This is a genomic window from Pseudomonas pergaminensis, from assembly GCF_024112395.2.
Classification (GTDB): domain Bacteria; phylum Pseudomonadota; class Gammaproteobacteria; order Pseudomonadales; family Pseudomonadaceae; genus Aquipseudomonas; species Aquipseudomonas pergaminensis.
The window spans coordinates 1,035,820-1,091,562 of sequence record NZ_CP078013.2 but is presented as its reverse complement, the minus strand read 5'-3'; the positions used below and the strand labels follow the sequence as shown (position 1 = coordinate 1,091,562).

The 55,743-nt window shown below is 60.9% G+C and carries 57 protein-coding genes, 1 other RNA gene, 1 pseudogene and 1 riboswitch (2 of these 60 cut by a window edge); of the genes and pseudogenes, 18 read left to right on the top strand and 41 right to left on the bottom strand.

All coding sequences use genetic code 11. The features are described from left to right. From KUA23_RS04950 to rsmI, 14 genes are all read right to left on the bottom strand, one after another. Nucleotides 1-117, bottom strand: the beginning of a protein-coding gene (locus KUA23_RS04950) for a D-alanine--D-alanine ligase (RefSeq protein ID WP_252993519.1). The gene continues 840 nt to the left of window position 1, outside the view; only the first 117 of its 957 coding nucleotides appear in the window; its start codon is at nt 115-117; its stop codon lies beyond the left edge, outside the window. Then, entirely contained in the window at nt 114-1,559 is a 1,446-nt protein-coding gene (gene murC / locus KUA23_RS04945; protein WP_078046961.1) for a UDP-N-acetylmuramate--L-alanine ligase, read from the bottom strand. Before murC ends, KUA23_RS04950 begins: the two co-directional genes overlap by 4 nt. Then, nucleotides 1,552-2,622, bottom strand: coding sequence for an undecaprenyldiphospho-muramoylpentapeptide beta-N-acetylglucosaminyltransferase (gene murG, locus KUA23_RS04940; protein WP_099494069.1), 1,071 nt, complete (start codon nt 2,620-2,622; stop codon nt 1,552-1,554). The genes murC and murG overlap by 8 nt, the downstream gene beginning before the upstream one ends. After that, the gene (ftsW, locus tag KUA23_RS04935) at nt 2,612-3,835 is read right to left on the bottom strand and encodes a putative lipid II flippase FtsW (protein WP_078046959.1); all 1,224 of its coding nucleotides are present in this window, start codon (nt 3,833-3,835) and stop codon (nt 2,612-2,614) included. Before ftsW ends, murG begins: the two co-directional genes overlap by 11 nt. Beyond that, on the bottom strand, nt 3,832-5,178 hold the full coding sequence (murD, locus tag KUA23_RS04930) for a UDP-N-acetylmuramoyl-L-alanine--D-glutamate ligase (protein WP_252993518.1): 1,347 nt from the start codon (nt 5,176-5,178) through the stop codon (nt 3,832-3,834). The genes ftsW and murD overlap by 4 nt, the downstream gene beginning before the upstream one ends. A gap of 6 nt (nt 5,179-5,184) precedes the next feature. Further along, nucleotides 5,185-6,267: a phospho-N-acetylmuramoyl-pentapeptide-transferase gene (mraY, locus tag KUA23_RS04925; protein ID WP_071491183.1), complete on the bottom strand. Its 1,083-nt coding sequence runs from the start codon at nt 6,265-6,267 to the stop codon at nt 5,185-5,187. Next, entirely contained in the window at nt 6,267-7,637 is a 1,371-nt protein-coding gene (locus KUA23_RS04920) for a UDP-N-acetylmuramoyl-tripeptide--D-alanyl-D-alanine ligase (protein WP_252993517.1), read from the bottom strand. Before KUA23_RS04920 ends, mraY begins: the two co-directional genes overlap by 1 nt. Beyond that, the gene (locus KUA23_RS04915; protein ID WP_078046956.1) at nt 7,630-9,093 is read right to left on the bottom strand and encodes a UDP-N-acetylmuramoyl-L-alanyl-D-glutamate--2,6-diaminopimelate ligase; all 1,464 of its coding nucleotides are present in this window, start codon (nt 9,091-9,093) and stop codon (nt 7,630-7,632) included. The genes KUA23_RS04920 and KUA23_RS04915 overlap by 8 nt, the downstream gene beginning before the upstream one ends. Next, entirely contained in the window at nt 9,093-10,835 is a 1,743-nt protein-coding gene (locus KUA23_RS04910) for a peptidoglycan D,D-transpeptidase FtsI family protein (RefSeq protein ID WP_164673122.1), read from the bottom strand. The genes KUA23_RS04915 and KUA23_RS04910 overlap by 1 nt, the downstream gene beginning before the upstream one ends. After that, on the bottom strand, nt 10,835-11,128 hold the full coding sequence (gene ftsL, locus KUA23_RS04905; protein ID WP_003216203.1) for a cell division protein FtsL: 294 nt from the start codon (nt 11,126-11,128) through the stop codon (nt 10,835-10,837). Before ftsL ends, KUA23_RS04910 begins: the two co-directional genes overlap by 1 nt. After that, nucleotides 11,125-12,072 (bottom strand): 16S rRNA (cytosine(1402)-N(4))-methyltransferase RsmH, encoded by a 948-nt coding sequence (gene rsmH / locus KUA23_RS04900; RefSeq protein WP_428847389.1) that lies wholly within the window; start codon nt 12,070-12,072, stop codon nt 11,125-11,127. Before rsmH ends, ftsL begins: the two co-directional genes overlap by 4 nt. Then, the gene (gene mraZ / locus KUA23_RS04895) at nt 12,069-12,524 is read right to left on the bottom strand and encodes a division/cell wall cluster transcriptional repressor MraZ (RefSeq protein ID WP_003171868.1); all 456 of its coding nucleotides are present in this window, start codon (nt 12,522-12,524) and stop codon (nt 12,069-12,071) included. Before mraZ ends, rsmH begins: the two co-directional genes overlap by 4 nt. Nucleotides 12,525-12,878: 354 nt before the next feature. Next, nucleotides 12,879-13,232: RNase P RNA component class A (gene rnpB, locus KUA23_RS04890), an RNA gene on the bottom strand. A 96-nt stretch (nt 13,233-13,328) separates the two neighbouring features. Further along, nucleotides 13,329-14,234 (bottom strand): 16S rRNA (cytidine(1402)-2'-O)-methyltransferase, encoded by a 906-nt coding sequence (rsmI, locus tag KUA23_RS04885; RefSeq protein WP_177409475.1) that lies wholly within the window; start codon nt 14,232-14,234, stop codon nt 13,329-13,331. 176 nt (nt 14,235-14,410) lie between these two features. Between rsmI and KUA23_RS04880 the strand changes: the two genes are divergently transcribed. The 4 genes from KUA23_RS04880 to KUA23_RS04865 all read left to right on the top strand — a co-directional run bounded on the left by KUA23_RS04880 (nt 14,411) and on the right by KUA23_RS04865 (nt 17,857). After that, the gene (locus tag KUA23_RS04880) at nt 14,411-16,222 is read left to right on the top strand and encodes a penicillin-binding protein activator (protein ID WP_252993516.1); all 1,812 of its coding nucleotides are present in this window, start codon (nt 14,411-14,413) and stop codon (nt 16,220-16,222) included. Continuing rightward, nucleotides 16,222-16,593, top strand: a complete 372-nt coding sequence (locus KUA23_RS04875; protein WP_252993515.1) for a YraN family protein — start codon at nt 16,222-16,224, stop codon at nt 16,591-16,593. The genes KUA23_RS04880 and KUA23_RS04875 overlap by 1 nt, the downstream gene beginning before the upstream one ends. A 92-nt stretch (nt 16,594-16,685) precedes the next feature. Further along, on the top strand, nt 16,686-17,279 hold the full coding sequence (locus KUA23_RS04870; protein WP_007904374.1) for a phosphoheptose isomerase: 594 nt from the start codon (nt 16,686-16,688) through the stop codon (nt 17,277-17,279). After that, nucleotides 17,276-17,857, top strand: a complete 582-nt coding sequence (locus KUA23_RS04865; RefSeq protein WP_012722284.1) for a BON domain-containing protein — start codon at nt 17,276-17,278, stop codon at nt 17,855-17,857. Before KUA23_RS04870 ends, KUA23_RS04865 begins: the two co-directional genes overlap by 4 nt. Nucleotides 17,858-17,916: 59 nt before the next feature. Here the strand turns inward: KUA23_RS04865 and KUA23_RS04860 are convergent, their stop codons facing one another. The 7 genes from KUA23_RS04860 to KUA23_RS04830 form a co-directional block, all read right to left on the bottom strand. Next, nucleotides 17,917-18,690, bottom strand: coding sequence for a YiaD family glycine zipper/OmpA-like lipoprotein (locus tag KUA23_RS04860; protein WP_078046952.1), 774 nt, complete (start codon nt 18,688-18,690; stop codon nt 17,917-17,919). Nucleotides 18,691-18,883: 193 nt separating this feature from the next. Further along, on the bottom strand, nt 18,884-19,528 hold the full coding sequence (locus KUA23_RS04855) for an MBL fold metallo-hydrolase (RefSeq protein WP_252993514.1): 645 nt from the start codon (nt 19,526-19,528) through the stop codon (nt 18,884-18,886). 85 nt (nt 19,529-19,613) lie between these two features. Next, complete coding sequence (locus KUA23_RS04850) at nt 19,614-22,343, bottom strand: winged helix-turn-helix domain-containing protein (RefSeq protein ID WP_100491473.1); 2,730 nt, start codon at nt 22,341-22,343, stop codon at nt 19,614-19,616. A gap of 249 nt (nt 22,344-22,592) precedes the next feature. Then, entirely contained in the window at nt 22,593-23,957 is a 1,365-nt protein-coding gene (locus KUA23_RS04845; RefSeq protein ID WP_078046915.1) for a DUF1329 domain-containing protein, read from the bottom strand. 28 nt (nt 23,958-23,985) lie between these two features. Further along, nucleotides 23,986-25,845 (bottom strand): DUF1302 domain-containing protein, encoded by a 1,860-nt coding sequence (locus KUA23_RS04840; RefSeq protein ID WP_214496621.1) that lies wholly within the window; start codon nt 25,843-25,845, stop codon nt 23,986-23,988. A 330-nt stretch (nt 25,846-26,175) separates the two neighbouring features. Continuing rightward, nucleotides 26,176-27,858, bottom strand: coding sequence for a fatty acid--CoA ligase (locus KUA23_RS04835; RefSeq protein WP_078046913.1), 1,683 nt, complete (start codon nt 27,856-27,858; stop codon nt 26,176-26,178). 132 nt (nt 27,859-27,990) lie between these two features. Further along, nucleotides 27,991-28,623 carry a LysE family translocator gene (locus KUA23_RS04830; protein WP_010213066.1) on the bottom strand — a complete coding sequence of 211 codons (633 nt, stop codon included), beginning with the start codon at nt 28,621-28,623 and terminating at the stop codon, nt 27,991-27,993. An 85-nt stretch (nt 28,624-28,708) separates the two neighbouring features. On the opposite strand from KUA23_RS04830, the gene KUA23_RS04825 reads away from it, so the two are divergent. The 3 genes from KUA23_RS04825 (at nt 28,709) to KUA23_RS04815 (ending at nt 31,548) form a co-directional block, all read left to right on the top strand. Next, nucleotides 28,709-29,674: a 2-hydroxyacid dehydrogenase gene (locus KUA23_RS04825; protein WP_078046912.1), complete on the top strand. Its 966-nt coding sequence runs from the start codon at nt 28,709-28,711 to the stop codon at nt 29,672-29,674. A gap of 30 nt (nt 29,675-29,704) precedes the next feature. Beyond that, nucleotides 29,705-30,703: a methyltransferase gene (locus KUA23_RS04820; RefSeq protein WP_099494062.1), complete on the top strand. Its 999-nt coding sequence runs from the start codon at nt 29,705-29,707 to the stop codon at nt 30,701-30,703. A gap of 50 nt (nt 30,704-30,753) precedes the next feature. Continuing rightward, a riboswitch (yybP-ykoY riboswitch) is annotated at nt 30,754-30,875 on the top strand. Between the two features lie 88 nt (nt 30,876-30,963). Then, a complete protein-coding gene (locus KUA23_RS04815) occupies nt 30,964-31,548 on the top strand; it encodes a TMEM165/GDT1 family protein (protein WP_025855563.1) in 585 nt (194 codons plus the stop codon). A gap of 121 nt (nt 31,549-31,669) precedes the next feature. On the opposite strand, the gene KUA23_RS04810 is transcribed toward KUA23_RS04815, so the two are convergent. After that, entirely contained in the window at nt 31,670-32,488 is an 819-nt protein-coding gene (locus KUA23_RS04810) for a M48 family metallopeptidase (protein WP_078050868.1), read from the bottom strand. 13 nt (nt 32,489-32,501) lie between these two features. Here KUA23_RS04810 and KUA23_RS30230 point away from each other — a divergent pair. Further along, nucleotides 32,502-34,013: pseudogene (locus tag KUA23_RS30230) on the top strand (methyl-accepting chemotaxis protein); the annotation flags it as partial. A 15-nt stretch (nt 34,014-34,028) separates the two neighbouring features. Then, a complete protein-coding gene (locus KUA23_RS30225) occupies nt 34,029-34,871 on the top strand; it encodes a methyl-accepting chemotaxis protein (RefSeq protein WP_371262124.1) in 843 nt (280 codons plus the stop codon). A 131-nt stretch (nt 34,872-35,002) separates the two neighbouring features. On the opposite strand, the gene KUA23_RS04800 is transcribed toward KUA23_RS30225, so the two are convergent. Genes KUA23_RS04800 through KUA23_RS04790 form a run of 3 tightly spaced genes read right to left on the bottom strand, consistent with a single transcriptional unit; the run spans nt 35,003 to nt 36,114 of the window. Continuing rightward, nucleotides 35,003-35,623 carry an SOS response-associated peptidase gene (locus KUA23_RS04800; RefSeq protein WP_099494061.1) on the bottom strand — a complete coding sequence of 207 codons (621 nt, stop codon included), beginning with the start codon at nt 35,621-35,623 and terminating at the stop codon, nt 35,003-35,005. Between the two features lie 36 nt (nt 35,624-35,659). Next, nucleotides 35,660-35,920 carry a putative signal transducing protein gene (locus KUA23_RS04795; RefSeq protein WP_078046908.1) on the bottom strand — a complete coding sequence of 87 codons (261 nt, stop codon included), beginning with the start codon at nt 35,918-35,920 and terminating at the stop codon, nt 35,660-35,662. Nucleotides 35,921-35,931: 11 nt separating this feature from the next. Then, a complete protein-coding gene (locus tag KUA23_RS04790; protein WP_012722266.1) occupies nt 35,932-36,114 on the bottom strand; it encodes a CPXCG motif-containing cysteine-rich protein in 183 nt (60 codons plus the stop codon). 133 nt (nt 36,115-36,247) lie between these two features. Between KUA23_RS04790 and KUA23_RS04785 the strand changes: the two genes are divergently transcribed. Further along, nucleotides 36,248-37,411 (top strand): 1-acyl-sn-glycerol-3-phosphate acyltransferase, encoded by a 1,164-nt coding sequence (locus KUA23_RS04785; RefSeq protein ID WP_177409476.1) that lies wholly within the window; start codon nt 36,248-36,250, stop codon nt 37,409-37,411. A 118-nt stretch (nt 37,412-37,529) separates the two neighbouring features. On the opposite strand, the gene KUA23_RS04780 is transcribed toward KUA23_RS04785, so the two are convergent. Beyond that, entirely contained in the window at nt 37,530-37,787 is a 258-nt protein-coding gene (locus tag KUA23_RS04780) for a hypothetical protein (protein ID WP_252993513.1), read from the bottom strand. Nucleotides 37,788-37,969: 182 nt separating this feature from the next. Here KUA23_RS04780 and KUA23_RS04775 point away from each other — a divergent pair, with 182 nt between their 5' ends. After that, nucleotides 37,970-38,179, top strand: a complete 210-nt coding sequence (locus KUA23_RS04775; protein ID WP_058422975.1) for a hypothetical protein — start codon at nt 37,970-37,972, stop codon at nt 38,177-38,179. 57 nt (nt 38,180-38,236) lie between these two features. Here KUA23_RS04775 and KUA23_RS04770 read toward each other — a convergent pair whose 3' ends face one another. Beyond that, the gene (locus KUA23_RS04770) at nt 38,237-38,824 is read right to left on the bottom strand and encodes a YajG family lipoprotein (RefSeq protein ID WP_078046905.1); all 588 of its coding nucleotides are present in this window, start codon (nt 38,822-38,824) and stop codon (nt 38,237-38,239) included. Nucleotides 38,825-39,018: 194 nt separating this feature from the next. Between KUA23_RS04770 and KUA23_RS04765 the strand changes: the two genes are divergently transcribed. Further along, nucleotides 39,019-39,252 carry a hypothetical protein gene (locus KUA23_RS04765; RefSeq protein ID WP_078046904.1) on the top strand — a complete coding sequence of 78 codons (234 nt, stop codon included), beginning with the start codon at nt 39,019-39,021 and terminating at the stop codon, nt 39,250-39,252. A gap of 724 nt (nt 39,253-39,976) precedes the next feature. Further along, entirely contained in the window at nt 39,977-41,485 is a 1,509-nt protein-coding gene (mqo, locus tag KUA23_RS04760; protein ID WP_078046903.1) for a malate dehydrogenase (quinone), read from the top strand. Nucleotides 41,486-41,554: 69 nt separating this feature from the next. On the opposite strand, the gene KUA23_RS04755 is transcribed toward mqo, so the two are convergent. From KUA23_RS04755 to KUA23_RS04740, 4 genes are all read right to left on the bottom strand, one after another. Next, a complete protein-coding gene (locus KUA23_RS04755; RefSeq protein ID WP_003188614.1) occupies nt 41,555-41,842 on the bottom strand; it encodes a PA4642 family protein in 288 nt (95 codons plus the stop codon). A gap of 208 nt (nt 41,843-42,050) precedes the next feature. After that, on the bottom strand, nt 42,051-42,536 hold the full coding sequence (locus KUA23_RS04750) for a hypothetical protein (protein WP_078046902.1): 486 nt from the start codon (nt 42,534-42,536) through the stop codon (nt 42,051-42,053). Between the two features lie 35 nt (nt 42,537-42,571). Next, the gene (locus KUA23_RS04745) at nt 42,572-43,039 is read right to left on the bottom strand and encodes a WbuC family cupin fold metalloprotein (RefSeq protein WP_078046901.1); all 468 of its coding nucleotides are present in this window, start codon (nt 43,037-43,039) and stop codon (nt 42,572-42,574) included. A gap of 2 nt (nt 43,040-43,041) precedes the next feature. Beyond that, nucleotides 43,042-43,599, bottom strand: coding sequence for a hypoxanthine-guanine phosphoribosyltransferase (locus tag KUA23_RS04740; protein ID WP_078046900.1), 558 nt, complete (start codon nt 43,597-43,599; stop codon nt 43,042-43,044). Between the two features lie 164 nt (nt 43,600-43,763). Between KUA23_RS04740 and upp the strand changes: the two genes are divergently transcribed. Beyond that, on the top strand, nt 43,764-44,402 hold the full coding sequence (upp, locus tag KUA23_RS04735) for a uracil phosphoribosyltransferase (protein ID WP_025856322.1): 639 nt from the start codon (nt 43,764-43,766) through the stop codon (nt 44,400-44,402). Between the two features lie 2 nt (nt 44,403-44,404). Then, nucleotides 44,405-45,679 (top strand): uracil-xanthine permease family protein, encoded by a 1,275-nt coding sequence (locus tag KUA23_RS04730; RefSeq protein ID WP_034102220.1) that lies wholly within the window; start codon nt 44,405-44,407, stop codon nt 45,677-45,679. Between the two features lie 121 nt (nt 45,680-45,800). On the opposite strand, the gene hisC is transcribed toward KUA23_RS04730, so the two are convergent. The 10 genes from hisC to KUA23_RS04680 form a co-directional block, all read right to left on the bottom strand. After that, nucleotides 45,801-46,853: a histidinol-phosphate transaminase gene (gene hisC, locus KUA23_RS04725; protein WP_214496624.1), complete on the bottom strand. Its 1,053-nt coding sequence runs from the start codon at nt 46,851-46,853 to the stop codon at nt 45,801-45,803. Nucleotides 46,854-46,856: 3 nt separating this feature from the next. After that, entirely contained in the window at nt 46,857-48,179 is a 1,323-nt protein-coding gene (gene hisD, locus KUA23_RS04720; protein ID WP_025856319.1) for a histidinol dehydrogenase, read from the bottom strand. Nucleotides 48,180-48,307: 128 nt separating this feature from the next. Continuing rightward, complete coding sequence (hisG, locus tag KUA23_RS04715) at nt 48,308-48,943, bottom strand: ATP phosphoribosyltransferase (protein WP_071494135.1); 636 nt, start codon at nt 48,941-48,943, stop codon at nt 48,308-48,310. 228 nt (nt 48,944-49,171) lie between these two features. Beyond that, complete coding sequence (murA, locus tag KUA23_RS04710; RefSeq protein WP_034102217.1) at nt 49,172-50,437, bottom strand: UDP-N-acetylglucosamine 1-carboxyvinyltransferase; 1,266 nt, start codon at nt 50,435-50,437, stop codon at nt 49,172-49,174. Nucleotides 50,438-50,460: 23 nt separating this feature from the next. Continuing rightward, the gene (locus KUA23_RS04705) at nt 50,461-50,700 is read right to left on the bottom strand and encodes a BolA family protein (protein ID WP_034102215.1); all 240 of its coding nucleotides are present in this window, start codon (nt 50,698-50,700) and stop codon (nt 50,461-50,463) included. A 114-nt stretch (nt 50,701-50,814) separates the two neighbouring features. Then, a complete protein-coding gene (locus tag KUA23_RS04700) occupies nt 50,815-51,120 on the bottom strand; it encodes an STAS domain-containing protein (protein WP_078046898.1) in 306 nt (101 codons plus the stop codon). Beyond that, nucleotides 51,117-51,764, bottom strand: coding sequence for an MlaC/ttg2D family ABC transporter substrate-binding protein (locus KUA23_RS04695; RefSeq protein WP_078046897.1), 648 nt, complete (start codon nt 51,762-51,764; stop codon nt 51,117-51,119). The genes KUA23_RS04700 and KUA23_RS04695 overlap by 4 nt, the downstream gene beginning before the upstream one ends. A gap of 11 nt (nt 51,765-51,775) precedes the next feature. After that, on the bottom strand, nt 51,776-52,243 hold the full coding sequence (gene mlaD / locus KUA23_RS04690; protein ID WP_003171814.1) for an outer membrane lipid asymmetry maintenance protein MlaD: 468 nt from the start codon (nt 52,241-52,243) through the stop codon (nt 51,776-51,778). Beyond that, on the bottom strand, nt 52,243-53,040 hold the full coding sequence (gene mlaE / locus KUA23_RS04685; RefSeq protein WP_099494054.1) for a lipid asymmetry maintenance ABC transporter permease subunit MlaE: 798 nt from the start codon (nt 53,038-53,040) through the stop codon (nt 52,243-52,245). The genes mlaD and mlaE overlap by 1 nt, the downstream gene beginning before the upstream one ends. Then, the gene (locus KUA23_RS04680; protein ID WP_078046895.1) at nt 53,040-53,849 is read right to left on the bottom strand and encodes an ATP-binding cassette domain-containing protein; all 810 of its coding nucleotides are present in this window, start codon (nt 53,847-53,849) and stop codon (nt 53,040-53,042) included. The genes mlaE and KUA23_RS04680 overlap by 1 nt, the downstream gene beginning before the upstream one ends. A gap of 310 nt (nt 53,850-54,159) precedes the next feature. On the opposite strand from KUA23_RS04680, the gene KUA23_RS04675 reads away from it, so the two are divergent. The 3 genes in view from KUA23_RS04675 to lptC are tightly spaced (at most 8 nt apart) and all read left to right on the top strand, a layout consistent with a single transcriptional unit that may run on beyond the window. Beyond that, nucleotides 54,160-55,134: a KpsF/GutQ family sugar-phosphate isomerase gene (locus KUA23_RS04675; protein WP_078046894.1), complete on the top strand. Its 975-nt coding sequence runs from the start codon at nt 54,160-54,162 to the stop codon at nt 55,132-55,134. Further along, nucleotides 55,135-55,659, top strand: coding sequence for a KdsC family phosphatase (locus KUA23_RS04670; RefSeq protein WP_034118123.1), 525 nt, complete (start codon nt 55,135-55,137; stop codon nt 55,657-55,659). A gap of 8 nt (nt 55,660-55,667) precedes the next feature. Then, nucleotides 55,668-55,743 carry the 5' portion of an LPS export ABC transporter periplasmic protein LptC gene (gene lptC, locus KUA23_RS04665; protein WP_078046893.1) on the top strand. It continues 497 nt past the right edge of the window, so 76 of the gene's 573 nt are visible here — the first part of the coding sequence; its start codon is at nt 55,668-55,670; its stop codon lies off the right edge, out of view.

Genomic DNA, 55,743 nt, shown 5'->3' with positions numbered 1-55,743 from the left:
GTTGCCGGACTTGAGCGACACTTCACGTTCAGCGCTTTTGCCGCCGAACAACACCGCCACGCGACCGAAGTCAGCGGGTGCGATTGTGGAAAACAGGGAGCCGTACTCGTTGATCATTTCGACTTCCCCTTCGCGGCGGCAAACAGCGGGCTCGCCAGCAATTTAGGGGCAAGGCCACCAATGTCACCGGCACCCTGGCACAGCAAAATGTCACCGGCCCGCAGCAGCGGCTTGACGATCGGCGCCAGGTCTACACCACGTTCGATGTAGATCGGGTCCAACTGGCCCCGCTGACGGATGCTGTTGCACAGCTTGCGGCTGTCCGCACCCGGGATCGGTTCTTCACCGGCCGGGTAGACTTCCATCAGCAGCAGCACGTTGGCATCGGCCAGTACATTGACGAAATCGTCGTACAGGTCGCGGGTACGGCTGTAGCGGTGCGGCTGGTAGACCATCACCAGGCGGCGCTCCGGCCAGCCACCGCGCACGGCCTTGATCACCGCGGCGACTTCAGTCGGGTGGTGACCGTAGTCGTCCACCAGCATCACGTCACCGCCCTCTACCGGCAACTGGCCGTAGACCTGGAAGCGACGGCCCACGCCGGCAAAGCGCGACAGGCCTTCGACGATGGCGTCATCGCTGACGCCTTCGTCGGTGGCAATGCAGATGGTCGCCAAGGAATTGAGTACGTTGTGGTTGCCCGGCATGTTCACTGATACATCCAGTGGCTCACGGTCCGGACGCAGCACGGTGAAGAAGGTTTGCATGCCTTCCTGGCGCACATTGATAGCGCGCACGTCAGCGTCTTCGCTGAAGCCGTAGGTCACGGTCGGGCGTTTGACCAGCGGCAGGATTTCGCGCACCACCGGATCGTCCAGGCACACCACCGCCAGACCGTAGAACGGCAGGTTGTGCAGGAATTCGACGAAGGTTTTCTTCAACTTGTTGAAGTCACCGTCGTAGGTCGCCATGTGGTCTTCGTCGATGTTGGTGACGACAGCGACCAGCGGTTGCAGGTGCAGGAAGCTCGCATCACTCTCATCGGCTTCGGCAATGAGGTAGCGGCTGGTGCCAAGCTGGGCATTGGTGCCGGCTGCATTCAGGCGACCACCGATGACAAAGGTCGGGTCCAGGCCACCGGCGGCGAACACCGAGGCGATCAGGCTGGTGGTGGTGGTTTTGCCATGGGTACCGGCAACGGCGATGCCGTGGCGGTAGCGCATCAGCTCGGCCAGCATCTCGGCGCGTGGCACCACGGGAATGCGGCGCTCAAGGGCAGTGGCCACTTCCGGGTTGGAGGTGTTCACGGCGCTGGACACCACCAGCACGTCAGCCTCGGAGGCGTTTTCGGCGCGGTGGCCGATAAAGATCTGCGCACCGAAGGTTTTCAGGCGATCAGTGACCGGCGACTCTTTCAAGTCGGAGCCGGACACCTGGTAACCCAGGTTCAGCAACACTTCGGCGATGCCGCACATGCCCACGCCGCCGATACCGACGAAGTGGATACGCCGGATGCGGCGCATTTCCGGTTGCGGCATGGCTTTCTGATTCTCAACCATGGGCCACCTCCAGGCAGATATCGACCACGGTGCGGGTTGCGTCAGGTTTGGCCAGGCGGCTTGCGGTGCTCGCCATGCTGTTGAGTCGTTCCGGTTGCATCAATACCTCGGTCAGGCGTGCGGCCAAATCGGCGGCGCCAGTCGTTCTTTGCGGCAGCAGGAAGGCAGCGCCCTCCCCGGCCAAATATTCGGCGTTGCGGGTCTGGTGATCGTCGATGGCGTGGGGCAAAGGCACCAGCAAGGACGGCAGACCGGCGGCGGCCAGTTCACTGACGGTCAGCGCACCGGAGCGGCAGACCACCAGGTCGGCCCAGCCATAGGCGTGGGCCATGTCTTTGATGAAAGGCTGTACGTTCGCCTCAACACCGGCTTCGCGATAACGCGTGGCGGTGACTTCACCGTGATCTTTGCCAGCCTGATGGAAGACCTCCGGACGCAATTCCACGGGGAGTTGCGCCAGGGCTTGGGGCAGCAGTTTGTTCAACGGCTCGGAGCCCAGGCTGCCGCCCATGACCAGCAGGTGCGGCTTGCGCCCGGCCAGTGCTTCGCGAGCAATGTCCATAAACAGTTCGGTGCGTACCGGATTACCGGTGGTGCGCAGCTTGTCCGATGCACCAAAGGTTTTCGGGAACGCTTCACACACCCGTGCAGCCAATGGCGCCAGCAGGCGGTTGGCGGTTCCGGCGACGGCGTTTTGCTCGTGCACGATCACCGGCACACCAGCGAGCCGAGCAGCAACACCACCAGGACCTGTCACGTACCCACCAAAACCGAGCACGCATACCGGTTTCAATTCACGAATGATTTTGCGCGCCTGCCACACCGCCTTGAGCAACACGAACGGCGCCTTGAGCAAGGACAACTTGCTCTTGCCGCGCAGGCCGGTGACGTTGATCAGGTGCAGCGGCAAGCCGGCGGTCGGCACCAATTCATTTTCGATGCCACGCGGTGTGCCCAACCAGTGCACGGTGTAGCCACGGTTCTGGAATTCCCGCGCGCACGCCAGGGCCGGGAACACATGGCCCCCGGTGCCGCCCGCCATGATCAGCACGTTAGCGCCCATGGGTCGGCTCCTCGGCGAAGTCGCTTTCGCTGAACTCCATCTCTTCGCTGCCCAGGTGGGTGCGACTCTCCCACTCGATGCGCAGCAACAGGCCCAGGCACGCGCAGCAGATCACCAACGAACTGCCGCCGTAACTGAGGAACGGCAAGGTCAGGCCCTTGGTCGGCAGCAGGCCGACGTTCACACCGATGTTGATCAGGAACTGGCCGATCCACAGGAACGACAAGCCATACGCCACATAGGCGGCGAAATACTGTTTGGCCTTCTCGGCCCACAGGCCGATGTACATGCCGCGCACGCACACGAACACGAACAGCGCGACGGTGCAGAGCGAACCGACCACACCGAGTTCTTCCGCAAGCACCGAGAACACGAAGTCGGTATGCGCTTCCGGCAGGTAGAACTGCTTCTGCACGCTGTTGCCCAGGCCCACGCCCAGCCACTCGCCACGACCGAAGGCAATCAGCGCTTGGGTCAACTGGTAGCCGGAACCAAACTGGTCGGACCATGGGTCGGTAAAGGTGATCAAGCGCGCCATCCGATAGGGTTGCGCTTGTACCAGCACAGTCACCGCCGCCACCGCCAGCACCACCATCAAGGTGAAGCGGAACAGGCCCACGCCGCCAAGGAACAGCATCGCGGCCGCCGCGCCCATCATGACGACGGTAGCGCCGAAGTCCGGCTCCATCAGCAACAGACCGGCCATCGGCAGCAGCACGATGAACGGCTTGAAGAAACCCATCCAGCTTTCGCGTACTTCTTTCTGGCGACGCACCAGGTAGCCGGCGAGGTAGATCACCACGAACACCTTGGCGATCTCCGACGGCTGCACGTTGAATGCGCCGAAGCCGATCCAGCGCATCGAACCGTTCACCTCCCGGCCAATGCCAGGCAGGATCACCATGATCAGCAAGCCAAACGCGCCGATCAGCATCAACCAGCCCAGGCGCTGCCAGGTGGCGATAGGGATCATCATGGTCACGATGCACGCGCCCAGGCCGATCACCAGGTACACCAGGTGGCGGATCATCATGTACAGGGTGTTGCCGGACTGCACGGCGGCCACTTCGGAGGACGCCGACGTGATCATCACCAGGCCCAGGCCGAGCAACGCCAGGCAACCGGCGAGCATCGGGAAATCGAGGTCGACACCGCGCCCAGTGATGATCGGCGACGGGTACGGCTTGATGATGTTCCGAAAGTTGATACTCATGCCAAGGCCTCCACGGCGCGGGCGAACAGCTGGCCGCGCTCTTCGTAGTTCTTGAACATGTCGAAACTGGCGCAGGCGGGCGACAGCAACACCGCATCGCCCGGCTGGGCCAGGGCTTTGCACTGGGCAATCGCGTCATCCAGCGAGGTGGCACGCACTTGCGGCACGGCATCACCCAAAGCAGCAGCGATCAGGTCGGAATCGCGGCCCATCAGCACCACGGCGCGACAGTGTTCAGCCACCGGGCCTTTAAGGTCCTTGAAGTCGGCACCCTTGCCGTCGCCACCGGCGATCAGCACCAGCTTGCCTTCGATATCGGCGCCAAGGCCTTCAATGGCCGCCAGTGCCGCACCGACGTTGGTGGCCTTGGAGTCGTTGTAATAGCTGACGCCATCGAGGTCGCGCACCCACTGGCAGCGATGCTCGAGGCCGCCAAAGGTACGCAGCGCAGCCAGCATGGCGTCAAACGGCAGGCCAACGGCATGGCCGAGCGCCAGGGCCGCCAGGGCGTTCGACTGGTTATGCGCGCCACGGATTTTCAGCTCGCGCACCGGCATCAGGTTCTGGAATTCGAAGGCCAGGTATTTCTCGCCATTCTCTTCGCGAATGCCGAAGGCTTTGAAATCAGGTTTGCTCAGGCCGAAGGTCCAGCACGGCAGGCCTTCGCCCATCAGCGGACGGCTCAACGCGTCCTGACGGTTGACCACCACTTGCTTGGCGCCACGGAAGATCCGGTGCTTGGCCAAGTGATAGGCCGGCAGGCCGCTGTAGCGGTCCATGTGGTCTTCACTCACGTTCAACACGGTGGCCACTTCGGCACCGAGATCGTGGGTGGTTTCCAGCTGGAAGCTCGACAGCTCCATCACATACAGCTCGACATCGTCGCTGAGCAGGTCCAGCGCCGGGGTGCCGAGGTTGCCACCCACGGCGACGCGCTTGCCGGCCGCAGCCGCCATCTCGCCCACCAGGGTGGTCACGGTGCTTTTCGCGTTGGAGCCGCTGATGGCCACGATCGGTGCCTTCGCGTGGCGCGCGAACAGGTCGATATCGCCGGACAGCTTGACGCCACGGGCAGCAGCGGCTTGCAGGGCCGGTGTCGCGATCGCCAGGCCGGGGCTCACGTAGAGCTCATCGGCACGGCACAGAAACTCGACATCCAACTCGCCACAACGCACTTCCACGTGCGGGTAGTCACGGCGCAGCGTGACCAGCTCCGGTGGATTTTCCCGCGTATCGGCCACGGCAAACGGCTTGCCCCGGTTCGCCAGGAAGCGAACCAGGGACATGCCGCTCTTGCCGAGGCCGACAACGATGCGGAAGTGGTCTGAAGCGATCAGGGACACTCGTTTCTACCTCAGTTTCAGGGTGGCAAGGCCAATCAGCACCAGAATCACGGTGATGATCCAGAAGCGGACGATCACGCGTGGCTCGGGCCAGCCCTTGAGTTCAAAGTGGTGGTGAATCGGCGCCATGCGGAACACACGACGCCCGGTCAATTTGAAGGAAGCCACCTGGATGACCACCGACAGGGTTTCCATCACGAACACACCGCCCATGATGAACAGCACGATTTCCTGGCGAACGATCACTGCGATGGTGCCCAGGGCTGCGCCCAGCGCCAGTGCGCCGACGTCACCCATGAAGACTTGTGCGGGGTAAGTGTTGAACCACAGGAACCCAAGGCCGGCACCGATCAGTGCGCCGCAGAACACAATCAACTCACCCGCGCCCGGTACGTAAGGAATCAGCAGGTACTCGGCGAACTTCACGTTACCCGACAGGTAGCAGAAGATGCCGAGCGCGCCGCCCACCATCACCGTCGGCATGATCGCCAGGCCATCGAGGCCGTCAGTCAGGTTGACCGCGTTGCTGGAACCGACGATCACAAAGTAAGTCAGCACCACAAAGCCGATGCCCAGTGGAATGCTGGCGTCCTTGAGCATCGGGATGATCAAGGTCGTTTCCACTGCGCTCGGCGCGGTCGTGTAAAGGAAGATCGCGGCAGCAAGGCCGAATACCGACTGCCAGAAGTACTTCCAGCGGCTTGGCAGGCCCTTGGAGTTCTTCTCGATCACCTTGCGGTAGTCATCCACCCAGCCGATGGCGCCGAACAGCAGGGTCACCAACAGCACCACCCACACGTAGCGGTTGTGCAGGTCAGCCCACAGCAAGGTGCTGATACCGATGGACGACAGGATCAGCGCGCCGCCCATGGTCGGGGTGCCGGATTTGGACAAGTGCGACTGCGGGCCGTCATTACGAACCGATTGACCAATTTGCAGGTTCTGCAGGGTGCGGATCATCCACGGCCCCAGGAACAGCGACAAACACAACGCGGTCAGCACACCCAGGATCCCGCGCAGGGTCAGGTACTGAAAGACCGCAAAGCCTTTGTGGAACTGTTGCAGATACTCAGCCAGCAGCAGCAGCATTAATGTTTCTCCGTACTTGAGCCACACAAGGCCGCGACGACGTTTTCCATCACCGCGCTGCGCGATCCCTTGATCAAAATGGTTGTGTGTTTGTCGTGTTCAGCCGCCGTCAGCGCCTGGATCAGTTCGGCCTGTGTGGCGAAATGCAGCGCGCCGGGGCCGAAGGTGTCGACGGCGTGAGCCATGTTCTTGCCGACGGCATAAAGCGCGTCGACTTTGCCTGCGGCGTAGGCGCCGACCTCGCGGTGAGACTGTTCGGCCCAGTCGCCCAGTTCGGCGATGTCGCCCAGCACCAGCACCTTGCGACCGTCGAAACCTTTGAGCAGGTCGATGGCCGCGCAGACCGAGGATTGGTTGGCGTTGTAAGTGTCATCGATCACGCGCATGCCGTTGGTTGCCAGCTGTGCCACGGTGCGGCCCTTGACTGGCTGCACCGCGCCCAGACCCGTGGCGATACCGAACAGCGACACGCCCAGGGCGTAGGCGGCGGCGGCGGCGGCCAAGGCGTTGGCAACGTTATGGTTGCCCAGCAGGTTCAACTGCACGTGTTCGTTGCCTTGCGGGGTGTGCAAGGTAAAGGACGGACAGCCACGGGCATCCACAGTGATGTTGGAAGCGTGGAAATCAGCCGCCGCGTTGAGCACGGCAAACGTCAGGACCTTGCGCCCGGCGGCACGTACACGCCAGGTTTCGAAAGCCTTGTCGTCAAGATTCAGTACAGCGGTGCCCGAGGCATCGAGGCCTTCGAGGATTTCACCCTTGGCTTCGACGATTTTCTCCGGGCCGCCGAACTCGCCGACGTGGGCGGTACCGGCGTTGTTGATGATCGCCACGTGGGGCTTGGTCAGCGCCACGGTGTAGGCGATTTCGCCGACGCGCGACGCGCCCAGTTCGATCACTGCCGCGGTGTGTTCCGGGGCCAGTTCGAGCAGGGTCAGCGGTGCGCCAAAATCATTATTCAGATTGCCACGGGTGGCGTGCACCGGGCCGCGCGTACGCAGGACACCGGCGAGCAGTTCCTTGACCGTGGTCTTGCCGCTGGAGCCGGTGATGGCCGCAACGGGGTTGGTGAATGCGGCACGGTTCAACGCACCCAATTGGCCGAGGGCCAGGCGGGTGTCGGCGACCAGCAGTTGCGGCAGTGTGGAATCCGCGACTTCACGTTGCACCAAGGCACCGACGGCACCTTTGGCGGCGACTTCATTCAGGTAGTCGTGACCATCGAAGCGCGGGCCAGCCAGGGCGACAAACAGTTGCCCCGGCTTGATGTTGCGACTGTCGATACTGACGCCATCGAAGCTGCAATCGCTCGACACGACCCGGGCCGACAGGGCCTGGGTCAGTGCGCTGAATTTCATCGCTTTAAGCATGGGCGACCTCCCAGGCGGTCAGGGCGTGATCGGCCTCGACCAGATCGGAGAAGGCATGACGCTCGCCATTGATTTCCTGATAGTCCTCGTGGCCCTTACCAGCCAGCACCACCACATCGTCAGCGCTGGCGCTGGCGATCAGTTGGGCAATGGCCGCGCCACGACCGGCAACGAAAGTGGCCTTGGACGCGTCGTTGAAGCCAACACGGATGTCGTCGAAAATCTGGCTCGGGTCTTCGCTACGCGGGTTGTCGTCGGTGACAAGCACGCCATCGGCCAGGCGCTCGACAATCTCAGCCATCAAAGGGCGCTTGCCGCGATCGCGATCACCGCCACAGCCGAACAGGCACAGCAATTTGCCCTTGGCGTGGGGACGCAGGGCCAACAGGACTTTTTCCAGGGCGTCCGGTGTGTGGGCGTAATCGACCACGACCAGCGGCTGCGTGCCGCCACCCAGGCGCTGCATGCGGCCAGCCGGGCCTTCCAGCTTCGGCAGCACGCGCAGGATCTCATCCAGGGCGTAATCCAGGCCGAGCAACGCACCAACGGCGGCGAGCACGTTGCTCAGGTTGAAACGACCGAGCAGGCTGCTGCGCAAATGGTGCTCGCCCTGCGGCGTCACCAGCGTGGCGCGCACGCCTTCGTCATTGAATTGAGCTTCACGGCAATACAGGTAAGCGCTGGCGTCTTCCAGGCTGTAGCTGATCAGGCGCGACTCACGGTCTTCGGCAGCCAGCTGGCGGCCGAATTCGTCGTCCAGGTTTACCACGCGGCACTTGAGGTCGTTCCAGGCAAACAGCTTGGCCTTTTCGGCAGCGTAGGCTTCCATGGTGCCGTGGTAGTCCAGATGATCGCGAGACAGGTTGGTCATCACTGCCACGTCGAACGCCAGGGCGGCAACGCGCCCTTGGTGCAGGCCGTGGGACGACACTTCCATCGCGACCGCCTTGGCACCGGCCTTTTTCAGGTCGGCCAGGGTCGCTTGCACGGCTATCGGGTTCGGGGTGGTGTGCAGGCCGCTTTGCAGCGCGCCGTAGAAACCCGTGCCCAGTGTGCCGACGATGCCGCAGTGCTGGCCCAGCAGATCAAGCGCCTGGGCAATCAATTGGGTCACGCTGGTCTTGCCGTTGGTGCCAGTGACACCGACCAGGTTGAGCTGGCGGCTCGGGTCGCCATAAAAGCGCCCGGCGATATCGGACAACTGCGCAGCCAGGCCTTTGACCGGAATCAACGGCACGTCAGTGATCGGCAGCACCGTAGCGCCATCCACTTCATAAGCCACGGCAGCTGCACCGCGCTGCAACGCATCCGCGATGTGCGCACGGCCATCGAACTTCCCGCCAGGCACGGCGAGGAACAGGTCACCGGCACGTACATTACGGCTGTCCAGGCTCAACTCGCGGATCAACAGATCGCGACCGGCATGGGCAAAAATCTTGTTCAGGCTAAGAGACATCAGCCGCGCCCTCCATTGGCTTTTACCGCAGCGGCCGGTGGACCGGCGTTCGCTTGTTGGGTCGGCGGCAGGTTGTCCGGCGTGATGTTCATCAGGCGCAGGGTGCCGGACATCACTTTGCTGAACACCGGCGCCGATACCAGGCCACCGAAGTAACCGGCCTTGCTCGGTTCATCGATCACCACAACGATGGCGTAACGTGGATCGCTCATCGGGCCGAAGCCAGCGAACAGCGAACGGTAAGAGTTTTCGGCGTAGCCCTTGGTGCCCACCGACGTCTTACGCGCAGTACCCGACTTGCCCGCCACGTGATACGCCGGCACTTGGGCACGGAATACGCCGCGTGGCGCTTCGATCACTTGTTGCAGCATGCCTTGCATGGTCTTGGCGACGTTTTCCGGGATCACCTGAGTGGCTTTCGGGGCTTCGTCGACATGAATCAGGCTCAGCGGAACCATACGGCCGTTATTCGCCAATACAGAGAACGCGTGGGCCAGTTGGATCGCGGTCACCGACAGGCCATAGCCATAGGAAAGCGTGGCGGTCTCGGCCTTTTTCCAGTCGCGATAGTTGGGCAGGTTGCCCACGCGCTCGCCTGGGAAATCCAGGCCGGTGGGTTGGCCCAAACCGATCTTCTGCGCCAGGTGGTAGATGGTTTCGCCGCCGATATCAAAGGCGACCTTACTCATGCCCACGTTACTGGAGTTGATCAGGATACCTGTCAGATCCAGCACCGGACCTTCGGTGCGCGATACGTCACGAATGGTGTATTTGCCCAACTGCAGGGTGCCGGGGTACACCTCGACCTTGTCGCTGGGCTTCCAGCGTCCGGTTTCGAGGGCGGCGCTCATGGAGATGGCTTTCATGGTCGAACCCGGTTCGAACACGTCGATCATCGCGCGGTTGCGCATCATCGCCGGCTGCAGGTTGCGACGGTTGTTGGGGTTGTAGGTCGGCTGGTTGACCATGGCGAGGATCTCGCCGGTCTTCACGTCCATGATCACCAGGCTACCGGCCTTGGCGCCGTTCTCGATGATCGCGTTTCGCAGCTCGCGGTTGGCCAGGTATTGCAGGCGCAGGTCAATCGACAACGCCAAGGGCTTACCGGCCTTGGCGTTTTTGGTGACTTGGACATCCTTGATCAGTCTGCCGCGCCGATCCTTGATGACTTGTCGTTTGCCGGGAACCCCGGCGAGCCATTCATCGTAGGCGAGTTCCACGCCTTCACGGCCGTGGTCATCAATGTCGGTGAAGCCGACCATATGCGCGGTGGTTTCACCGGCCGGGTAGAAACGACGGAATTCCTCGATGCCGTAGACACCGGGGACTTTAAGGTCGAGCACCTGCTGGCCCTGTTCAGGCGTCAAGCCACGAACCAGGTAGATGAATTCTTTATTGGCCTGGGCTTCGAGGCGTTCGGCCAAGGCTTTCGGGTCCTGGCCCAGGGCGGCAGCCAGTTGTGGCCACTTGTCCTTGGCGACCTGCAATTCCTTGGCGTTGGCCCAAAGGGTGGTCACCGGCGTACTCACGGCCAGGGGCTCGCCGTTACGGTCGGTGATCAGGCCGCGGTGCGCAGGAATAGGGATATGGCGCAGGCTGCGCGCATCGCCTTGACCGATCAGGAAGTCACGATCGACCACTTGCAGGTCGATGATCCGCCAGGCGATCGCCCCCACCATCAATGCCAGCAAGCCGAGCATCAGGCGGAAGCGCCAAGGGTAGAGTGCGCCTTCGAGTTTCATCATGGCGCCACCATGCGGACTTCGGCCGCGCCCGGGATGTGCATTTTCAGCTGTTCGGTGGCCAGCACTTCGATACGGCTGTGGGCCGTCCAGGTGCTTTGCTCCAGGATCAGCCGGCCCCACTCCGCTTGCGCCTTGTCACGCACACTCAGTTCCCCGTACAGGGTATTGAGCAGTTGACGGTTGTAGTGCGCGCTGTAGGACACCGCAATCGCGGAAACCAGCACGCCGACAAACAGCAGCAACATAAAGAAGCTGCCGCCCGGGAGGGGCTTGGCGAAAAGCTTGCTCACCGCAACTTCTCCGCGACGCGCATGACGGCGCTACGGGAACGTGGGTTGGCCTTGAGTTCGGCTTCTGAAGCGAACTGCGCTTTGCCAAGGATTTTGATTTTCGGCACAAAGGCTTCGAAACGTACCGGCAGGTTACGCGGCAGGTTATCGGACTCACCCTTGACCAGGCGACGCATGAACAGTTTGACGATACGGTCTTCCAGGGAGTGGAAGCTGATCACCACCAGGCGACCGCCCACTTCCAGCGCCTCAAGGGCAGCCTCGAGGCCGGCCTCCAGGTCGCCCAATTCGTTGTTGACGTGAATGCGCAGGCCCTGGAATGCGCGGGTTGCCGGGTTCTTGCCCTTTTCCCATGCAGGGTTGGCGACCTTCAACACTTCGGCCAGGTCGGCAGTGCGTTCGAACGGCTGGATTTCGCGGCGCTCGACCACGGCGCGGGCCATGCGGCCGGCGAAACGTTCTTCACCGTACTCCTTGAACACGCGGGCAATTTCTTCCACCGGCGCGGTGGCGATGAACTGTGCAGCGCTGACGCCACGGGTCGGGTCCATGCGCATGTCGAGCGGGCCATCGTTCATGAAACTGAAGCCGCGCTCCGGGTCGTCGAGCTGTGGCGAAGACACGCCCAGGTCGAGCAAAACCCCGGCCACCTTACCTGCCATGCCACGCTCGGCGACTTCGGCACCCAGCTCGGCAAAGCTACGCTGCACAACGACAAAGCGGCCGTCTTCGGCCGCTAGCGCTTGCCCGGTGGCAATCGCTTGAGGGTCTTTGTCGAACCCGAGGAGTTTACCGTCGGACCCGAGCTGGCTGAGTATCAACCGGCTATGCCCGCCCCTGCCGAACGTACCGTCCAGATAGCAGCCATCCGCGCGTACGGCGAGAGCCTGAACGGCTTCGTCAAGCAGTACGGTGATGTGGTTAAAGCCGCTATCAATAGTCACAGGATCAAATCACGCAGTTCATCAGGCATAGCGCCCGGTTGTTGAATAGCAGCCAAGTCAGCTGCAGAAACAGCATCCCAGGCATCTTCGTCCCACAATTGGAACTTGTTCAGTTGGCCGACCAACATTGCGCGCTTATCCAGCTTGGCGTACTCGCGCAAGCGCGGCGGTACCAGGAAACGACCACTGCCATCGAGCTCGAGGTCGACGGCATTACCAATCAGCAAACGCTGCAGGCGGCGGTTTTCTTCACGCAATGAAGGCAGGGCGCGCAATTTGGTTTCGATCAACTCCCACTCATCGAGCGGGTAAACACATAAACAAGGGTCAACGGCATCGATGGTGATGATCAACTGCCCGGAACTTCGCGAAATGAGCTCGTCACGATACCGGCTCGGCATGGCGAGACGGCCTTTTGCATCGAGACTGATAGCGTTAGCTCCGCGAAACACAGATGCGTTTCTCCAAATTTTAGCGTTTTACGTTCAAAAAACCCACTTTGTGCCACTTTCCGCCACTTGCGCACACTATAGGAATGCGCCCACCACACCGTCAAGGCGCGGATTCAAGGAAAAGCCTTACAGAACGGAGATTTAGGAGCGTAAAAGGAGGAGAAACCAGAGTTCGGCGATGTTTTTGGCCCATCAAGCACAAATAGCTCAAAGAGCTATGGCCTAAAGTTAAAGTAATTTATTAAGAGTAAGATTTTTTTGGTATTACGAAGATGCATCTGCCAATGATTTGGCAGGGAGGGATTCTTGCGTTACTACCGGGTTTCTGCCCGAGATTCGGACAGAAGGAAAAAGGTGGAGAGTCGATCTATAAGCCGGGTTCTGTCTTGAACAGTCATTCGTCTACGATGGCCATCACTGGACATCTTTAGCAACCTACCCGGTCCCAGCGCGGGCCACGCCTTGGGACCCTATTTGGTCTTGCTCCAAGTGGGGTTTACCTAGCCACGAACTGTTGCCAGTCGTGCGGTGCGCTCTTACCGCACCTTTTCACCCTTACCGGCACCGAAGTGCTTAGGCGGTTATTTTCTGTGGCACTTTCCGTAGGCTCACGCCTCCCAGGCATTACCTGGCACTTCGCCCTATGGAGCCCGGACTTTCCTCCCCCCCCTAATTTTCATAGAAGGCAGCGACTGTCCAATCGACTCTCCGCCGCGCAGGTTAACGGCACGGCGGACTTAGGACAAGTAATAAAAGTTCAGAATTGCCATCACGTTCAGACGGAATACAGGTTCAACCCCGGAACTATTCGGCTTTCTGTTTATCCAGCGCCGCCTGGTACAAGAGGTTCTTGCGCACGCCGGTAATTTCCGCCGCCAGGGCCGCTGCACGCTTAAGGGGCATCTCCTTGAGCAACAGGTCCAGGATGCGCATGGCCTCGCTGCCTACCGCGTCTTCATCCTCCGGCGCGCTCCAGCCCGCCACCAGTACCACACACTCGCCGCGCTGCTGATTGCTGTCGCCTTCGACAAACGCGCGCAGTGCCTCCAGCGGCAGGCCCTTGAGGGTCTCGAAGGTCTTGGTCAGCTCGCGGGCCAGCAACGCAAGGCGTTCGCCGCCAAACACCAGCTCCATGTCCTGCAGGCACTCAAGGATGCGATGTGGGGCTTCATAGAAGATCAAGGTACGCGGTTCTTCCTTCAACGCTTGAAGCCGCGCCCGCCGCCCCACGGCCTTGGCCGGCAGAAAACCTTCGAAGATAAAACGGTCGGAAGGCAAGCCGGCCGCCGACAATGCTGCGATCAGCGCGCACGCTCCCGGAACTGGCACTACATTGATACCAGCGGCCCGTGCTTGGCGCACCAGATGGTAGCCAGGGTCGGAGATCAGCGGCGTACCCGCGTCGGAGATCAGCGCCACATCGTCGCCTGCCAGCAGGCGCACGATAAAGCGGCTGCCTTCTTCGCGCTCATTGTGCTCATGGCAGGCCGCTAATGGCGTGCTGATACCAAAATGCTGCATCAAACGCTGGGAGTGCCGAGTGTCTTCAGCCGCGATCAATTTAACGTCGCGCAACACTTTCAATGCCCGGGCACTGATGTCGTCCAGGTTGCCAATGGGCGTCGCCACGACAAAAAGCGAGCCTGCAGTGGAATTCAAAGGACCTGGAGCAGTCAAAACGCACACCTCGATGGTTGGCAAAAGCGACATTGTAGCGCGTAGGCGCCTTGAAAATATGCCATCACGGCCGATGCCTTTCAGGCCGTTAATAGCCAACTGCAACATTTGCACGACCTAAATCGACGGTTTCACGCCAGTAACATCGCGCCTGGGCCAGTGCTTGGGTACAATTCCACGCTAATTTGATCGGTATCAGGAACACTTACATGATCGCTTGCCTGCGGCTGCTCTCCGCCCTCTGCCTCGCTGCCTTGCTGGCCGCGTGTGCCAGCTCGCCCTCGTCCAGCCTTGGCGACCTTCCACGGACCCCGGACGCCAGTATCGAGCAACTGCTCGAACAGGCCACCACCGCCAAGACGCCAGAAAAGGCGGCATTGCTGCGCCTGAGTGCGGCAGACATGGCCTACAAACAGAACAACCCCGGCCGCTCGTCGCAGATTCTTGCGCAGGTGCCCCTGGATGTCCTCAAGCCGGCCGCGCAAGTGTTTGCCAGCACCCTGGCCGCCGAACTGGCCATGGCGCGCAATCAGCCCAAGGCGGCGTTGACCGCCCTGAACCACCCGAGCCTGCAAAGCCTGAAGGACCTGCCGCCTGAACAGCAGATCCGTACCGGCAGCGTACACGCCCGCGCTTATGAAGCCGACGGCCAGACCCTGGCTGCCGCGCGGGAACGTGTCGCCATGGCCCCGCTGCTCACGGGCGATGCCGCCAACGCCAACCACGAAGCCATCTGGGTATTGATCGCCGCGCTGCCGGCCGAACAGCTGCAAGCCAGCGGCAACCCGGTGCTGGACGGCTGGATCAGCCTGGCCCAGTCGGTCAAGGGCGCCGGCACGCTGGAGCAACAACAAGCCGCCATCGACACCTGGCGCGCGCAGAACCCGGGCCACCCGGCTGCCGTGCAACTGCCGACGCCGCTGACCAAGCTCAAGGAACTGGCCAGCCAACCGCTGACCAAGATCGCCCTGCTGCTGCCGCAGGATGGCCCCCTGGCCTCTGTCGGCAAGGCGCTGCGTGAAGGCTTCATGGCGGCGCACTACCAGGCTGAACAAGCCGGACAGAAGCCACCGGTGATCGAGTTCTACGACAGCTCGCGCCTGACCTCCCTCGACGACTTCTACGCCAAGGCCCAGGCTGCCGGCGTGCAACTGGTGGTCGGCCCGCTGGAAAAACCGCTGGTCAAACAGCTCAGCGGCCGCCCACAACTGCCCATCACCACCCTCGCGCTGAACTACAGCGAGACTGACCAAGGCCCGGCACAACTGTTCCAGTTCGGTCTTGCCGCAGAAGACGAAGCCCGCGAAGTGTCGCGTCGCGCCCGCGCCGACGGCCTGCACCGCGCCGCAGCGATGGTGCCGCGTGGCGAATGGGGTGAGCGTGTCTACAAGGCCTTCCGCCAGGATTGGGAAGCCAATGGCGGCACGGTTGTTGGCGTCGAGTACGTTGACCAGCCGGTCGCCCTCGCCCAGCAGATTGCCGATTTGTTCCAACTGCGCAAAAGCGAAGGTCGCGCCAAGAGCCTGCAAAGCACCGTCGGTACCGACGTAGCCGCGCAGCCATCGCGTCGCCAGGACATCGAGTTCATTTTCCTGGCCGTCACGCCGCAACTGGCCCAGCAGATCAAGCCGACCCTGAACTTCCAATACGCCGGCGATGTGCCGGTGTATGCCACGTCCCACGTGTTCAGCGCCAGCGGCGACAAGAACCAGTACCTGGACATGACCAATGTGATGTTCTGCGAAACCCCTTGGCTGCTCAACACCACCGACCCGCTGCGTAACCAGGTTGCCGCACAATGGCCGCAAGCCAACGGCAGCCTTGGCCGCCTGTACGCGATGGGCGTCGATGCCTACCGCCTGGCGCCACGCCTGGGCCAACTCAAGGCACTGCCGGATACCCGTGTCGACGGCCTGTCGGGCAACCTGGGCATCAGCACCAACCAGCGCGTTGATCGCCAGATGCCATGGGCCAAGTTTGTCGGCGGCGAGATCCAGCGCCTGCCGGACACCCCGCGCTGATGCCCGAGCGGTCCAGCGCACAAAGCGGCAAGGACGCCGAGCTTCACGCCCTCAAGCACTTGCAACAACAAGGTCTGCGCCTATTGGCGCAGAACTGGTTATGTAAACGTGGCGAGCTTGATCTGGTCATGCTTGACGGCGATACAGTAGTATTTGTCGAAGTCCGCTACAGAAAACACGCACAATGGGGTGGCGCGCTCGCCAGTATCGACGGGCGCAAGCGTCAGAAACTGATACTCGCCGCGCAGTTCTTCCTGCAAAAAGAGCATCGCTGGGCCGACGCCCCCTGCCGTTTCGATGTGGTTGCCATAGAAAGCACACTGTCTGGTCAGGCTGATCTGAACTGGCTCAAAAATGCCTTCGACAGCTGATTCGCCGGACATCTTCACCACACACTTTTGCTCTTTGCTTTGCGGGCTGCACATTCCTGTGCCGAACAGCCGCGCTACTTAAGGTCACACAGATGGACATGCAATCCCGAATTCGCCAGCTTTTCCAGGCCAGTATCGACACCAAGCAACAGGCGATGGACGTACTTGCACCGCACATCGAGCAAGCCAGTCAGGTCATGGTCAATGCCTTGCTCAACGAGGGCAAAATGCTTTCGTGCGGCAACGGCGGTTCGGCCGGCGACGCCCAGCATTTTTCGTCCGAGTTGCTCAACCGCTTCGAACGTGAGCGTCCGAGCCTGCCGGCTATCGCCTTGACCACCGATTCGTCGACGATCACCTCGATTGCCAACGACTACAGCTACAACGAAATCTTCTCCAAGCAGATCCGCGCCCTGGGCCAACCAGGCGACGTGCTGCTGGCGATTTCCACCAGCGGCAACTCGGCGAATATTATTCAAGCGATCCAGGCCGCACATGATCGCGAAATGATTGTCGTAGCATTGACCGGACGCGATGGCGGCGGCATGGCCTCGCTGCTGTTGCCCGAAGACGTGGAGATTCGCGTCCCGGCCAATGTCACCGCACGTATCCAGGAAGTCCACCTGCTGGCGATCCACTGCCTGTGCGATCTGATCGACAGCCAACTGTTTGGGAGTGAAGAATGACCGTTAACCGCCTCAGCCTTTTGGCCATCACCCTGTGCCTCGCTATCAGCGGCTGCAGCACGGCCATCACTGCAACACGTGACACCCCTATTCAGGATGACAAGGGCACCCGCACTTTCGGCAGCAAGATCGATGACTCGCTGATAGAAACCAAGGTCGAAGTCAACGTCGCCAAGGCCGCGCCCGACCTGGGCAACGGTGCTTCGCGCATCGTGGTGACCAGCTTCAACGGCGTTGTGCTGCTCGCCGGCCAGACGCCACGTGCCGACCTCAAGGCCCAGGCCGAGCAAGCCGCCGCCGCAGTACAGCGCGTGAAGAAGGTGCACAACGAACTGCAGGTCATGGACCCGATCACCCTGCTGGCCATCAGCAACGACGCCTTGCTGACCACCAAGATCAAGGCACAGATGCTCACCGATAATGCGATCCCTGGCTCGCGCATCAAGGTCGTGACCGACAACGGTATCGTCTACCTGATGGGCCTGCTCACCCAGGCTGAAGCCACTCGGGCAGCCAACCTGGTGCAGGGTGTATCCGGTGTGCAGAAAATCGTGAAGGTGTTCGAATACATCGATTGATGTAATGACGCAGCCACAAAAAAGGGCGCCTCACGGCGCCCTTTTTTATTAACGAATGTTTACTGGTACTGCGAGTACGGGTTGCCCTGGAACTGGTTGTTCTGCTGCGGCGCCTGTTGCTGGGCACCTGGCTGACCGTACTGCTGGCCTGGGATCGGGCCGAGGTTGACTTCAACACGACGGTTCTGGGCACGGCCGTTGACGTCGGCGTTGCTGGCAATCGGGTTATCCGGACCGGCACCGCGGGCGCTCAGGTTGGCGCCGTTGACGCCCTGGGACGTCAGGTAGTTAGCCACGCTCTGGGCGCGACGCTGAGACAGGTCCATGTTCAACTGACGGCTACCGGTGCTGTCGGTGTAGCCAACGATCTGGATAGTGTTCTGGTTGAACTGCTTGAGCGAGTTGGCCAGGTTGTTCAGCGGCTGGTAGAAGCTGCTGGAGATCGCATCCGAGTTGGTTGCGAAGGTGATGTTGCCCGGCATGATCAGCTTGATCTGGTCGCCCTGGCGCTGAACCTCAACACCGGTGTTGGCCATGCTTTCACGCAGTTTCTTTTCCTGTTGGTCGGCGTAGTAGCCGTACCCTGCGGCACCGGCACCCGCAACGACGGCACCGATCAGCGCGCCCTTGCCACGGTGGTTGTGGTCGATGGCCGCACCCGCCAATGCACCGGCCAGGGCACCCAGCCCACCGTACTTGGCGGTCTTGCTCATCCCGCCAGACTCATTACTTGCCTGCCCCTGGCTGCTGCCGTCATAAGGGTTAGGAGATGCGCAGCCGGACAACAAGGCTACGCAGGTAGCGACAACAAGCAGACGACGCGAAGTGAACATGAAGGGAGCTCCTACTTTTGCATTCTATGGTGCAAAGGACATTGGCAATGGACCTGTGCCGAGTTTGGAACGCGACAAACGGTAAAAATTCCGTGGCTACAGAAACCGTAGCAGACGCTCGCTGAACACGACCTGAGTTTTCTGCGACAACGCTTGCCTGTTATAGAACAAACCCTGCGAGGTAATTATTCCTTCACGCCCGCACGAAAGGGTTCTCACGCATTTCATCCCCCAAGCGGGTATCCGGCCCGTGACCGGTAACCACCGTCGCGCCCTCGTCCAAGGTGTACAGGCGTTGCTTGATCGAACGCACGATGGTGGCCTGGTCGCCGCACCATAAATCCGTGCGGCCCACACCTCGACGGAACAGCGTATCGCCGGCGATCAGCAGCTTGGCATCGGCAAACCAGAAGCTCATCGACCCGGGTGTATGCCCCGGCGTGTGCAACGCCACGCCGCAGCCACACGCCAGCTCTTCATCATCCTCCAGCCAACGGTCCGGCGACGGCACCGGGGTGTAGGGCACACGAAACATCTGGCATTGCATTTCCAGATTATCCCAAAGGAATTGATCTTCTTTGTGCAGGTGCAAGGTGGCGCCGGTCTTCTCCTTCAACTGGCCCGACGCCAGGAAGTGATCCAGGTGAGCATGGGTATGAATGATGCTGACCACCTTGAGACCTAGGGTATCGAGGCGTGCCAGGATCAATTCATGGTTGCCGCCCGGATCGACCACGATGGCTTTCTTGCTGATCGGGTCGCCGATAATGGTGCAGTTGCACTGCAAGGGGCCGACGGGGAAGGTTTCACGGATAAGGGTCGGCTTGGCGGTTTCCATTCGGGGTCCTGTCGTGCAAATGAAATGTCGATTCCGGGCGAATATCACCAGAATAATTGCGCCATTAAAACAGACTGGGGCGTCCCTAGCCGATCAACCTCAGTTCCTGCGCCCGCGCCACCGCCTGGGTACGACGCTCCACACCCAGCTTGCTGTTGATATGGCTCGCGTGAGTCTTGACCGTGTGCAGTGAGATAAACAACCGGTTACTGATCTCCTGATTGGAGCAACCCTGAGCGATCAATTGCAGCACCGCCAGCTCTCGGGCGCTCAATGTCTCATGAGTCGAAGCTGCCTCCACCACTGCAACCGCCGGTAACAGCGCCAGCAGGCTCTGGCTCAGCAGCCCATGGGGATCTTTGGCAAGCTGCTCGCGCATCCAGTCCGGGTGGGTTTCCAGCAATCGTTCGAAGGGTTGCAACGCGCCACCTGCCCCGGCCTCAAGGGCTTGGGCAAACACTGGACGCGCCTTTGCCTCCTGCCCCTCCCCCAGCAACAGTTGCACCCGCTGGGTCAGGGCCATCAGCGCGATCATCTGACGCCCACTGTTATGAGCCTGTATTGCCAACTCTTCGAGACGTTGCAACGCCGCCGCCGGTTGGTGGCGAGTCGCGTCCAACGCAGCCTGTTGAAGCCCGATGTGCTGCGGCAGGTGTGGGTGGAACTCCGGCGCGGCGGCGGCGTGTTCGCCATTGTAGGTTTGCCCCAGACGCGTCAACCAGGCGTCAGCCAAGTCGGTTCGGCCCTGGGCCAGCCACAGCTCGCACTTGATCAGGGTGATCATTGCCAGGTAGTAGATCGGCGGCACATCCCAGATATGCATCAGCCGCTCAGCCTCGGAGAGTTCGGCGAAGGCTGCACCAAAGTCACCACGGCGCCCTTCAAAATTGGCGATCACGCAATGGCCGATCAACACACTGATGTCGCGGCAAGCCCTGGCTTCAGCAAGACCGGCGCGCAAACGGGCGAGCCCGGCTTCGGGCTGGAGCCGCACCAGCAACAAAAAACCCTCGTAGAGCGATAAACGCGCACGCACCGCATACAAGCGCTGCGGCGCCAAGCCGTGCAAGCGTTGCAGGCCCTGGCGCACCTCGTCCAGGGAGCGCAGGATTTCACCGCGCGCCTGCAACACCCGCGCACGGTCGTAATGGGCCAGGGCCTCGAACAACGGGTTGCCGACGCGCTGCGCCAGTTCCAGGGATTCGCGATTCAAGCCACGGGCACGCCACAGGTCGGCATCGACAATGGCCAGGTTGGAGAGGGTCGACAAGCACATCAGCCGCTGGCCATAACGCCGTTGCGGCAGGCTTTCCAGGGCTTCGCTGCAATAGCGTTGGGTCAGCTCGCGATCACCCCGGCCCCGGGCGATGATCCCGCTCAGCGCCAGCCACTGGGCCAACATTGATTTTTGCGCGGTGGCCGAGGGTGCCGGCAGGAAGCGACTGAGGTAGCTGGACAATTCTTCCGCCGCGTCCAACTGGCAGGCCAGGCCCAAGGCCCAGCTGTAGAGCACGATCAAACGTGGCGTGCTGATCAGCAGGCTGTCGGGCAAGTCCATTTTCCAGCGCAGCAGCATGCCGACATTCTGCTCGGCCAACAGCTGCTCTTCGGACAGGTTCTGCACCAGATTGGCCGCCACATCCAGGTGACCGGCGCGCAAGGCTTGCTCCACCGCCTCATCGATCAAGCCCTGGGCATTGAACCAGCGGCAGGCGCGCAGGTGCAGGCTGGCGGCCGGCAGCACATGGCTGCTGGCGCGTCGGGTGCGCAACAGGTCGGAAAACAGATGGTGATAACGGTACCAGTGGCCCTGCTCGTCAAGGGGCACCAGGAACACCTGGTGGGCTTGCAGGTAACGCAGGATGTCGGCGCTGTCATGGGCTTCACGCACGGCGTCGCAGAGTTCGCTGCAAAATCGATCCTGCGGCGCGGTGTCGTACAGAAACGCCTGCACGTCGGCCGGCAGGCAGTCGATGACTTCTTCCAGCAAGTAATCGCGGATCAACCCTTCGCCACCGTGCAGGCTTTGTGGCAACGCGCCGTCACTGCCGGCTTCGGACGCGGCCAGTAACCAGAAGCGCAGGCCGGCGACCCAGCCTTCGCTGCGGCGGATCAGGTTGTCGAGGGCTTCGCCGCGTAACGAACTGCTGTGGCGATCAAGCACCGCCAGGGATTCGTCGTGCGTCAGGCGCAGGTCCTGCTCATGCAGCTCCAGCAGGTGGCGCGATAACCGCAGCCGCGCCAGATGCCAGTCCGGGCGCTGGCGGCTGGTGACCAGTACCACCAGCCCATCGGGCAGATGGTTGAGGAAAAACTGCAGGCAACGGTCGAGCACCGGCCCCTGGGCCAGATGGTAATCGTCCAGCACCAGCAACAGCGGCGCGCGGGTGGACAGCTGCACCGTCAGCTCATCGAGCACGCCGTCCAGCCATTCTTCAAAGGCAAAGGGTTGGTGGCGCTGGCGCATTTTCAGCAGGCCCAGGGACTGGGCGCCAAGTTGCGGGAAGAATTGCTGCAAGCCGTCGAGCAGGCGCTCGAGGAAACGCCCAGGGTCGTTGTCCCGTGGGCTCAAGCCCAGCCACAGGCTTTGCCAATGGGCCGGGAGGCTCTGACAGAACTCCACCGCCAACGAACTCTTGCCGAAGCCCGCCGGCGCGCTGACCAGCAACAACCGCCCTTCCAGCCCGGCACTCAGCCGCTCGCACAGGCGCGGGCGCAGCACGTAGCCGTCAGGCAGGGGGGGCCTGTAGAAGCGACCTTCCAGGGTGGGGATTACCGCACTGGCAGGCCCTTGGATTCGGGACAGATCAGTCATCGCCGGGCTCTTGTAGAAGGCTGTTGTCGGCATTGCAGATGTCCGGAGACTAGCGGTAAAAGCGGCAGGTTTGTAGATCTTTGCAACATTTGCCTGAAAAGAACTGCGACAAAAAATCTCCTCACAAAAAAGTAGGAGCCGGCTTGCTGGCGATGCAGGCCCCTCGGTGTGTCTGTTACACCGAGGGAATGCTATCGCTGGCAAGCCAGCTCCTACAGGGGGGCGGCTCCCAGAGTGGGGGGCTTGGGCTTAGCGGACACCGTCCTGGCGCAAGGCTGCCGGGGTGAAGTCGCTGGTGGTGGCGGTGAAGCCGAAGTCATACGCCTGCTTCTCTTCGTTCTTCATGCCCAGCGCCAGGTAGCGGCCAGACTGCAGGTCGTAGAGGGTTTCCAGGGCGTACCACGGCACTTGCTTGTCGTAGTAGTTCTCGGCATGGGCTTCGGCGACGCGCCACAGTTGGCCACGGCCGTCGTAGTGGTCGATAACCGCCGCTTGCCAGGTGTCTTCATCGATGAAGAAGTCACGCTTGGCGTAGATGTGGCGCTGGCCTTCCTTCAAGGTGGCGACGACGTGCCAGACGCGGCGCAGCTCGTAGCGAGTCAGGTCCTGGTTGATATGGCCGGCCTTGATGATGTCGGCGTATTTGAGCTTCGGATCGTCGATCTTGTAGCTGTTGGAGGCGATGTAGATTTCTTTTTTGCCTTCCAGCTTCCAGTCGTAGCGATCCGGTGCACCGTTGTACATGTCGAGGTTGTCGGAGGTACGCAGGCCGTCGGCGGCAGTACCCGGGCCGTCATAGGACACTTGTGGCGCCCGACGCACGCGGCGCTGGCCGGCGTTGTAGACCCACGCCGAACGCGGTTCCTTCACTTGGTCCAGGGTTTCGTGCACCAGCAGCACACCACCGGCCAGACGTGCCGGCGCAGTCACTTGCTGCTTGAAGTAGAACAGCACGTTGCCCGGATTTTTTGGGTCGAAGTCTTTCATCTTGTCGCGGAACACGAACTGGTCTTTGAAATACACCAGGCTGAACGAGCCGTTGGTTTGCGGCGTGGCCTGGGTAACCAGGCGGGTCACGCTGCCGCCGCGATAACGGGTGATGTGGTTCCAGATCACCTCAACGCCGCTTTTTGGAATCGGGAACGGCACGGCGGTTTCAAAGTTTTCCAGGCCGTTGCCGCCAGACACCAGGTTGGTGGTGGTGGCGTTCTTCTTGATGGCCGCAAACACATCGGCCGGCACGGTAGCGCCGCGATGGGTCGGGTAGACCGGCATCTTGAAGGTCTCCGGGTAACGCTTGAACATCGCGTACTGCCCCGGCGCCAGCTTGTCCTTGTATTGCTCGACGTTCGCTGCAGTGATGGTGAATTGCGGTTGCTCACTGGCGTACGGGTTAGCCAGGAACCCACGGGCGTCGACGGCGCCAGCGTTGGTGGGCAGTGGCGACCATTTTGGAATGGTGCCGGCGGCGTTGCCGGCCATTTCGGCGCCCATCGGGGTCAGGGTCGTGCCCAGCTTGGCGGCTTCATCCGCCGAGACTGCCGCCATGACGTTGCTCGCCAGGATCGACAGCCCAAGCACACCCACGTGCAACAGACTTTTGGTTATTTTCATGTTCTGGTCTTCCTGAAATGCAATGTGCTTAGAAGTTGGCGCCGAAGCTCAAAGCGACGAAGTCGCGGTCATCCACCGTACTGAACTTGCCACCAAAGAAGTTGGTGTAGGCCAGGCTGGCGGTGTAGGTGTTCTGATACTCGGCATCCAGGCCCAGGCTGACCGCCTTGCGACCTTCTTCGAAGTTACCGCCAGGGCCTGGCGAGTAACCTTTGACGTCGTGGGACCACGCCACGTTTGGCTTGAGGTTGACGCCGGCGAACACGTCCGGGTATTCCCAGATGGCGCGAGCGCGGTAGCCCCAGGAGGTGGCGGTGGTGTAACCGTCGTTGTTGCAGTTGGTGTTCAAACCTGCCGCATTGGGAAGACCTGCGCCGGTGGCCGTCGAGTTGTTGAGGGCGTTGCAAAACCCACCTGGCAGACTACCTGGGCCAAACACCGGATCACGACCGTAACGGGCCTCGGATTTGCTTTCCAGACCACCGACGTGGGTCACGCCGATTTCACCGACAGTGGTCAAGCGGCTGGCGCCCATCACCTGATCGAAGAAGTGCGTGAAGGTGGTTTGGAACTGAGTCACTTCCTTGCGGTTATAGCCATGCAAATCCTGGCCAGGCGTCCCTTTCAGCACGGACGCATTGCCAAAGCCCGGAATTGGCGTGACACCGGCATACAGGATATCGGTCGTGCTCAATTGCACAGGCGCATTCGGCCGGTAGCTCAACTCACCGCTCCAGGCCGTGCCCGTAGGTAGCGTGGTGGAAAAGCTCAGGCCGTAGAGGCGGATATCTTCCGGGTATTCGACGAAGTAGTTCGAGCTACCAGCCACGATCAGCGGACGCAGCGCAGCCAGCGGCCCCAGCGGACGGGTATAAGCGGACGACGGTGCACCTTGAGCACTGAAGATCGGTGCACGGCTGTGATAGTTCATGAAGTACGCGCCGAACTCGGTATCCAGCGGCTCGAAGTTGTAATGCATGGCCACGCCAAATTGGCCACTGTCCCGCGCATCACGGTCGGGACCACGACGTACCAGTACACCTTCGTTATTGACGTCTACACCCAGGGCATTCAAGGTCGGAAAAGCGGCACCCGGAATGGTCGAGCGCTTGTTGAGCACTCGCAGGTTATCGCTGCAACCGTCAGATATCACGTCAGGCTGCGAGAAGAACGTACCGCAGTTATCGGTAACGGTCTGGTCCCACTCCAACTGATAGAACGCTTCCGCCGACAGGTTATCGGTCAGGGTTTGCGACACGTAGAACATGTTGACCGGAATCAAGCCTTCCTTGATCTCAGCCCCCGGACGCCGAAATGCGGACACATCGATCGGGTTGATGGAGTTGATGCCGCCGCCGATGAAGGTACTTTCACCCCAGCTCACCACCTGCTTGCCGAAGCGCACGTTACCCGGCAAATCGGCAATGTTGTAGTTGTGGTAAATGAAGGCATCTAGAATCTGCCCACCGGAAGACTTGGCACCTTCCTTGCGGTTGCTGTCGCTGATGTCCTTGAACTCACGGCTTTCGTCTTTCAACTCAAAGTCATACCAGTACTTGCCACGTACAAATACACCGGTATCGCCGTACTTCAGCTCCAGGTCATGAATGCCTTTGAAGATCTTCGAGAAGGTCTCACCGCGCTTGAAGTTCAGGTGACCGTCATCGGAAGTCTGGGACAGGCCACGACCACCGTTGTTCGCACCAATGAGATCTTTGTTGGGCTTGGCCGTCGACCAGCTCGCACCCACGGAAAGAGACGAGTCAAAACTCCCTTCGATTTCACCGATATTGAAACTGACGCCGAATGCGGGCCCGGCGAGCGTAGAGGCGAGACTGACGGCCAGGGGCAGTTTTGCCCGGCGCCAGAACTGGTTTACTGAGGTCATCGACGCTACTCCATGTGCATTATTGTTATGGCAGTGAGTTCTTTCTGTGATGCGTGTAACGGCCGGAATACAACGATTCCAATGCCGCTCGGCAGTCGAGCCCCCATGGCCCGTAGCGGAACATCCGTGAAAAACTCTGGAAGGGACTATAGCCAGCAGGGGGTAGTGCTTGATCCCTCTAAAGTGTGATTTGCATCACCGACCCGTCTGCCACGACCCTTTCGCCACGTCGGCGAAGGCCGACGCGGCAAGGATGGCTGAAAATTGGCAAATCACAAGTGAAGGCGCGAGATAGAGCATTGCCGTGCCATACGGGCACGGCAAACCGGCTCAGAGGGTGGACAGGAAGGTACTGTTGTTGGCCTGCCATTCGATGATGTCGATACGGATACGTTTTTTGTCGAGTTTTCCTACACTCGTCTTGGGAATTTCCGTAACAACGGCGATCTGGCTCGGAATCGCCCACTTGCTCAAGTGGCCCAGTTCCACGAACGGCTTGAGGTGTTCCTTGAGCTCGCGGGCCCCTATCACATGGCCATCACGCACCACCAGCAAGGCAAACGGGCGCTCGCCCCATTGCGGGTCGGCAATGCCCACCACCGCTACTTCGCGTACCGCCGGGTGGCGACTGACCAGGTCTTCGAGGGCCAGGGAAGAGATCCACTCGCCGCCGGTCTTGATCACGTCCTTGATGCGGTCGCGAATGTCGATCACGCCGAATGCATCCAGCGTGGCGACGTCGCCGGTGTGCATCCAGCCGCCTTCCCACAGCTCGGCGCCCTTTTGCGGCTCGTTGAAATAGCCTTCGCTGAGCCATGGCGCGCGCAGCACCAGCTCACCCTGGGACTCGCCGTCGGCCGGCAGGAAGTTGCCATCACTGTCGATGATCGCGGCTTCTACCAACGGCCCGGGCACACCGGCCTTGATACGATAGGTGGTGCGTTCATCCTCGGTGCCCGCCATCAGCTCTTCGTTGAGGTGGGCGCAGGACACCAGCGGCCCGGTCTCGGACATGCCATACGCGGCGGTCAACTGAATGCCACGCGCCTTGGAGGCTTCATACAGCGAACGATTGAGCGCACTGCCGCCGATGACGATTTTCCAGCCACCGAAATCCACGTCCTGAGCAGCCTTGGCATTGAGCACCATTTGCAGGATGGTCGGTACGCAGTGGGAAAAAGTGACCTTTTCCTTGCGCCACAGCTCCACCAGGTATTCCGGGTCGTAGCGGCCAGGGTAGACCTGCTTCAGGCCGAGCATGGTTGCCACGTACGGCAGCCCCCAGGCGTGCACGTGGAACATCGGCGTGATCGGCATGTACACATCGTTGGTGCCCAGCAGACGCACACTGTCGACGCTGCCCATGATGGTCGCCACACCGATGGTGTGCAGCACCAACTGGCGGTGGGTGAAATACACGCCCTTGGGGTTACCGGTGGTGCCAGTGGTGTAGAAGGTGGTGGCAACGGAGTGTTCGTCGAAGTCCTGGAAGTCATACTTCGGGCTGGCGGCCGCCAGCAGGGTTTCATACTCGCCGACCAGGTTGGGCAGCTCGGCGGTCTTGGCATCACCGTCGGTGAGCAGCAGGGTCTTGTCGACCGTGGTCAGGTGCCCGGCAATTGCCTGGTAAAGCCCCACGAACTCACTGTTGACCAGCACGAAGCGGTCCTCGGCATGGTTCATGGTGTACAGGATCTGTTCCGGCGACAGGCGCACGTTGATGGTGTGGATCACCGCGCCGATCATCGGGATGGCGAACATGCACTCCAGGTAGCGGTGGCTGTCCCAATCCATCACCGCCACAGTGTCACCAGCCTTGACCCCCGCCTCGGTCAGCACATTGGCCAGCCGCGCGACCCGTTCGATCAGGGTCGGGTAGGTGTAGCGCAGTTTGTCGCGGTAGACGATTTCCCGGGTCTTCTCGTAACGGGTGCCGGACATCAACAGGCGTTTGATCAACAGCGGGTATTGGTACGCACCTTCGGCGGGCGGGATAACACGGGTCTGCAACATACGAATCCCTTTTTATGACTGCACAGTCTTGGCTTGAAGATCTGCACTGTAGAGACCTTATGTTTCAGCCAAATCAGCCAAAGGAATGATTTGCAGACCCCAATGGATGCTAGCTTTGCGCCAGCATCCGGCCTATTTCATGCTGGTAAAAGCCAGCTTTACTCCAATCGCAATCAACACCGCGCCCATGGTCCGATCGAACCAATGCCCCATTCGCGCAAACCCGGCGCGCACGCGCTGCTGGCTGAACAACATCGCCACCAGGCAGAACCACAGCGCCGTCGCCACCGCCAGGTACACGCCGTAACCGGCCTGGATCGCCAGCGGCGTGTGCGGGTTGATCACCACGGTGAACAGCGACAGGAAAAACAGCGTGGCCTTGGGGTTCAAGCCGTTGGTCACGAAACCGGCTGTGAACGCGCCGCGCGGGGTCCGCTCGCCGGCTTCGCGGTGCAGCTCGCCCTCGGCGGCAGGCTTGGCCGGCTGCGCGCGCAGGGCCTTGAAGCCGATGTACAACAGGTAGGCCGCCGCCGCCCACTTGAGCGCGTTGAACAGCACGATGGACTGGGACACGATCAAGCCGATACCGAGCAACGAGTAACCCACATGCAGGAAAATCGCCGACCCCACACCCAGTGCGGTCCAGGTCCCGGCGCGGCGACCGTGGGTAACACTTTCACGCACCACCACCGCGAAATCCGGGCCAGGGCTGGCCACCGCCAATAAGTGAATCAGGGCTACGGTCAAGAACTCGGCGGCGTACATGCTCACTCCAATTAAGTAACTGATTATTTCATCTGATAGGCTCGGCAGATTACGCCTTCGAACCCTGTCGCAAAAGGTACAGTTGATGACGAACAATCGCCGCGCCGTCTTCCTTGATCACCCGTCCCTGGACCTGGGGGACCTTGACCTCAGCGACCTGCGCGACAGTTTCAGCGAGTTGCAGCTGTTTTCGGACACCACGCCGCAGAACCTGGTTGAACGCCTGCAGGGCGCCCAGGTGGTGATCAGTAACAAGATCGCCCTCAACAGCGCAACCCTGGCGGCCTGCCCGGAACTCAAGTTGATCCTCGTCTCGGCCACCGGCACCAACAACGTCGACCTCGAAGCCGCCCGCGCCCATGGCATCACTGTAAGCAACTGCCAGGGCTATGGCACGCCATCGGTGGCGCAGCACACGATCATGCTGCTGCTCAACCTGGCCACGCGCTTGCAGGATTACCAACGGGATGTAAACGCCGGCAAGTGGCAGGAGGCCAAACAGTTCTGCCTGCTCGACCACCCCATCGTCGAACTGGAAGGCAAAACCCTCGGCCTGCTCGGCCATGGCGAGTTGGGCGGCGCCGTGGCACGCCTGGCCGAGGCCTTTGGCATGCGCGTGCTGCTTGGCGCGATCCCGGGCCGCCCTGCCCGTGCCGACCGCGTGCCATTGGATGAACTGTTGACCCAAGTCGACGCGCTCACCCTGCACTGCCCGCTCAACGAACACACCCGCGACTTTATCGGCGCCCGTGAACTGGCGTTGCTCAAGCCCGGCGCGTTTGTGGTCAATACCGCACGCGGTGGCTTGATCAACGAGCAAGCCTTGGCCGACGCCTTGCGCAGCGGTCATCTGGGCGGTGCGGCCACCGATGTGCTGAGCGTGGAGCCGCCGGTCAACGGCAACCCGCTGCTGGCCGGCGATATCCCCCGCCTGATCGTCACGCCACATAACGCCTGGGGCAGTCGCGAAGCGCGACAACGCATCGTCGGCCAACTGGCGGAAAACGCCCAGGGCTTTTTCAGCGGCGCCCCGCTGCGCGTTGTGAGTTGATAAACTGCGCCCCTTTTCAAGGAGCAGACCATGGATCCGCGCAGTGAAGTACTGCTTCGTCAGGCCGAACTTTTTCAAGGCAACCTGCTGTTGGTGGGCCTGCCCGCCGACGACCTGCTCGGCCGCCTGCCCAACGCCCACGGCTGGAGCTGGCATGCCGGCGACCAGGCGGCGCTCGATGCACGCTTCGCCGAGCGCAGCCACTTTGGCGTGAACGTGCCGGAGCGCGCCTTTGAGGCGGCGGTGATCTTCCTGCCCAAGTCCAAGGACCTGACCGACTACCTGCTCAACGCTGTGGCCTCTCGCTTGCCCGGCGCCGAGTTGTTTCTGGTCGGCGAGAAAAAATCCGGCATCGAAAGCGCCGCCAAGCAGATGATCCCCTTCGGCAAGCCACGCAAGCTCGACAACGCGCGGCATTGCCAGCTGTGGCAGGTCACCGTGGCCAACGCGCCGCAAGCGGTCGAGCTGGAAAGCCTGGCACAGGTCTTCGAGGTACCGCTGGCCGAAGGCCCGCTGAAGGTGGTGAGCCTGCCGGGCGTGTTCAGCCACGGTCGACTGGATCGCGGCACCGAACTGTTGCTGGAGCACCTGGACAAGCTGCCAAGCGGCCATCTACTGGACTTTGGTTGTGGCGCCGGCGTGCTGGGGGCTGCGGTCAAACGTCGCTACCCGCACAACAGCGTGACGATGCTGGATGTGGACGCCTTTGCCGCCGCCAGCAGCCGCCTGACCCTAGCCGCCAACGGCCTGGAAGCCGAGGTGCTGACCGGTGATGGCATCGATGCCGCGCCGATGGGTTTGAACGCGATTTTGAGCAACCCACCGTTCCATGTCGGCGTACATACCGATTACTTCGCCACTGAGAATCTGCTGCGAAAAGCGGCGAAACACCTGGCAAAAGGCGGCGAACTTCGCCTGGTTGCCAACAGTTTCCTCAAGTACCAGCCATTGATCGAAGAGCATCTGGGCGTGTGTGCGGTAAAGGCCGAAGGCAACGGTTTTCGCATCTACCGTGCCAAGCGCGGCTGACGGGCGTTTGAAAAAGAAGGCTTGCCGAATGGATTTTGCCTAGGCAGAATCCGCTCCGTCCTAGGGGAGTAGTCTCCCACGAGCGCCACGCTCGTCCGGCATACGTCAACATACTTGGTCAGCAGACCATGGCGTATGCGACCCAGGAGTCCGCACAGACGGACCGGGGTTTGACAAGACCTATGACACGCACACCTTACCCGGGGCGGGAAGGCTGTACGTGTCATAGCCGTGTCGACCCGCCCCTGGAAACTAACCTGATGCTGGATTCACTACTCGTTCCTACCGCAATCGTTGCCTTGGCCGAAATCGGCGACAAGACGCAACTGCTCGCGCTCATCCTTGCCGCACGCTTTCGCAAACCCTGGCCGATCATCGCCGGCATCGTCGCCGCGACCCTGGCCAACCATGCGGCGGCCGGTGCCGTGGGTGCCTGGTTCGGCAGTTTCTTCTCGGATGCGGTGTTGCACTGGATCCTCGCCGCGAGCTTCTGCGCCACGGCGCTCTGGACCCTGGTGCCGGATAAACTCGACGATGACGAAGCCAGCACCACACGCAAATTCGGGCCATTCCTGACCACGCTGATTGCGTTCTTCCTGGCGGAAATCGGTGACAAGACCCAGATCGCCACGGTGATGCTGGCGGCGCAGTATCCGGAACTGTGGCTGGTGATTATCGGGACGACCGTGGGCATGCTGATTGCCAACGTGCCGGTGGTATTGGCGGGGAATTTTGCAGCGGAGAAACTGCCGTTGACGCTGATTCGTCGACTGGCGGCGACTGCGTTTTTCGTCCTGGCGATTGTGGCCGTGTACAAAGCCATGCAAAGCAGCGGCTGGATCTAAGGCTGCAAACCCGATCCCTGTGAGAGCTGGCTTGCCTGCGATGGCAGCAACCCGGTGCAACTGAGAGACCGAGCCGCCTGCATCGCGGGCAAGCCCGGCTCCCACATTGATCTGCGTTAACTCAGGATTTTTTTGCCTGCTGGTACAGCGGCATCACCTTCGGAATCGCCGCCTGCAACGAGGCGATTCGGCTGTCGGACGCCGGGTGAGTGCTCATGAACTCCGGCGGCGCGCCTTCCGAGGCCTTGGCCATCTTGTTCCACAGCGTAATGGCGGCGTTCGGGTTGTAGCCCGCACGGGCTGACAGTTCCAGGCCGATCAAGTCGGCTTCGTTTTCATTGCTGCGACTGTTAGGCAAGGTCATGCCGTAGTTGGCCACGGTGTCGGCCAATGCCAGGCTGTCCTGGCCCAGGCCGAACAACGCACCGGCACCCTGTTTGGCCATCTCGATCCCATAGGCCTTGGACATGGCTTCACGCCCGTGTTCACGCAACGCGTGGGCGATTTCATGGCCCATCACGGCGGCCAGTTCGTCATCGGTGAGCTTGAGGTTGTCGATCAACGCGCTGTACACGAAGATCTTGCCGCCAGGCCCGCAGTTGGCGTTCATCTCGTCGCTCTTGATCAGGTTCACTTCCCACTTCCATTGCGCCGCATCCGGGCGAAAGGTCGGTGCCTGGGCGATCAAGCGGTTGGCAATCGCCTGCACACGCTTGGCGTTGGCGCTGGTCTTGTCCACCAGCCCCTTGCCGCTGGCTTCACCCAGGGTCTGCTGGTAGGACTGGGCATACATCTGGTCGACTTCCTGGCTCGACAGCATGCTGAACATGTACTGCTTGCGCTCGACCCCAACGGCGCCGCCGCTGGTGGTGTTGACCGACTGACAGCCTGCCAGCAGCATCGCTGCAACCAACCCGCTAACGGCCAACGATTGCTTCATACCTTTCATATTCATGCGCCTACTCCCTGAAAACATGGCGCGTATCGTAGGCGCACATTTGTATCGGCGCCAGATACACCAGACGTGTAACCGCAGATTTTCAGATACATCCCACCTGCACCCGCAACGGCGGCGGGCATTCCGTTTGCGACATCCCGAACAATTTTGCAGGACAACCCCTCATGCGCAACGCGTCCGTGGCCGATACAAAAAGGCGGATCGTCCCCCTGTGCCCGGAGCTTTCATGAAATTCAAGTCGATTCAGTTTTCTGTCGCGGCATTGGCCGGGGCCATTGTCCTGAGCGTGGTCGCGGTGCTGGTGCTGTACGCCTTGTTTGCCGGCGCACGGACCCAAGAGATGGTGCAGGAGCGCACCCAGGTGCAGTTCGAGCAGATTATCGAGCAACGCCTCACTGCCCTGGCGCAGACCCAAGCCACGTTGATCCAGCGGGAATTGGAAGCGCCGCTGGTGACGGCCAAGAGCCTGGCGACCGCCAACGCCCTGCTCGGCATGAAAGACGCCAAGGGTGAACCGGCCCTGCAGGTCGGCCGCGAGCAACTGATCAACCTGCTGCACGAAACCGTGGTGCGCAACCCGAAGATCCTCGGCGCCTACATTGGCTGGGAGGCCAACGCCATCGATCACAACGACGCCGCCTACGTGAACAGCCCGATTATCGGCATGGGCGCCGACGGACGTTTCCTGCCGTGGTGGTACCGCAACGCAGATGGCAGCCTGGGCCTGGATAAGCTTGCCGACGTCAACGACCAGAACATTTTGTCCACCGGTGTGCGCGCCAGCGAGTACTACCTGTGCTCCAAGGAAAACAAAAAGGCCTGCGCCATCGACCCTGCCCCTTACAAGGTCGGCAATGCCATGGTGATGCTCGCTTCGTTTATCGAACCGATCATGATCGACGGCAGCTTCCAGGGCATCGTCGGTGCCGATCTGTCGGTGAACTTCATTCAGGACATGCTCACCAGCGCCGATCAAAAGCTCTACAACGGTGCCGGTGAGCTGGCGCTGATCTCCAGCAATGGCCGCCTGGTGGCCTACACCAAGGACGCCAGCAAACTCGGTGAAAAGGCCACCGACCTGCTCGACAGCAACGAACTGACCAACCTCAACCAACTGAGCGTCGGCGAAGTTCGCTACGACATCGACAAGGAACACGGGCATATCGAGTTGTTCCTGCCGTTCACTATCGGCCAGACCGACGCACGCTGGACCCTGATGATGCAACTGCCCCTCAGCGCGGTGATGGCTGACTCGCAGAAACTGCAAAGCGACCTGGAAGCCCAACGCAAGACCGACATATTCGGCATGACCATCGCCGGCCTGTTGATCGCCGGTATCGGCCTGCTGGTGATCTGGCTGGTCGGTCACGGCATCGCCCGCCCGCTCAAGCAAATGGTGGCCATGCTCAATGACATCGCCCAGGGCGAAGGCGACCTGACGCGACGCCTGACCAGCGACCGCGCCGATGAACTGGGCGCGATTGCCGCCGGCTTCAACACCTTCCTGATCAAGCTGCAAGGCATGATCACTCAGGTGGTGAGCTCGGTGCAGAAGGTCAGCGATTCGTCAGAGCACACCGCCGACATCGCGATCCGCACCAACCAGGGCGTGCACAAACAGATGGTGGAAATCGACCAGGTCGCCACCGCTGTGCATGAGATGACCGCGACTGCGCAAGATGTTGCGCGCAACGCCACCCAGGCCGCGCAAGCCGCCAGCCATGCCGACCAGGCCGCCAGCCAGGGCATGCGTATTGTGCGCGACACCTCCACTTCCATCGGCGCGCTGGCCGAGGAAATCGGCAAGGCCGTGGGCGTGGTGCAAACCCTGGCCAAGGACAGCGAGAACATCAACGCCATCCTTACCGCGATTCGCGGGATCGCGGAACAGACCAACCTGCTGGCGCTGAACGCAGCCATTGAGGCAGCCCGTGCCGGCGAGCAAGGCCGTGGTTTTGCCGTAGTGGCTGACGAAGTGCGCAACCTGGCGCAGAAGACCCAAAAAGCCACCGAAGAAATCCAGACCATGATCCAGCAGTTGCAACAAGGCACGCGGGACGTGGTGCGGGTGATGGAGGACAGCCAGAACCGCACCGATGAAAGCGTGCAACACGCGGCCAAGGCGGCCGAAGCGCTGGAAACGATCACTCAGGCAGTCTCGGTGATCAACGACATGAACACCCAGATCGCCAGTGCCGCCGAAGAACAGAGCGCGGTGGCCGAGGACATCAATCGCAACGTGATCAACATCGGCCAAGTGGCCAATGAAGTAGCAGGCGGCGCGGATGAATCCAGCGCGGCCAGTGCGGACTTGACCAAGCTGGCGGAGCAGCAGCGCCGGTTGATCAATCAGTTCAAAGTCTAGGGATTTTCGGTGGCTTGAGGCCGCCTTCGCGAGCAAGCCCGCTCCCACATTTTGACTGTGTTCCTACATCCAAATGGGGGAGCGGGCTTGCTCGCGAAGGGGCCAGTCAACCTAACCCAACACTTAGTGACTCACGCCGGGGTCAGGCACTCAGGCCCATTGAGCTTCGGATCATTGACCATGTTGGCCAACACCCGCTCGCGCAACGCGGTGGGCTCGCTGGCCAACAGCCCTTGCAACACATGCAACGGCGTCTCGGGATCAAGCCAGGCGTCCTGCCCCTCGGCATCCAGAATCAGCGGGCGGCGCTGAGCCTGCGCCGCCTGGGTCACCACCGCCGTGCTCAGCCACACCTGCTCCTGCACGGGGTAAGCCTCCCAGATCGCGGCAAAAAACAACGCGGAGCCCTCCCCCGGCGTGAGCCAGTACGGGCGTTTGCGCTGGGTGCCGCGCCATTCGTAGAACCCATTGGCCGGCAGCAGGCAGCGGCGTTGACGGAACGCTTCGCGAAACATCGGTTGCTCGGCCAGGGTTTCGGCGCGTGCATGGGCGGGCGTGCGGGAAAGGTCGGTGAGCCAGGGTGGCGTAAGCCCCCAGCGCGCGCGCGCCAGGGTGCGCTGGCCGTCGCTCAGGCGCTGGATCAGCACCGAATCATTCGGGGAGATGTTCCACTGGGCCTGCTGGTCAGCCGGGAAGCCCGGCAAGGCAGCAAAAGCGGGGGTCCAGCGAAACAGGGCATAACGTCCACACATGGGGCAACACGACTCTTGGGTAAACCGACCGACAGCCTAACAGACCAGCACGTCGGGGAAGCTGTCCGGTTCGTCGCCGGGCAAGGGTTGCGCGCCAATATAGGCAGTGATCAGCGCGCGGGCGTCAACGGCCCGGTCGTTGTCCACCTCCAGGCCCAATAGACCGAAGATCGGCAATTCGCCGGTGCCGCCCAGCAAATGGCGGCCCACCAGGTGCGCTTCGATGCCCTCGCTGGCGAGCATCTGCTGCAGCAACTCGCCTTCCATCAGGTTTTCCGGTTCGTAGATTCGCTGCATGGGCGCCCCCTTTATTCATTTTCGCTGCGGGTTTCAAGCATCCATTCTTCACCATGGACCTGCAGATCGAAAATGATCGGCCGGCAACACACCTGGCAGTCTTCTATATAGGTCTGATCACCGCCCGACAAATCCACCGTTGTCTCGACCACTTCACCACAATAAGGACAATCGTACGTCGCGCTTTCCAGCATCGCAGCCTCCAAGGTGACTTGTGCGTATAATCGCCGGTCTATTTACAGGGTTATCGTTCGGCCGAGCCCATTACTCGCGCCGCGCCCTGGTATTTCCTTTACTTACCCTAGCCGTTTCTAACAAGAGAGCATGATGGGCGAATTCGATACCATCCGACCTTACAACGACAGCGAAGTCCCGGCAGTGCTGGCACGTCTGTTCAGTGACAAGGCCTTTCTGGACATCCTGACCCACTTCCGCTTCCCGCGCTTTGCCGGCGCCCTGGGCTGGCTGCTCAAGCCGATGATCGCCCGCAAATTGCGCCGTGAATTCGCCGGCGTCACCACCGTGGCCACGCTGCAGGACAAAGTCGAGTATTACGTCGACCACACCATTGACCGAGCGACCGACGGTGTGACCTACACGGGCGTCGAGCAGCTCAAGTCCGGCACCGCCTACCTGTTCCTGGCCAACCACCGCGATATCGTGATGGACCCGGCCTTCGTCAACTATGCCGTCTACCACGCCGGCCTGCCGACGCCACGCATCGCCATTGGCGACAATCTGCTGCAAAAGCCGTTTGTCAGCGACCTGATGCGCCTGAACAAGAGCTTCATCGTGCACCGCTCGATCACCGGACGAAAGGAGAAGATGGCGGCTTACAACCTGCTGTCGGCCTATATCAACCATTCGATCCGCAACGACTGCCAATCCATCTGGATCGCCCAGGCCGAAGGGCGCGCCAAGGATGGCGATGACCGCACCGAGTCGGCGATCCTCAAGATGTTCCACGTCAGCCGCAAGGACGAGCCGTTTGCCGAGGTGATCCAGTCGCTGAACCTGACGCCCGTGTCGATCAGCTACGAGTACGACCCCTGCGATACCGCCAAGGCACGCGAGTTGTACATCCGCGCCACCACCGGCACCTACAGCAAGGCACCGGGCGAGGATGACGTAAGCATCGCCTTGGGCATCACGGGCTACAAGGGCCGGGTGCACATCAACTTCGCGCCGCCGATTACCGAGCGTTTCGAAGACACCAAGCTGCTGGCCGTGGAAATGGATCGGCAGATTCTCGGCGGTTACCGGTTGTTCCCGGTGCACTACCTGGCCTACCAGCAATGGAGCGACGCCGACCCGCAACTGCAGGTGCCGACGGCAGCCGAGGTGTTCCCGGCGGATGAACTGGCCAAGGCCAAGGCTGAATGGGAGCGCCGCCTGAACGAATGCCCGGCCGAGCACCGGCCATTCCTGGTGGTGCAGTATGCAACCCCGGTGCGTAATCAATATCGAGTTAAAGCCGGAATACCTTTGTAAACACTGATCAAAATGTGGGAGCGGGCTTGCTCGCGAATGCGGAATGTCAGTCGCTACATTATTGACTGATACACCGCATTCGCGAGCAAGCCCGCTCCCACATTTGTGTTGTGGCGTTTTAGAGGTGGGTGCTGAGCCAGGAAAAGGCCAGCGCCAGCCCCAGGCAGGCGAACCCGATGCGGTAAGCCAGACGATGCGCCCGTTCGGTGCGCACATCCAGCAACAACATCGGTTGGTCGATTGCCCGATCTTCGCTTTGCGCGGTCAACTCGGCCATTGCGCGCTGTTCGCGCAGGCGGGTGATAAACAGCAGCGCCGCACCCGGGCAAGCCACCATTAAAGCCACAACATTGATCAATAGTGCGGGCAGCGCCATCGCAAACCTCGGTAAAACAGTGTCTTGGTATCAGTTCAGATACAAACCTGAACGATAGTGGCCTCCGGCGCCGCTCATGCTCCCTCCCCCATGGACGGTTAATGTATCCAGTAATTTACACCGTCACCTGAACGTCACCTTAACAAGCCACTCTGTTGCCCTTCGATGCTTAGGAGCTTGTCATGCTGCACGCGCAAAACCAGGATCGGCTGTACCTGATCGCCCAGAGCGATGAGCAAGAGGCGCTGATCGGCGGCCTGGCGTTCAACGTCCAGGACCGCCACTGGCTGGTGTATTGCGCCCTTGGCGGGCACCAGCATGCGGACCTGCCGGAGGCCGATCTGCTGACGGGGGTAAGCCTGCTGGATTTCTGTATCGACACTGCCGCATGAAACGGGAGGCGAAAAAAAACCGGGCTCATCACTGAGCCCGGTTTTCTATCGGATCGGTTATTGCGCGCTGAGCAGCGAACCGATGCTTGGGTCCTTGAACAGACGGGTCAAGGCGTCGCTCAGGACGTCGCTGACCAGCTTGGTGTTGGTTTCCTGGTTCGGCGACATACCGAAACGCTGGTTCAGGGACGCGCCATAGCGACCACTGTAGCGACGGGTGCCGGCGCTGACGTCGGACTTGAAGGTCGCGCCGATGGACGCTTCGGTCACGTACAGGCCGTCTTTAGGCGACTGATACTTCAATTCAGCCAGGGTGATCGTCAACTGCGGAGCGCCTGGGGCGTTGGGGCTTGGGGTGAAACCCAGCAGGCGCACGGCGGCTTCGGCCTGGGCCTGCAGCTTGGGCAGCACGTCTTGAGCGTTCACCGACACCAGGGCGGTTTCCGGGTACAGGCCACCGCGCGAGCCGAGCGTCGGCGATGGACGACCATCCACCACTCGTACCGATACCGGCTGGCCGTGGCCCACTGGCGCCAGCTGGGTGGTGATCTTCGGTTCCGGGGTCAGTTGTTGCGGGCTGTTGGCGCAGCCAACCAGGGTCAAACTGGTCACAGTGATCAAACCGAACAACAGGCGTTGCAACATGCTCTTCTCTCCAGAAATCAGGTACCGACAGGCCGGCAGTATAGCGGGGCGCCACTGCCGGGAACTAGCATCAGTTACAACCTGTGACCCCTTGCCTGGAACGCGGTTCGATGTCACCGATATGTCACACCCGTTACATGGGCTCGTCATCCCGGGCAGGCATGCTTGGCCCCAATCTCAGGAGGTTGATCGCCATGCATTTTCTCTGGTCACTGTTCACGCGCAAGACCGCCCTTCGCCAATTCGCCCTGCTCGATGCACAGGGGCGTTGCCAGGCGTTCAAAGAGTGCAGCCAGCCTCCAGTTGGCGACGGCTGGGTAGAAATCGATGAAATCCGCCTGAGCTGGATGCACCACCCATTGCCTGCCCGGGCCCGCGTCAGCCCGCGTCCTGCGCGGTCGTCCCGCCACCAGCCGTTGGCCGCCTGACCGAACACCTAATAAAAGTCATAAAACACGCCCATTTCCCTGGCGTTCTTCGCTACAATCTCCCCCCGATTATAAGGACGTCTCCTGATCGGGCCTCGCAGCATCGTTAATGCCTCGGCATTAGCCCAAGAATCGCCCACAGAGAGCCGCCCACACAGATCGAGTGAAGCTGGCGTGCTTGCTGTTTTCCCTGCAAACCCTCCGCCTTTATCGAATCTGCCAGAGCTGCCATTGTGCTCGGCCACTTGAGTTGTTTGCCCGTTTTGCCGCGTGTCGGCAAGGTATCCGGGCCAGGTGCCAGGCTGGGGCAGCCCTTTTTTGAGGTTCACGTCTTCAAAAGAGCGTGAAAAAACGGGTTTTCACAACTTCACAAGAGTGTGGCGAGCAAATGAATAGTTTGGCGTTTGTACAAGCACCATCAGCGTCTGGAACAGCCCAACCACACAGGACCGAGCACGCCTCAAAAACCGGAGCTTGAGCCTGTCCGCTACGGATTGGTTGCACGAATCGCACGCTTTGACCATAAGTCGAATTGCCACAGGCGCCCATGAATGCGTTCATAGGCAGATTAGCCCGGCAGGAAGCGTGCGCTGAAGTTGCAAAGAATTGCGAATCGGACATGGCGATCCTGGCCATGGGTAACCTGGGGCAACACGTGAACCGCCCCGTCACTCCTGGCAGCCATGCCGTCAATTTGGTGCTGCAGATTTTGGAGACGCGTTAAATGGCGCATAACGAAGCAGTCGACGTAGTACTGGTAGGGGCCGGCATCATGAGTGCCACCCTGGCCGTACTGCTCAAAGAGCTCGACCCCGGCCTCAAGCTGGAAGTCGTTGAGCTGATGGATTCGGGTGCCGCGGAAAGTTCCAACCCGTGGAACAACGCCGGTACCGGCCACGCCGGCCTGTGTGAGCTGAACTACACACCGCAGGCTGCCGATGGCTCCATCGACATCAAGAAAGCCGTGCACATCAACACCCAGTTCGAGGTGTCGAAGCAGTTCTGGGCGTACCTGACCAAAAAGGGCACCTTTGGCTCGTCCAAGTCCTTTATCAGCCCGGTGCCGCACTTGAGCTTCGTGCAGGGCGAAAAAGGCGTGGACTTCCTCAAGAAGCGCTTTGAATCCCTCCGCCAGCACCACGCGTTTTCGGACATGCACTACACCGAAGACCGCAACGAAATGGCCGAGTGGATGCCGCTGATGATGCCGGGCCGTCCGCTCGACGAAAAAATCGCGGCCACCCGCGTGATGAACGGCACGGACGTCAACTTCGGCGCGCTGACCAACCAACTGCTCAGCCACCTGACCAGCTCGGCAGACGCCCAGGTCAAGTACAGCAAGCGTGTAACCGGCCTCAAGCGCAACGGCGCGGGCTGGACCGTGAGCATCAAGGACGTCAACAGCGGCAACAGCCGTGAAGTGGACGCCAAGTTTGTGTTCCTTGGCGCCGGTGGCGCAGCCCTGCCGCTGCTGCAAGCCTCGGGCATCGAGGAAAGCAAAGGTTTTGGCGGCTTCCCGGTCAGCGGCCAGTGGCTGCGTTGCGACAACCCGGAAGTGGTCAAGCACCACCAGGCCAAGGTCTACAGCCAGGCTGCCGTGGGCTCGCCACCGATGTCCGTGCCGCATCTGGACACCCGCGTGGTGGATGGCAAGAAGTCCCTGCTGTTCGGGCCATACGCCGGTTTCACCACCAAGTTCCTCAAGCACGGTTCGTTCCTCGACCTACCCCTGTCGATTCGTGCCGGCAACATCGGCCCGATGCTGGCCGTGGCGCGCGACAACATGGACCTGACCAAGTACCTGGTCAGCGAAGTGCGCCAATCCATGGAGCAGCGCCTGGAATCCCTGCGCCGCTTCTACCCTGAGGCGAAAGCCGAAGACTGGCGCCTGGAAGTGGCCGGTCAACGGGTGCAGATCATCAAGAAAGACCCGAAGAAAGGCGGTGTGCTGCAATTTGGTACCGAGCTGGTCGCGGCCAAAGATGGTTCGTTGGCCGCGCTGCTGGGTGCGTCCCCGGGTGCTTCGGTGACCGTTTCGATCATGCTGGAACTGATCGAGAAGTGCTTCCCAAGCAAAGCGTCGGGTGAATGGGCCGCCAAGCTGCAGGAAATTTTCCCGGCGCGGGAAAAGGTCCTGGAGACGGATGCCGAGCTGTATCGCAAGATCAACACGCAGAACAACATCAGCCTTGAGCTGGTGGCACCTGCCGCCGAGACCGAAAGCTACGCTTGAGGTCGTGACGCCATAAAAAACGCCCCGCTCTCATGATGAGAGCGGGGCGTTTTTGTGTGTCTAGGATAATCAGCCGCGGGCGTTATCGATCAGCTCGATGTATTCGGCGGCATTACGCTGGTCCTTGATCAGATCGACAAAGGTCTGGCCATGCTCATCCTTGCCGTCGAGGTCCAGGCCGGCTTCCTTGAAGAAGCCCAGGAACCGTTCGAAGTCGTCGATACGCAGGCCACGGTAGGCCTTGATCAGTTTGTGCAGGGACGGTGAAGTCGCGTCGACCGGCTCGAAGTCCAGGAACAACTTGATCTGATCGTCGCCGATCTCATCACCAATCACCTGTTTCTTATCTTTACGCATTACCGACTCCAGCCTGCGGACATTTACACGGGGTTTGAAGTCTACCTGCCAGACACCACCTTCGAAAACAACCAAACACTTATGTGGGAGCTGGCTTGCCTGCGATAGCGGTGGGTCAACTGGCCCCTCTGTCACTGAGACAACGCTATCGCAGGCAAGCCAGCTCCCACATCAATTGCATCCACATGGCGGAATCTGTGTCGCCTGACTACTTCGCGCGAACGGCTCCGGTATGCAAATCCGCCCAGATATGCCCGTTGGCATAACTGAGGAACTGCACATACACCGTGTCATTGCGCAGCAAGTCGACGATCACGCGGTACTGGGCCACCGGGTACGACAAGGTCAGCGTCTTGCTCTTGTCATCGTAAGCGGGCTTTTTCAGGCTTTTGCTCTCAGCATCAAAATTGAGCACCACTTGGCTGATCGTCGCGCCCTTGTTGAGGGACTTGCCCTTGAGGCGAATCATCAGCGGCGAAGTCACCGGGATCGGTTGCTGGCTGGATTGGCGCTGGTTGCCCACCACTACCGCGTACTCGGTGACTTGCAGCAGCTGCTGCTGGTCCGGCGCTTCGGCGCGCAGGGTCAGGTCATCCGAGGGCAAGAATTGGCTGTGCATCGGCGCAGGCGCCGCGGCCAGGGGCAAACTGAGGGTCAACGCCAGGGCGGCGCAGGTGCGTGTCAACAGGCTCATGGGCCGCTCCGGCAAGGTGGGCCCAGCACTGTAGCTCAATCGAACTGGGCAAGCATCCAGCGTCGATACTCGGCCACGCCAGCGTCACCTTCACGGGGTGCCCAGTCGGCCAGTTCGCCCTCGCCCACCGGACGATAAGGGCCGGCCTTGCACTCGAACATCACCGTGTCGGGCTCCAGCACCACCAGGCCATGGAACACACCCGGCGGCAGGTCGACACCCGCGCACTCACCGCCCGCCTGCATGACGCGCTTGGCGAGCACCTCGCCGGTTTCGCTGAACACCAGCACACCCAAACGGCCCTGCAGCACCAGCAAGGTTTCCGCCTTGTCCGCACTCAAGTGCCGATGAGGCGGCACATAGGTGTCCGGTTGCAGGCCCACCGCCAGACGATGGCAGGGCTCTTCCATTTGATGAAAGTTGTGGTGGTGTCGGCCACGAGGGCTGGCGGCCGCTTTCTCGGCCAGTTCGGCAAACAGCGTCTGATCAAGAAAGCGGGCCATGCTTACATTCCTTTGACGGCGAAGATTCCATTGGCGTTGCGCCAGTAGCCTTTGTAGTCCATGCCGTAACCGAAGATGTAGCGGTCGATGCACGGCAGGCCGACGTAATCGGCTTTCAGGTCCGGGCGCGCCTTGCGGTCGTGGTCTTTGTCGATCAGCACGGCGGTGTGCACTTTGCGCGCGCCGGCGTGTTTGCAGAAGTCGATGATCGCGCCCAGGGTGTGACCTTCGTCGAGGATGTCATCGATGATCAGCACGTCGCGATCGATGAACGAGACTTCCGGCTTGGCCTTCCAGAACAGGTCGCCGCCGCTGGTTTCGTTGCGATAACGGGTGGCATGCAGGTAGGACGCTTCCAGCGGGAATTGCAGGTGGGTCAGCAATTTGCCGGCGAAGATCAGGCCACCGTTCATCACGCAGAAGACCACCGGGTTGGTGTCGGCCATTTCACGGGTGATGTGTGCGCCGACCTTGGCGATCGCTTCTTCGACTTGCGCTTCGGTGTACAGGCAGTCAGCCTCGTGCATGATTTGACGGATATGCTCGAGATCAGCGGACATGGCGCTCTCCAAGGGGGTGCTGTGGCAAGAAAAGCGGGCGAAGGTACGCTTCTCGTGCGCTCCGAGCAAGCCTTAATGGACTAACGTACTAGATGTCTATAGGACAACACCCTCGGATAGATTAATCTAGGCCGGTTTTTTTGCCCGCCGCCGGAGCCTTTCCCATGCCCACTCGCGAGATCCGCCATCCGCTGATCCGACACAAGCTCGGCCTTATGCGCCGCGCCGACATTAGCACGAAGAACTTCCGTGAGCTTGCTCAGGAAGTCGGAGCGTTGCTCACTTACGAAGCGACCAAGGACTTGCCCCTGGAAAGCTACGAGATTCCTGGTTGGGCCGGTCCCGTCCAGGTCGAGAAAATCGCCGGTAAGAAAATCACCGTGGTGCCGATCCTGCGCGCCGGTATCGGCATGCTCGAAGGCGTGCTCAGCCTGATCCCGGGCGCCAAGGTCAGCGCCGTGGGCGTGGCCCGCAACGAAGAAACGCTGCAGGCCCACACCTACCTGGAAAAACTCGTTCCGGAAATCAACGAGCGCCTGGCGATGATCATCGACCCGATGCTCGCCACCGGCAGCTCCATGGTTGCCACCATCGACCTGCTGAAAAAAGCCGGTTGCCGGGACATCCGCGCCATGGTGCTGGTCGCTGCCCCCGAAGGCATCGCTGCCGTCGAGAAGGCCCACCCGGACGTGCAGATCTACACCGCGTCCATCGATGAGCGTCTGAACGAACACGGCTACATCATCCCAGGCCTGGGCGATGCCGGTGACAAGATCTTCGGCACCAAGCAGAAGGACGCGTGAGCATGCAGGATGAATTCAACGACCCGCTTTGGCGCCAGATCCTGTCTGGCGCACAAATGCTCTTCGTAGCATTTGGCGCGCTGGTGTTGATGCCACTGATCACAGGTCTTGATCCAAACGTCGCACTGTTCACCGCAGGCCTGGGCACATTGTTGTTCCAGGTGGTGACAGGGCGGCAGGTGCCGGTCTTCCTGGCGTCGAGTTTTGCCTTCATCACCCCGATCATTCTCGCCAAGGGCCAGTTCGGCCTCGCGGCGACCATGGGCGGGGTGATGGCCGCCGGCTTCGTTTATACCTTCCTGGGCCTGGCCGTGAAGATCAAGGGCACCGGGTTTATCGACCGGCTGCTGCCGCCCGTGGTGATCGGGCCAGTGATTATCTCCATCGGCCTGGCCATGGCACCGATCGCCGCCAACATGGCGATGGGTAAAGCCGGTGACGGTACCGAGCTGATCCATTACCAGACGGCGATGATGATCTCGATGCCAGCACTGCTGACCACCTTGATCGTGGCGGTGTTCGGCAAGGGCATTTTCCGCCTGGTGCCGATCATCTCCGGCGTGCTGGTGGGCTTTGCCATGTCGTTCTACTTTGGCGTGGTCGACACGGCGAAGATCGCCGCCGCCCCCTGGTTTGCCCTGCCCCACTTCACCGCGCCGGAATTCAACTGGCAAGCGATCCTGTTTATCGTCCCGGTGGCCCTGGCCCCGGCGATCGAACATATCGGCGGTGTGATTGCAGTGGGCAGCGTGACTGGTCGCGACTACCTGAAGAAGCCAGGCCTGCACCGCACGTTGCTGGGTGACGGCATTGCCACCACGGCTGCCGGCCTGTTTGGCGGCCCGCCGAACACCACCTACGCCGAAGTGACCGGCGCGGTGATGCTGACCAAGAACTACAACCCGAAAATCATGACCTGGGCGGCAGTGTTTGCTATCAGCCTGGCGTTTATCGGTAAGTTCGGCGCATTGCTGCAGAGCATCCCGGTACCGGTGATGGGCGGGATCCTGTGCCTGCTGTTCGGCTCGATTGCCGCGGTGGGGATGAACACGCTGATCCGCCACAAGATCGACCTGGGCGAAGCTCGCAACCTGGTGATTGTGTCGGTGACCCTGGTGTTCGGGATTGGCGGTGTGCTGGTCGGCACCGGCACCGGCCCGGATGACTTCGGCCTCAAGGGCATTGCCCTGTGCGCGGTGGTGGCGATTGGCTTGAACCTGTTGCTGCCGGGCAATGATGGTTGGAAGAACAAGAAGCCGGATGAGCCGTTGCTGTAACGATGCGGTGTTGCTGATGGCCTCATCGCGGGCAAGCCCGGCTCCCACAGGGAAATGCATTCCAATGTGGGAGCCGGGCTTGCCCGCGATGAGGCCCGTCAAGCCAATAAAGGTCTAACGCCTAGAGCTCACCGAGCCCATCGATCAACGCCTGGTTCTGCTCAGGCGTGCCGATGCTGATCCGCAGGAACTGGGCAATCCGCTCCTGCTTGAAGTGACGAACAATCACCCCTTGCTCACGCAACTTGGCCGCCAGGCCCGCCGCGTCATGCTGTGGGTGACGGGCAAAGATGAAGTTGGCTGCCGACGGCAACACTTCAAAGCCTTTGGCTTCCAACTGTGCCACGACTTTCTCACGGCTATCGATAACCAATCGGCAGGTCTTCTCGAAGTACTCACGATCCTCGAACGCCGCCGCTGCGCCGACAATCGCCAGGCGATCCAGCGGGTAGGAGTTGAAGCTGTTCTTGACCCGCTCCAGCGCTTCGATCAGGTCCGGGTGACCCACGGCCAGGCCCACGCGCAAACCAGCCAGTGAGCGCGATTTGGACAGGGTCTGGGTCACCAGCAGGTTCGGGTAGCGGTCCACCAGGCTGATCGCGGTTTCACCGCCGAAGTCGATATAGGCTTCATCGACCACCACCACCGAGTCCGGGCTGGCCTTGAGGATCTGCTCCACGGCGTCCAGCGCCAGCACGCAGCCGGTGGGCGCGTTCGGGTTGGGGAAGATGATCCCGCCGTTCGGCTTGGCGTAATCCGCCACGCGGATCTGGAACTGTTCGTCCAGCGGCACCGGAGCGGACTTGATGCCATAGAGCCCGCAGTAAACCGGATAGAAGCTGTAGCTGATATCCGGGAACAGCAGCGGCAGATCGTGCTGGAACAGGCCGTGGAAGATGTGCGCGAGGACTTCGTCGGAACCGTTGCCAAGGAACACTTTGCCGGCATCGATCCCGTAATACTTGGCCACCGCCTGCTTGAGCAGGTCGCTGTTGGGGTCCGGGTACAGGCGCAGGTTGTCGTTCAACTCGGCCTGCATCGCCGCCAATGCCTTGGGCGATGGCCCGTAGGGGTTTTCATTGGTGTTGAGCTTGACCAGCTTGGTCAGCTTGGGTTGTTCGCCGGGCACGTAAGGCACGAGGTCCTTGACGAAAGGGCTCCAGAATTTGCTCATGTCTCAGTTCCCCTTCTCTTCAAGGATGCGGTATTCGGCGCTGCGGGCGTGGGCACTCAGGGATTCACCACGGGCCAGCACCGAAGCAGTCTTGCCCAGCTCGGAAGCGCCCTGGGGCGAGCAGAAGATGATCGACGAACGCTTCTGGAAGTCATACACCCCCAGTGGCGACGAGAACCGCGCCGTGCCGGAGGTTGGCAGCACGTGGTTCGGGCCCGCGCAGTAGTCCCCTAGGGCTTCGCTGGTATGGCGGCCCATGAAGATCGCACCCGCGTGGCGAATCGACGGCAGCCAGGCTTGTGGGTCGGCCACGGACAGCTCCAGGTGCTCCGGCGCGATACGGTTGGCCACTTCGATGGCTTGCTCCATGTCGCGCACCAGGATCAACGCGCCACGGCCATTGATCGACTTCTCGATGATCTCGGCGCGCTCCATGGTCGGCAGCAGTTTATTGATGCTGGCCGCGACCTTGTCGAGGAACTCGGCGTCCGGGCTGACCAGGATCGCCTGGGCATCTTCGTCATGCTCGGCCTGGGAGAACAGGTCCATGGCGATCCAGTCCGGGTCGGTCTGACCGTCGCATACCACCAGGATTTCCGAAGGGCCGGCGATCATGTCGATGCCCACCTGGCCAAATACGTGGCGTTTGGCGGTGGCGACATAGATATTGCCTGGGCCGACCACTTTGTCGACCTTCGGCACGCTTTCAGTGCCGTACGCCAGGGCGGCAACGGCTTGGGCGCCGCCGATGGTGAACACGCGATCCACACCGGCGATGCAGGCTGCAGCCAACACCAGTTCGTTGATTTCACCGCGCGGGGTCGGCACGACCATGACCACTTCGGTCACGCCTGCCACTTTGGCCGGGATCGCGTTCATCAGCACCGATGAGGGGTACGAAGCTTTGCCGCCCGGCACGTACAGACCGGCGCGGTCCAGCGGGGTGACCTTCTGGCCCAGCACCGTGCCGTCGGCCTCGGTGTAGCTCCAGGAATCCTGTTTCTGTTTTTCGTGGTAGCTGCGCACGCGCGCCGCCGCCACTTCCAGGGCTTCGCGCTGCGGCGCAGTGATGCGCGTCAGGGCCAGTTCCAGGCGTTCGCGGGGCAGGATCAGGTCAGCCATGGACTTGACGTCCAGGCCGTCGAACTGGCGGGTGAAGTCCACCAGCGCCGCATCACCGCGCTCGCGCACGGCCTTGATGATGTCGAGCACCCGCTGGTTGACCGAATCGTCGGACACGCTTTCCCAGCTCAGCAGATGATCCAGATGATGGGCGAAATCCGGGTCGGCAGCGTTGAGTCGGGCAATTGCAGTGGACGTGGTCATAGCGAGGGCCTCAATAGAATTGGCAAAAACTCAGGCGCCCTAAACTAGCAGTCGTTTCCGCTTGGGCACCTGAGAATTCTGGCTATGAGGCGGATAGACGGGCGCAGCCTTTCGGCTACGCGGGTAAGTCAACCGCGGTGTCGCGACTCCACTGCCGTGCGCAGGGTGTCGATCAACGCCTGGATACGGGCATGCTGCATCTTCATCGAAGCTTTGTTGACGATCAGGCGGGAACTGATGTCGGCAATGAATTCTTGCGGCTCAAGACCGTTGGCACGCAGGGTGTTACCGGTGTCGACCACGTCGATGATCTTGTCGGCCAGGCCGATCAGCGGCGCCAGCTCCATCGAGCCGTAGAGCTTGATGATGTCGACCTGGCGGCCTTGCTCGGCGTAGTAACGCTTGGCAACATTGACGAACTTGGTCGCGACGCGCAGGCGGCCTTTGGGCTCGACATCACCGACACGGCCAGCGGTCATCAACTTGCACAGGGCGATACGCAGGTCCAATGGCTCGTACAGGCCCTGGCCGCCGTATTCCATCAGCACGTCTTTACCGGCAACACCGAGGTCGGCCGCACCATGTTCAACGTAGGTCGGCACGTCGGTAGCCCGCACGATCAACAGGCGCACGTCGTCCTGGGTCGTGGGGATGATCAGCTTGCGGCTCTTGTCCGGATTCTCGGTCGGCACGATGCCCGCTTCAGCCAGAAGCGGCAAAGTGTCGTCAAGGATGCGGCCCTTGGACAGTGCGATGGTCAACATGGAAACGTCAGTCCTTCATCAGGCTATTGCTGCCCGGTCGCAAACGGCGCCGGACACAGATCGAGGCCATTACAGCCTCGATTTTGAACAAATTCACAGCAAGCCTCTAGTAGTGAGCGGGCTTGCCCTGCGCTGGAGTGCGCAGCGCTCCCCAGACTTTAGGGCCGCTTCGCAGCCCAGCGCGGGGCAAGCCCGCTCACCACAGTGACAGCGTTTTCAGCGGCGGGACTAGCCCGGTACGCGGCGGATTTTGGCGCCGAGCATCTGCAGTTTTTCTTCGATGCACTCGTAACCACGGTCTATATGGTAGATGCGGTCGATGAGGGTGTCGCCTTCGGCGATCAGCGCCGAGATCACCAGGCTGGCCGAGGCACGCAGGTCGGTGGCCATCACTGGCGCGCCCTTGAGTTTCTCGGTGCCGGTCACGATGGCGGTGTTGCCTTCGACCTGGATCTTCGCGCCCATGCGGTGCAGTTCGTACACGTGCATGAAGCGGTTTTCGAAGATGGTCTCGATCACGGCACCGGTGCCTTCGGCAATCGCGTTCAGGGAGATGAACTGCGCTTGCATGTCGGTCGGGAACGCTGGGTAGGGAGCGGTACGCACGTTGACGGCTTTAGGACGCTTGCCGTGCATGTTCAGCTCGATCCAGTCTTCGCCGGTAGTGATTTCGGCACCGGCTTCGCGCAGCTTTTCCAGGACCGCTTCCAGGATGGTCGGATCGGTGTCCTTGACCTTGACGCGACCACCGGTGACGGCAGCAGCAACCAGGTAGGTACCGGTCTCGATGCGGTCCGGCATCACTTTGTAGGTGGCCGGGTGCAGGCGTTTCACACCGTCGATGGTGATGGTGTCGGTGCCGGCGCCGGTGATGTTGGCACCCATGGCGATCAGGAAGTTGGCCAAGTCGACCACTTCCGGCTCGCGCGCGGCGTTTTGCAGGACGCTGCGGCCGTTGGCCAGGGCAGCGGCCATCATGATGTTCTCGGTACCGGTCACGCTGACGGTATCAAAGAAGAAGTTGGCGCCACGCAGGCCGCCTTCCGGCGCCTTGGCCTTGATGTAGCCGCCTTCGACGTCGATGGTCGCACCCATGGCTTCAAGGCCGCGGATATGCAGGTCAACCGGACGCGAGCCGATGGCGCACCCGCCAGGCAATGCGACTTCGGCTTCGCCGAAACGGGCGACCATCGGGCCCAGCACCAGGATCGACGCGCGCATGGTTTTCACCAGCTCGTACGGGGCGATCAGGGTCTTGATGGTGCGCGGGTCGATTTCGACGGCCAGTTTCTCGTCGATCACCGGCTCGATACCCATGCGACCGAACAGCTCGATCATGGTGGTGATGTCGTGCAGGTGCGGCAGGTTGGCCACGGTAACCGGGCCATCGCACAGCAGGGTCGCTGCCAGGATCGGCAAGGCGGAGTTTTTTGCACCGGAGATGCGAATCTCGCCATCAAGGCGGGCACCGCCGGTAATAATCAATTTATCCATAAGAATCTCGACGCCTTGGGGGCTCAGGTGCGCTCGGCCCAGGCCGCGCGGCTGAAAAATTTCATAGTGACCGCATGGATGCTGCCATCGGTGATCCACGGGTTCAAATGGGCATAGATCTGCTGCTGACGCTTGACCGGGCTGAGTGCCGCCAGTTCATCGCTAATCACGTTCAGCTGGAAGTTGCAGCCTTCGCCTTCAACTTCTACGGTCGTTTCCGGCAGCTTTCCTTCAAGAAAGCGCTTAACTTCTAGGGCCTGCATGCTCAACCTCTATCGGCGCCCAGTGCGCGCGGGTCGCACATCATACAAAAAAGCCCCGCGCCTGCGAACCCCGCATAGCAGGACTCTGACGGGGGGCCTCTTTAATAATGTGTATTAAGGATGCGCCAGCAACTCGGTCAGACCGGAAACTTCGGCAATTTCACGCATGTCTTCGGGCATAGCACGGATGCTGACGGGCTTTTTGGCCGCTTCGGCATCACGCATGAAGCACAGCAACAACGATAAGCCGACGCTGCTGGACTTGGTCACAGCCGAACAATCCAGCACCAGCGCAGGGGCAGTGCTGGTCTTGATCAAGGCCTGGCCCTGCTTGCGCAGGTCAGGCCCGGAGCGGTAGTCCAGCACGCCACTGATGAACAGCTCGCCGGCATCGCCTAGACGAACAGCCGACTCGGTCATTGCGCAGGCTTCCCGGCAGCTTTATCGGTTTCTTCCTTGGCCTTGGCGACTTCACCGGCCCAACCATTGATGGTTTTGTCCAGATCGTTGCCATTGCGCTGCATGGCGTCGGCGAACTGGTCACGGAACAGCTTGCCAATGTTGATGCCGTTGATGATCACGTTACGCAGCTTCCACTCGCCGTTAACCTTCTCCAGCGTGTATTGCACAGGGTAGACAGCACCGTTGTTGCCTTTGACGCTCATATTGACGCTGGTGCGATCACCCGACTCATCGCCGGCGGGAGCAACGGTAATGCCCTGGTTGTTGTACTCGAGCAGCGCGTTACCGTAGAACTGGAACAGGCCTTTCTTGAAGTTTTCCTGGAAGGTCTGCATCTGCGCCGGGGTAGCCTTGCGCGAATACTTGACCGTCATGATGCTGCGGGAAATGCCTTCAGCGTCGACCACCGGGCCAACAATGGTGTTGAGCGCGTTATAGAACTGACTCGGGTCCTGCTTGTACTTTTCCTTGTTGGCCGACAGGTCAGCCAACATCTTGTTAGTAGTGTCCTGCACCAGATCGTGCGCAGAACCTGCTGCGTTGGCCATCAACGGCAGCGCTGCAAGCAGTACCAGAAGGCCACGTCGCAAGGTAGAGATCATGTACGAATTCCTCATTTGGCGTCTTTATTGACCGTATTGAGCAGGAATTTACCGATCAGGTCTTCAAGTACCAACGACGACTGTGTGTCGTGGATTGTCGAGCCATCCTTGAGCAGGGCTGTTTCCCCGCCCACGCTGACACCGATGTACTTCTCGCCCAGCAGACCCGCAGTGAGGATAGATGCAGTGGAGTCGGTCGGCAGATTATCTACCTTCTTGTCCAGTTGCATCGTCACCCGGCCGGTGAAGCTGTCGCGGTCCAGATCGATTGCCGTGACCTTGCCGATGGTTACACCGGCCATGGTCACTTTAGCTCTGACAGTCAAACCGGCGATATTGTCGAAGTACGCGTAAAGTTTGTAAGTATCGGCGGTGGGGCTGGCCGAAAGACCGCTGACTCGCAGGGCCAACAACAGTAAAGCCAGGATGCCAGCCAGCAAGAAAAGGCCGACACCGATTTCCACAGTGCGGTTTTGCATCAGAAATCTCCAAACATCAAGGCGGTCAAAATGAAGTCAAGGCCCAGTACCGCCAGCGAGGCGTACACAACGGTCTTGGTGGTGGCGCGACTGATCCCTTCTGAGGTGGGCTCACAGTCGTAGCCTTGGAATACGGCGATCCAGGTGACAACAAAGGCGAAGACGATGCTCTTTATGACGCCGTTGAGCACGTCGCCCGTGAACGTCACGCTGTTTTGCATGTTGGCCCAGTAGGAGCCGTCGTAGACGCCCAGCCAGTCCACTGCCACCCACGAACCGCCCCAGATACCGACCACGCTGAAGATCATCGCCAGCAATGGCAGGGAAATGAAGCCGGCCCACAGGCGCGGGGCAACAATGTACTTGAGCGGGTCCACGCCGATCATTTCCAGGCTGGACAACTGCTCGGTGGATTTCATGTTGCCGATTTCGGCGGTCAACGCGGAACCCGCGCGCCCGGCGAACAGCAAGGCGGTGACCACCGGCCCCAGTTCACGCAACAGCGTCAAGGCGACCATCTGCCCTACCGCCTGCTCCGAACCGTAGCTGGAGAGGATATTGAAGCCCTGCAACGCCAGCACCATGCCGATGAACACGCCGGAGACCACGATGATCACCAGGGACATGACACCTACCGAATGCAGCTGCTTGACCAGCAGGCCAAAGCCGCCGCCAATGCCGCCGCGACCGAGCAGGGCGTGGAAGAGGAAAATCGTCGAACGGCCCAGAACCTCGACGATGTCGATGCCCGAGCGACCGAAAAGGCGAACCTTCTCGATGAGAGATGTCTTGCGCATCAGCGCTTCCCCAGAAGATCTGAGCGGTAGTCCGCTGCCGGAAAGTGAAAAGGCACCGGGCCATCGGGATCGCCGGTCATGAACTGGCGAATGCGCGGGTTATCGGCGTTCATCAGCTCTTGCGGTGTGCCCTGCCCCAGCACCTGGCCATCGCCGACTACATAAAGGTAATCGGCAATGCTCGCGGTTTCTGCAAGATCATGGGAGACCACGATGCTGGTAATGCCCAAAGCATCGTTGAGCAAGCGGATAAGCCGTACAAGCACCCCCATGGCGATGGGGTCCTGGCCGACAAAAGGCTCGTCATACATGAGAATCTGCGGGTCGAGGGCGATGGCACGCGCCAGGGCCACACGGCGCTTCATGCCACCGGACAGCTCATCGGGCATCAGGTCGATGGCACCGCGAAGGCCTACGGCCTGCAGTTTCAGCAACACAATGTCACGAATCATTTCGTCAGACAGCTGGGTATGCACCCGCAGCGGAAAGGCCACGTTCTCGAAAACATCGAGGTCGGTGAACAGCGCACCGCTCTGGAACAGCACGCCCATGTGCTTGCGTGCGTCAAACAGATCGCTGCGCGACAGCGTCGGCAGGTTCTGGCCATTGACCCACACTTCACCGGCGCTGGGCCGCAATTGCATGCCCATCAGGCGCAGCAGGGTGGTCTTGCCGCAACCGGAAGGCCCCATGATGCCCGTGACCTTGCCGCGCGGAATGCGGATATCGACGTTATTGAAGATGCTGCGCGTCCCGCGCTTGAAGGTCAGTCCCTTCAGCTCGACCGCGTAGGCGTTATCGGCACTCATCTAAACTCCTTGGGATGCAGCCTCTCACTCAGACACCACGTTTGCGACAAACGTTTGCATCATTCGCGCAATACTTGGCCACATGGGCCGAGCGGACCGAACTGGCGGCGAACTATATCACTGCTGGTACAGGGCGCCCAAGGCCGGAACGGTGCTTGTTCAGATTGAGGACAGGGAAAAACGTTGCCGCCTATGTTGCCAAGGATGGAATCTCAAGCGCATCGCAAACAAACCCTGACGAACTTGCGTGAGGGAATTGATCATTACCGTTATAATCGCCGACTTTTCGTCAGGCTATACGATTTCAGACATGAGCCAATCCAGCGACCTTATTCAATCCGCACAACGCACCATCCGCCTCGAGCTTGAAGCCGTAGAAGGCTTGCTGGCGCATATCGACGCAGATTTCGTACGCGCGTGCGAGATGATTCTGGCCAGCAAAGGCCGCGTTGTCGTGGTCGGCATGGGCAAGTCGGGCCACGTCGGCAACAAGATCGCCGCCACCCTGGCCAGCACCGGGACCACTGCATTTTTCGTGCACCCCGCCGAAGCCAGCCACGGCGACATGGGCATGATCACCAAGGATGACATCATCCTGGCGCTGTCCAACTCCGGCAGCACCAACGAAATCGTGACCCTGCTGCCGCTGATCAAGCGCCTGGGCATCCAGATGATCAGCATCACCGGCAACCCGGAGTCGACGCTGGCCAAGGCCGCCGAAGTGAACCTGAATGTTCACGTGGCCCACGAGGCGTGCCCTTTGAACCTGGCACCGACCTCCTCCACCACCGCCGCACTGGTCATGGGCGATGCCCTGGCCGTGGCGCTGCTGGAAGCCCGTGGGTTTACCGCCGAGGACTTCGCATTTTCCCACCCGGGTGGCGCCCTGGGCCGCCGTTTGCTGCTGAAAGTGGAAAACGTCATGCACTCGGGCGATGAGTTGCCCCACGTCCAGCGCGGCACCTTGCTGAAGGACGCGTTGATGGAAATGACCCGCAAGGGCCTGGGCATGACCGTGATACTGGAAGCCGACGGCCGCCTGGCCGGGGTCTTCACCGACGGCGACCTGCGCCGCACCCTGGACCGCACCATTGATATCCACACCGCCACCATTGATGCGGTGATGACCCCTCACGGCAAGACCGCGCGCCCTGAAATGCTGGCAGCCGAAGCCTTGAAGATCATGGAAGACCATAAGATAGGCGCGCTGGTGGTGGTCGATGGCAATGACCATCCGATTGGCGCCCTGAACATGCACGATTTGTTGCGTGCGGGAGTGATGTAAATGACCAGCGACCTGTTGCAACGCGGTAAAAACATCAAGCTGGCGATTTTCGACGTCGACGGCGTGCTGACCGATGGCCGCCTGTACTTCCTCGAAGACGGCAGCGAATTCAAGACGTTCAACACCCTCGATGGCCAGGGCATCAAGATGCTGATGGCGGCGGGCGTGCAAACAGCGATTATCAGCGGCCGAAAAACCCCCGTTGTGGAACGCCGTGCACAAAACCTGGGGATTCCTCACCTGTATCAGGGCCGCGAGGATAAACTGGTGGTTCTGGACGAGCTTCTTGGCCAACTCAACCTAAGCTATGAGCAGGTCGCCTACTTGGGCGATGACCTGCCAGACCTGCCGGTGATTCGTCGGGTGGGCTTGGGCATGGCTGTCGCCAATGCGGCGGCATTTGTTCGCGAGCATGCCCATGGCATCACTACCGCCCGTGGCGGTGAAGGTGCCGCCCGCGAGTTCTGCGAGCTGATCCTGCGTGCCCAGGGTAGCCTTGAAGCGGCCCACGCCGCCTACTTATAGAGCGTTTTATGCTGAGCAAAAAGATTCGCAACTTCCTGCTATTCGGGGTCATCGCCGCGCTGTTTCTCGCGGTGGGCTACTGGA

Coding starts and splice junctions, on each gene's coding strand:
- murC (WP_078046961.1), bottom strand. CDS start 1,559: ATGGTTGAGAATCAGAAAGCCATGCCGCAACCGGAAATGCGCCGCATC.
- murG (WP_099494069.1), bottom strand. CDS start 2,622: ATGGGCGCTAACGTGCTGATCATGGCGGGCGGCACCGGGGGCCATGTG.
- ftsW (WP_078046959.1), bottom strand. CDS start 3,835: ATGAGTATCAACTTTCGGAACATCATCAAGCCGTACCCGTCGCCGATC.
- mraY (WP_071491183.1), bottom strand. CDS start 6,267: ATGCTGCTGCTGCTGGCTGAGTATCTGCAACAGTTCCACAAAGGCTTT.
- KUA23_RS04920 (WP_252993517.1), bottom strand. CDS start 7,637: ATGCTTAAAGCGATGAAATTCAGCGCACTGACCCAGGCCCTGTCGGCC.
- KUA23_RS04915 (WP_078046956.1), bottom strand. CDS start 9,093: ATGTCTCTTAGCCTGAACAAGATTTTTGCCCATGCCGGTCGCGATCTG.
- KUA23_RS04910 (WP_164673122.1), bottom strand. CDS start 10,835: ATGAAACTCGAAGGCGCACTCTACCCTTGGCGCTTCCGCCTGATGCTC.
- rsmI (WP_177409475.1), bottom strand. CDS start 14,234: ATGTCGCTTTTGCCAACCATCGAGGTGTGCGTTTTGACTGCTCCAGGT.
- KUA23_RS04880 (WP_252993516.1), top strand. CDS start 14,411: ATGATCGCTTGCCTGCGGCTGCTCTCCGCCCTCTGCCTCGCTGCCTTG.
- KUA23_RS04875 (WP_252993515.1), top strand. CDS start 16,222: ATGCCCGAGCGGTCCAGCGCACAAAGCGGCAAGGACGCCGAGCTTCAC.
- KUA23_RS04870 (WP_007904374.1), top strand. CDS start 16,686: ATGGACATGCAATCCCGAATTCGCCAGCTTTTCCAGGCCAGTATCGAC.
- KUA23_RS04865 (WP_012722284.1), top strand. CDS start 17,276: ATGACCGTTAACCGCCTCAGCCTTTTGGCCATCACCCTGTGCCTCGCT.
- KUA23_RS04860 (WP_078046952.1), bottom strand. CDS start 18,690: ATGTTCACTTCGCGTCGTCTGCTTGTTGTCGCTACCTGCGTAGCCTTG.
- KUA23_RS04855 (WP_252993514.1), bottom strand. CDS start 19,528: ATGGAAACCGCCAAGCCGACCCTTATCCGTGAAACCTTCCCCGTCGGC.
- KUA23_RS04850 (WP_100491473.1), bottom strand. CDS start 22,343: ATGACTGATCTGTCCCGAATCCAAGGGCCTGCCAGTGCGGTAATCCCC.
- KUA23_RS04845 (WP_078046915.1), bottom strand. CDS start 23,957: ATGAAAATAACCAAAAGTCTGTTGCACGTGGGTGTGCTTGGGCTGTCG.
- KUA23_RS04840 (WP_214496621.1), bottom strand. CDS start 25,845: ATGACCTCAGTAAACCAGTTCTGGCGCCGGGCAAAACTGCCCCTGGCC.
- KUA23_RS04835 (WP_078046913.1), bottom strand. CDS start 27,858: ATGTTGCAGACCCGTGTTATCCCGCCCGCCGAAGGTGCGTACCAATAC.
- KUA23_RS04830 (WP_010213066.1), bottom strand. CDS start 28,623: ATGTACGCCGCCGAGTTCTTGACCGTAGCCCTGATTCACTTATTGGCG.
- KUA23_RS04825 (WP_078046912.1), top strand. CDS start 28,709: ATGACGAACAATCGCCGCGCCGTCTTCCTTGATCACCCGTCCCTGGAC.
- KUA23_RS04820 (WP_099494062.1), top strand. CDS start 29,705: ATGGATCCGCGCAGTGAAGTACTGCTTCGTCAGGCCGAACTTTTTCAA.
- KUA23_RS04815 (WP_025855563.1), top strand. CDS start 30,964: ATGCTGGATTCACTACTCGTTCCTACCGCAATCGTTGCCTTGGCCGAA.
- KUA23_RS04810 (WP_078050868.1), bottom strand. CDS start 32,488: ATGAAGCAATCGTTGGCCGTTAGCGGGTTGGTTGCAGCGATGCTGCTG.
- KUA23_RS30225 (WP_371262124.1), top strand. CDS start 34,029: ATGATCACTCAGGTGGTGAGCTCGGTGCAGAAGGTCAGCGATTCGTCA.
- KUA23_RS04800 (WP_099494061.1), bottom strand. CDS start 35,623: ATGTGTGGACGTTATGCCCTGTTTCGCTGGACCCCCGCTTTTGCTGCC.
- KUA23_RS04795 (WP_078046908.1), bottom strand. CDS start 35,920: ATGCAGCGAATCTACGAACCGGAAAACCTGATGGAAGGCGAGTTGCTG.
- KUA23_RS04790 (WP_012722266.1), bottom strand. CDS start 36,114: ATGCTGGAAAGCGCGACGTACGATTGTCCTTATTGTGGTGAAGTGGTC.
- KUA23_RS04785 (WP_177409476.1), top strand. CDS start 36,248: ATGGGCGAATTCGATACCATCCGACCTTACAACGACAGCGAAGTCCCG.
- KUA23_RS04780 (WP_252993513.1), bottom strand. CDS start 37,787: ATGGCGCTGCCCGCACTATTGATCAATGTTGTGGCTTTAATGGTGGCT.
- KUA23_RS04775 (WP_058422975.1), top strand. CDS start 37,970: ATGCTGCACGCGCAAAACCAGGATCGGCTGTACCTGATCGCCCAGAGC.
- KUA23_RS04770 (WP_078046905.1), bottom strand. CDS start 38,824: ATGTTGCAACGCCTGTTGTTCGGTTTGATCACTGTGACCAGTTTGACC.
- KUA23_RS04765 (WP_078046904.1), top strand. CDS start 39,019: ATGCATTTTCTCTGGTCACTGTTCACGCGCAAGACCGCCCTTCGCCAA.
- mqo (WP_078046903.1), top strand. CDS start 39,977: ATGGCGCATAACGAAGCAGTCGACGTAGTACTGGTAGGGGCCGGCATC.
- KUA23_RS04755 (WP_003188614.1), bottom strand. CDS start 41,842: ATGCGTAAAGATAAGAAACAGGTGATTGGTGATGAGATCGGCGACGAT.
- KUA23_RS04750 (WP_078046902.1), bottom strand. CDS start 42,536: ATGAGCCTGTTGACACGCACCTGCGCCGCCCTGGCGTTGACCCTCAGT.
- KUA23_RS04745 (WP_078046901.1), bottom strand. CDS start 43,039: ATGGCCCGCTTTCTTGATCAGACGCTGTTTGCCGAACTGGCCGAGAAA.
- KUA23_RS04740 (WP_078046900.1), bottom strand. CDS start 43,599: ATGTCCGCTGATCTCGAGCATATCCGTCAAATCATGCACGAGGCTGAC.
- upp (WP_025856322.1), top strand. CDS start 43,764: ATGCCCACTCGCGAGATCCGCCATCCGCTGATCCGACACAAGCTCGGC.
- KUA23_RS04730 (WP_034102220.1), top strand. CDS start 44,405: ATGCAGGATGAATTCAACGACCCGCTTTGGCGCCAGATCCTGTCTGGC.
- hisC (WP_214496624.1), bottom strand. CDS start 46,853: ATGAGCAAATTCTGGAGCCCTTTCGTCAAGGACCTCGTGCCTTACGTG.
- hisD (WP_025856319.1), bottom strand. CDS start 48,179: ATGACCACGTCCACTGCAATTGCCCGACTCAACGCTGCCGACCCGGAT.
- hisG (WP_071494135.1), bottom strand. CDS start 48,943: ATGTTGACCATCGCACTGTCCAAGGGCCGCATCCTTGACGACACTTTG.
- murA (WP_034102217.1), bottom strand. CDS start 50,437: ATGGATAAATTGATTATTACCGGCGGTGCCCGCCTTGATGGCGAGATT.
- KUA23_RS04705 (WP_034102215.1), bottom strand. CDS start 50,700: ATGCAGGCCCTAGAAGTTAAGCGCTTTCTTGAAGGAAAGCTGCCGGAA.
- KUA23_RS04700 (WP_078046898.1), bottom strand. CDS start 51,120: ATGACCGAGTCGGCTGTTCGTCTAGGCGATGCCGGCGAGCTGTTCATC.
- KUA23_RS04695 (WP_078046897.1), bottom strand. CDS start 51,764: ATGATCTCTACCTTGCGACGTGGCCTTCTGGTACTGCTTGCAGCGCTG.
- mlaD (WP_003171814.1), bottom strand. CDS start 52,243: ATGCAAAACCGCACTGTGGAAATCGGTGTCGGCCTTTTCTTGCTGGCT.
- mlaE (WP_099494054.1), bottom strand. CDS start 53,040: ATGCGCAAGACATCTCTCATCGAGAAGGTTCGCCTTTTCGGTCGCTCG.
- KUA23_RS04680 (WP_078046895.1), bottom strand. CDS start 53,849: ATGAGTGCCGATAACGCCTACGCGGTCGAGCTGAAGGGACTGACCTTC.
- KUA23_RS04675 (WP_078046894.1), top strand. CDS start 54,160: ATGAGCCAATCCAGCGACCTTATTCAATCCGCACAACGCACCATCCGC.
- KUA23_RS04670 (WP_034118123.1), top strand. CDS start 55,135: ATGACCAGCGACCTGTTGCAACGCGGTAAAAACATCAAGCTGGCGATT.